The 57671-nt window shown below is 53.5% G+C and carries 55 protein-coding genes and 1 tRNA gene (1 of these 56 running past the window's edge); 35 read left to right on the top strand and 21 right to left on the bottom strand.

Features of this window, described 5'->3' with window-relative positions; all coding sequences use genetic code 11:
• The 14 genes from V0288_RS02185 to V0288_RS02250 all read left to right on the top strand — a co-directional run.
• Positions 1–274 (top strand): hypothetical protein (locus V0288_RS02185; protein ID WP_332863371.1); only part of this gene is annotated, 274 nt, incomplete at its 5' end.
• On the top strand, positions 216–1115 hold the full coding sequence (locus V0288_RS02190; RefSeq protein WP_332863372.1) for a glycosyltransferase family 2 protein: 900 nt from the start codon (positions 216–218) through the stop codon (positions 1113–1115). The genes V0288_RS02185 and V0288_RS02190, both read left to right, overlap by 59 nt.
• 7 nt (positions 1116–1122) lie before the next feature.
• Positions 1123–2109 carry a beta-1,6-N-acetylglucosaminyltransferase gene (locus V0288_RS02195; protein WP_332863373.1) on the top strand — a complete coding sequence of 329 codons (987 nt, stop codon included), beginning with the start codon at positions 1123–1125 and terminating at the stop codon, positions 2107–2109.
• 377 nt (positions 2110–2486) lie between these two features.
• Positions 2487–3611, top strand: a complete 1125-nt coding sequence (locus V0288_RS02200) for a glycosyltransferase family 4 protein (RefSeq protein ID WP_332863374.1) — start codon at positions 2487–2489, stop codon at positions 3609–3611.
• Entirely contained in the window at positions 3605–4534 is a 930-nt protein-coding gene (locus V0288_RS02205; RefSeq protein WP_332863375.1) for a glycosyltransferase family 2 protein, read from the top strand. The genes V0288_RS02200 and V0288_RS02205 overlap by 7 nt, the downstream gene beginning before the upstream one ends.
• A 123-nt stretch (positions 4535–4657) precedes the next feature.
• Complete coding sequence (locus V0288_RS02210) at positions 4658–6172, top strand: O-antigen ligase family protein (protein WP_332863376.1); 1515 nt, start codon at positions 4658–4660, stop codon at positions 6170–6172.
• Between the two features lie 69 nt (positions 6173–6241).
• The gene (locus V0288_RS02215; protein ID WP_332863377.1) at positions 6242–6955 is read left to right on the top strand and encodes a class I SAM-dependent methyltransferase; all 714 of its coding nucleotides are present in this window, start codon (positions 6242–6244) and stop codon (positions 6953–6955) included.
• A gap of 167 nt (positions 6956–7122) precedes the next feature.
• The gene (locus V0288_RS02220; protein ID WP_332863378.1) at positions 7123–8163 is read left to right on the top strand and encodes a glycosyltransferase family 2 protein; all 1041 of its coding nucleotides are present in this window, start codon (positions 7123–7125) and stop codon (positions 8161–8163) included.
• A gap of 147 nt (positions 8164–8310) precedes the next feature.
• Positions 8311–9405, top strand: a complete 1095-nt coding sequence (locus tag V0288_RS02225; protein ID WP_332863379.1) for a glycosyltransferase — start codon at positions 8311–8313, stop codon at positions 9403–9405.
• A 6-nt stretch (positions 9406–9411) separates the two neighbouring features.
• Positions 9412–10569: a glycosyltransferase family 4 protein gene (locus V0288_RS02230; RefSeq protein ID WP_332863380.1), complete on the top strand. Its 1158-nt coding sequence runs from the start codon at positions 9412–9414 to the stop codon at positions 10567–10569.
• 39 nt (positions 10570–10608) lie between these two features.
• Positions 10609–11763 (top strand): glycosyltransferase, encoded by a 1155-nt coding sequence (locus tag V0288_RS02235; RefSeq protein ID WP_332863381.1) that lies wholly within the window; start codon positions 10609–10611, stop codon positions 11761–11763.
• 347 nt (positions 11764–12110) lie between these two features.
• On the top strand, positions 12111–13427 hold the full coding sequence (locus V0288_RS02240; protein WP_332863382.1) for a hypothetical protein: 1317 nt from the start codon (positions 12111–12113) through the stop codon (positions 13425–13427).
• Positions 13428–13632: 205 nt separating this feature from the next.
• A complete protein-coding gene (gene galE, locus V0288_RS02245; RefSeq protein WP_332863383.1) occupies positions 13633–14625 on the top strand; it encodes a UDP-glucose 4-epimerase GalE in 993 nt (330 codons plus the stop codon).
• Between the two features lie 502 nt (positions 14626–15127).
• Complete coding sequence (locus V0288_RS02250; protein WP_332863384.1) at positions 15128–19369, top strand: DUF4347 domain-containing protein; 4242 nt, start codon at positions 15128–15130, stop codon at positions 19367–19369.
• A gap of 106 nt (positions 19370–19475) precedes the next feature.
• On the opposite strand, the gene V0288_RS02255 is transcribed toward V0288_RS02250, so the two are convergent.
• The 4 genes from V0288_RS02255 to V0288_RS02270 form a co-directional block, all read right to left on the bottom strand.
• A complete protein-coding gene (locus tag V0288_RS02255) occupies positions 19476–20696 on the bottom strand; it encodes an amidohydrolase family protein (RefSeq protein WP_332863385.1) in 1221 nt (406 codons plus the stop codon).
• A 20-nt stretch (positions 20697–20716) separates the two neighbouring features.
• The gene (locus V0288_RS02260; protein ID WP_332863386.1) at positions 20717–20890 is read right to left on the bottom strand and encodes a hypothetical protein; all 174 of its coding nucleotides are present in this window, start codon (positions 20888–20890) and stop codon (positions 20717–20719) included.
• Between the two features lie 66 nt (positions 20891–20956).
• Positions 20957–22012: a threonine-phosphate decarboxylase CobD gene (cobD, locus tag V0288_RS02265; protein ID WP_332863387.1), complete on the bottom strand. Its 1056-nt coding sequence runs from the start codon at positions 22010–22012 to the stop codon at positions 20957–20959.
• A gap of 31 nt (positions 22013–22043) precedes the next feature.
• Positions 22044–22322 (bottom strand): HU family DNA-binding protein, encoded by a 279-nt coding sequence (locus tag V0288_RS02270; protein WP_332863388.1) that lies wholly within the window; start codon positions 22320–22322, stop codon positions 22044–22046.
• Between the two features lie 595 nt (positions 22323–22917).
• On the opposite strand from V0288_RS02270, the gene V0288_RS02275 reads away from it, so the two are divergent.
• The 4 genes from V0288_RS02275 (at position 22918) to V0288_RS02290 (ending at position 25392) form a co-directional block, all read left to right on the top strand.
• Entirely contained in the window at positions 22918–23361 is a 444-nt protein-coding gene (locus V0288_RS02275; protein WP_332863389.1) for a DUF4168 domain-containing protein, read from the top strand.
• A gap of 84 nt (positions 23362–23445) precedes the next feature.
• Positions 23446–23928, top strand: a complete 483-nt coding sequence (ureE, locus tag V0288_RS02280; protein WP_422661879.1) for an urease accessory protein UreE — start codon at positions 23446–23448, stop codon at positions 23926–23928.
• A 131-nt stretch (positions 23929–24059) separates the two neighbouring features.
• Positions 24060–24740, top strand: a complete 681-nt coding sequence (locus V0288_RS02285) for an urease accessory protein UreF (RefSeq protein ID WP_332863391.1) — start codon at positions 24060–24062, stop codon at positions 24738–24740.
• A 79-nt stretch (positions 24741–24819) separates the two neighbouring features.
• Positions 24820–25392 (top strand): Uma2 family endonuclease, encoded by a 573-nt coding sequence (locus V0288_RS02290; protein WP_332863392.1) that lies wholly within the window; start codon positions 24820–24822, stop codon positions 25390–25392.
• Positions 25393–25483: 91 nt separating this feature from the next.
• Here V0288_RS02290 and V0288_RS02295 read toward each other — a convergent pair whose 3' ends face one another.
• The 3 genes from V0288_RS02295 to V0288_RS02305 form a co-directional block, all read right to left on the bottom strand.
• Complete coding sequence (locus V0288_RS02295) at positions 25484–25984, bottom strand: ureidoglycolate lyase (RefSeq protein ID WP_332863393.1); 501 nt, start codon at positions 25982–25984, stop codon at positions 25484–25486.
• Between the two features lie 80 nt (positions 25985–26064).
• Positions 26065–27567, bottom strand: a complete 1503-nt coding sequence (locus V0288_RS02300) for an efflux RND transporter periplasmic adaptor subunit (RefSeq protein ID WP_332863394.1) — start codon at positions 27565–27567, stop codon at positions 26065–26067.
• Between the two features lie 76 nt (positions 27568–27643).
• Positions 27644–28360, bottom strand: a complete 717-nt coding sequence (locus V0288_RS02305) for a GUN4 domain-containing protein (protein WP_332863395.1) — start codon at positions 28358–28360, stop codon at positions 27644–27646.
• A 93-nt stretch (positions 28361–28453) separates the two neighbouring features.
• Here V0288_RS02305 and V0288_RS02310 point away from each other — a divergent pair, with 93 nt between their 5' ends.
• Positions 28454–29452: an aspartate carbamoyltransferase catalytic subunit gene (locus V0288_RS02310; RefSeq protein ID WP_332863396.1), complete on the top strand. Its 999-nt coding sequence runs from the start codon at positions 28454–28456 to the stop codon at positions 29450–29452.
• Positions 29453–29925: 473 nt separating this feature from the next.
• Here V0288_RS02310 and V0288_RS02315 read toward each other — a convergent pair whose 3' ends face one another.
• Positions 29926–30843: a Sll0314/Alr1548 family TPR repeat-containing protein gene (locus V0288_RS02315; protein ID WP_332863397.1), complete on the bottom strand. Its 918-nt coding sequence runs from the start codon at positions 30841–30843 to the stop codon at positions 29926–29928.
• Positions 30844–30928: 85 nt separating this feature from the next.
• On the opposite strand from V0288_RS02315, the gene V0288_RS02320 reads away from it, so the two are divergent.
• From V0288_RS02320 to hppD, 5 genes are all read left to right on the top strand, one after another.
• Entirely contained in the window at positions 30929–31558 is a 630-nt protein-coding gene (locus V0288_RS02320; RefSeq protein WP_332863398.1) for an ABC transporter ATP-binding protein, read from the top strand.
• Positions 31559–32341, top strand: coding sequence for a 16S rRNA (guanine(527)-N(7))-methyltransferase RsmG (gene rsmG / locus V0288_RS02325; RefSeq protein WP_332863399.1), 783 nt, complete (start codon positions 31559–31561; stop codon positions 32339–32341).
• Positions 32334–32669 carry a c-type cytochrome gene (locus V0288_RS02330; RefSeq protein ID WP_332863400.1) on the top strand — a complete coding sequence of 112 codons (336 nt, stop codon included), beginning with the start codon at positions 32334–32336 and terminating at the stop codon, positions 32667–32669. The genes rsmG and V0288_RS02330 overlap by 8 nt, the downstream gene beginning before the upstream one ends.
• Positions 32670–32734: 65 nt before the next feature.
• Positions 32735–33436 (top strand): SDR family oxidoreductase, encoded by a 702-nt coding sequence (locus V0288_RS02335; protein WP_332863401.1) that lies wholly within the window; start codon positions 32735–32737, stop codon positions 33434–33436.
• Positions 33437–33526: 90 nt separating this feature from the next.
• Positions 33527–34618 (top strand): 4-hydroxyphenylpyruvate dioxygenase, encoded by a 1092-nt coding sequence (gene hppD, locus V0288_RS02340; protein ID WP_332863402.1) that lies wholly within the window; start codon positions 33527–33529, stop codon positions 34616–34618.
• A 188-nt stretch (positions 34619–34806) separates the two neighbouring features.
• Here the strand turns inward: hppD and V0288_RS02345 are convergent, their stop codons facing one another.
• Positions 34807–35142, bottom strand: a complete 336-nt coding sequence (locus tag V0288_RS02345) for a hypothetical protein (RefSeq protein ID WP_332863403.1) — start codon at positions 35140–35142, stop codon at positions 34807–34809.
• Between the two features lie 429 nt (positions 35143–35571).
• On the opposite strand from V0288_RS02345, the gene V0288_RS02350 reads away from it, so the two are divergent.
• A complete protein-coding gene (locus V0288_RS02350) occupies positions 35572–36084 on the top strand; it encodes an HNH endonuclease (RefSeq protein ID WP_332863404.1) in 513 nt (170 codons plus the stop codon).
• Between the two features lie 47 nt (positions 36085–36131).
• Positions 36132–36542, top strand: a complete 411-nt coding sequence (locus tag V0288_RS02355) for an alr0857 family protein (RefSeq protein WP_332863405.1) — start codon at positions 36132–36134, stop codon at positions 36540–36542.
• 137 nt (positions 36543–36679) lie between these two features.
• Here the strand turns inward: V0288_RS02355 and V0288_RS02360 are convergent, their stop codons facing one another.
• Positions 36680–36877, bottom strand: a complete 198-nt coding sequence (locus tag V0288_RS02360) for a hypothetical protein (protein WP_332863406.1) — start codon at positions 36875–36877, stop codon at positions 36680–36682.
• On the opposite strand from V0288_RS02360, the gene V0288_RS02365 reads away from it, so the two are divergent.
• From V0288_RS02365 to V0288_RS02375, 3 genes are all read left to right on the top strand, one after another.
• Positions 36857–37729, top strand: a complete 873-nt coding sequence (locus V0288_RS02365) for an Hpt domain-containing protein (protein ID WP_332863407.1) — start codon at positions 36857–36859, stop codon at positions 37727–37729. The two genes, V0288_RS02360 and V0288_RS02365, sit on opposite strands and share 21 nt — an antisense overlap.
• 93 nt (positions 37730–37822) lie before the next feature.
• Positions 37823–38056, top strand: a complete 234-nt coding sequence (locus V0288_RS02370) for a hypothetical protein (RefSeq protein WP_332863408.1) — start codon at positions 37823–37825, stop codon at positions 38054–38056.
• 93 nt (positions 38057–38149) lie between these two features.
• Positions 38150–39313, top strand: a complete 1164-nt coding sequence (locus tag V0288_RS02375; protein ID WP_332863409.1) for a GuaB3 family IMP dehydrogenase-related protein — start codon at positions 38150–38152, stop codon at positions 39311–39313.
• Between the two features lie 105 nt (positions 39314–39418).
• Here the strand turns inward: V0288_RS02375 and V0288_RS02380 are convergent, their stop codons facing one another.
• Entirely contained in the window at positions 39419–40204 is a 786-nt protein-coding gene (locus tag V0288_RS02380) for an LmeA family phospholipid-binding protein (RefSeq protein ID WP_332863410.1), read from the bottom strand.
• Between the two features lie 205 nt (positions 40205–40409).
• Here V0288_RS02380 and V0288_RS02385 point away from each other — a divergent pair, with 205 nt between their 5' ends.
• Entirely contained in the window at positions 40410–41561 is a 1152-nt protein-coding gene (locus V0288_RS02385; protein ID WP_332863411.1) for a ferrochelatase, read from the top strand.
• Positions 41562–41750: 189 nt separating this feature from the next.
• Positions 41751–41823: transfer RNA gene (locus V0288_RS02390), tRNA-Arg, on the top strand.
• A gap of 67 nt (positions 41824–41890) precedes the next feature.
• Here V0288_RS02390 and V0288_RS02395 read toward each other — a convergent pair.
• From V0288_RS02395 to V0288_RS02420, 6 genes are all read right to left on the bottom strand, one after another.
• Positions 41891–43186 carry a CO2 hydration protein gene (locus V0288_RS02395; RefSeq protein WP_332863412.1) on the bottom strand — a complete coding sequence of 432 codons (1296 nt, stop codon included), beginning with the start codon at positions 43184–43186 and terminating at the stop codon, positions 41891–41893.
• A gap of 188 nt (positions 43187–43374) precedes the next feature.
• The gene (locus tag V0288_RS02400) at positions 43375–44922 is read right to left on the bottom strand and encodes an NADH-quinone oxidoreductase subunit M (RefSeq protein WP_332863413.1); all 1548 of its coding nucleotides are present in this window, start codon (positions 44920–44922) and stop codon (positions 43375–43377) included.
• A 77-nt stretch (positions 44923–44999) separates the two neighbouring features.
• Positions 45000–45722: a carbonic anhydrase gene (locus V0288_RS02405; RefSeq protein ID WP_332863414.1), complete on the bottom strand. Its 723-nt coding sequence runs from the start codon at positions 45720–45722 to the stop codon at positions 45000–45002.
• Positions 45723–45888: 166 nt separating this feature from the next.
• On the bottom strand, positions 45889–46617 hold the full coding sequence (locus V0288_RS02410) for a carbonic anhydrase (protein ID WP_332863415.1): 729 nt from the start codon (positions 46615–46617) through the stop codon (positions 45889–45891).
• A 72-nt stretch (positions 46618–46689) separates the two neighbouring features.
• Positions 46690–48549, bottom strand: coding sequence for an NAD(P)H-quinone oxidoreductase subunit F (locus V0288_RS02415; RefSeq protein WP_332863416.1), 1860 nt, complete (start codon positions 48547–48549; stop codon positions 46690–46692).
• Between the two features lie 46 nt (positions 48550–48595).
• Positions 48596–49540 carry a LysR family transcriptional regulator gene (locus V0288_RS02420; RefSeq protein ID WP_422661873.1) on the bottom strand — a complete coding sequence of 315 codons (945 nt, stop codon included), beginning with the start codon at positions 49538–49540 and terminating at the stop codon, positions 48596–48598.
• Between the two features lie 363 nt (positions 49541–49903).
• Between V0288_RS02420 and moaA the strand changes: the two genes are divergently transcribed.
• Entirely contained in the window at positions 49904–50887 is a 984-nt protein-coding gene (moaA, locus tag V0288_RS02425; protein ID WP_422661880.1) for a GTP 3',8-cyclase MoaA, read from the top strand.
• Between the two features lie 125 nt (positions 50888–51012).
• Here the strand turns inward: moaA and V0288_RS02430 are convergent, their stop codons facing one another.
• Complete coding sequence (locus tag V0288_RS02430; protein WP_332863418.1) at positions 51013–51198, bottom strand: PCP reductase family protein; 186 nt, start codon at positions 51196–51198, stop codon at positions 51013–51015.
• A 126-nt stretch (positions 51199–51324) separates the two neighbouring features.
• Between V0288_RS02430 and V0288_RS02435 the strand changes: the two genes are divergently transcribed.
• From V0288_RS02435 to V0288_RS02445, 3 genes are read left to right on the top strand one after another with little or no spacing between them, the layout of a single operon-like run.
• Positions 51325–52410 (top strand): AI-2E family transporter, encoded by a 1086-nt coding sequence (locus V0288_RS02435; protein ID WP_332863419.1) that lies wholly within the window; start codon positions 51325–51327, stop codon positions 52408–52410.
• Positions 52407–53249, top strand: a complete 843-nt coding sequence (locus V0288_RS02440; protein ID WP_332863420.1) for an amino acid ABC transporter substrate-binding protein — start codon at positions 52407–52409, stop codon at positions 53247–53249. The genes V0288_RS02435 and V0288_RS02440 overlap by 4 nt, the downstream gene beginning before the upstream one ends.
• Positions 53246–54652 (top strand): DUF2079 domain-containing protein, encoded by a 1407-nt coding sequence (locus V0288_RS02445; RefSeq protein ID WP_332863421.1) that lies wholly within the window; start codon positions 53246–53248, stop codon positions 54650–54652. Before V0288_RS02440 ends, V0288_RS02445 begins: the two co-directional genes overlap by 4 nt.
• A 40-nt stretch (positions 54653–54692) precedes the next feature.
• On the opposite strand, the gene V0288_RS02450 is transcribed toward V0288_RS02445, so the two are convergent.
• The 3 genes from V0288_RS02450 to V0288_RS02460 form a co-directional block, all read right to left on the bottom strand.
• Complete coding sequence (locus V0288_RS02450; RefSeq protein WP_332863422.1) at positions 54693–56390, bottom strand: iron uptake porin; 1698 nt, start codon at positions 56388–56390, stop codon at positions 54693–54695.
• 205 nt (positions 56391–56595) lie between these two features.
• Positions 56596–57264: a phosphate signaling complex protein PhoU gene (gene phoU / locus V0288_RS02455; RefSeq protein WP_332863423.1), complete on the bottom strand. Its 669-nt coding sequence runs from the start codon at positions 57262–57264 to the stop codon at positions 56596–56598.
• A gap of 113 nt (positions 57265–57377) precedes the next feature.
• Positions 57378–57671, bottom strand: partial view of a sensor histidine kinase gene (locus V0288_RS02460; protein WP_332863424.1) — the end only. It continues 1011 nt past the right edge of the window; only the last 294 of its 1305 coding nucleotides appear in the window; the start codon falls outside the window, past its right edge — the gene reads right to left on this strand; the stop codon is at positions 57378–57380.

Here is a 57671-nt window from a genome sequence, read left to right on the forward strand (position 1 = left end):
GGAGTCAGGAGTCAGGAGTCAGGAGTCAGGAGTCAGGAGTCAGGAGTCAGGAGTAGGGAGTAACTTTCTCGAAACTCTCGATTTTTTCCCGAAACTAGCTCCTCTCTATTATTTCCCACTCCCCATCTCCCCCATCTCCCTCACCTCCCCCACCTCCCCCACCTCCCCCACCCTCAACCACAGAAAAATTGTTGAATTCCGTAAAAGGTCAATTTATGTCGGAATCTCCCTCGATCGAGACGGGCGCGGACGGTACGAAGCGGCTCCCCGATAGGCCGACGCTCGGTTTGTGTATCTGCACGATGAACCGGCCGGAGGAACTAGAGAATTGTTTGCAAAGTATTTTCCGGGGGGAAGAATTGCCGGACGGGATTCTGGTGAGCGATGACAGTCCGGACGGGACCGCGACGCGCGCCGTGGTTTCCCGCTATCCGGACGCGATCTACCGAGAGGGGCCGCGTCGGGGGTTGGGAGCGAATCGTAACGCCTGTATCCAACACGCGAGCGCCGATTATCTCCTATTTCTCGACGATGACACGCGGGTGTCCCCGGATTTCCCGCGGACGGCGCGAGAGGCGATCGCTTCCGCCGAACCGAACACGGTCATCACGGGCTATGAAATCAAACACGAGCGGGAAAGCGCCCGGAAAGTCACCCCTCACAATCTCGATTTTTGGGGATTCCAACGGTTGCCGGTGGAGGGAGAGTATCGATCGATCGTCATTAACGCGACGATTTTCCCCCGGAGTCTTTTCGGGGTAGCCCGGTTTGACGAGCGGTTACGGTACGGTTCGGAAGAGATCGATATGGCCCACCACGCGGTCTCTCTCGGCTACCGGATCGTTTACGACGATCGCTTGCACGTCCATCATTATCCCTCCCCGACCAATCGATCGGAATACGATCGCTATATCCACGCCTCCCGTCTGTACGCGACGGCCAAATCTTACTGGCGCTACGAGCGATCGATCCCGAAAACCCTCGCCTATCTATTCCTCGCCCCCCCGCACCTACTGGGTAGCGCGCTCAAAAAAGGGGACGGAAAGAGCTTCCGGGATTCCTGGCGTTCGATCGTCCTCGCCAGTCAATATCTTTTCAACTATCTCCAGACATAGACCTCGTATGCCGAAGGTATTGTATTTGATTCTCGCTCACGGGAATCCCGAACAGTTATTACGGTTGGTCAAAGCGCTCCGAACGGGAAGTTCCCGATCGCCGATCCTGATTCACTATGATTTCCATCATTCCCGGTATCCTTTCGATCCCGAGGTGTTCGAGCGGTTCGAGAACGCGCGCGTTTTGAGAGATCCCGTCGCCGTCGAGTGGGGGGGGTTCTCGCTCGTCGAAGCGATCCTGCACGGGATGGAGCGCGCGATCGCCGGCGGCCCGGATTTCGATTGGGTGAGCGTGTTATCCGCGCAGGATTACCCGATCCAACCGATCGATCGGATCGAGCGCTTTTTACAAGATACCGATCGCGATGGATTCCTGGAGTATTTTCGGGCGGACGATCCCCCGGAAATCCCTTCGGAATTCGGTTTACGGTGGTTAAAAAAGACCGGGATAGAGCGTTATTACTATCAATACCGACCCCTACCTTCCACGACCCCGAGAATCCTGAAAAGGCTTTTCTTTCACCTCGATCGTCTCACCGAATGGCAACCCTTTTTTCGGTTTCCGATCGCGCGAGGGGAGGTTTTTTACGGGACGAGATCCCCGCGCCCCCCGTTTGATAGAACGTTTCAATGTTACGCCGGCTCTAGTTGGTTCACCATCTCCCGAGAGTGCGTTCTCTATCTTTTAGAATTCGCGCGGAAAAATCCCGATCTCGCGGAGTATTATCGGCGGACACTACATTCCGACGAATCTTTCTTTCAAACGGTACTAATTAACTCTCGAAAATTCAATATCGTTAACGATAATCTACGTTTTATCCCGTGGAATCGCGCGAGTAGTTCCCATCCCTCGATCTTACAAATTCAAGATCTCGATCGACTGCTCGCCTCGGGAAAACATTTCGCCCGTAAATTCGATCTAGCGGTGGACGAGCAGATTCTCGACGCGCTCGATCGGGAACTGGCGAGCGATCGGATCGTTTCCGAAATCTAAATCAGGAGTTAGGAGTTAACGTCAGTTCGGGATCGGAATTTGACGATTTTTCGGTGAGAAGCCGAGTTTTATTCGGGGGACTAGCCCCCCGAACCCCCCACCGGTGGAGGGGTGCCTCCCCCGGACCCCCTGCACAAGGCCACGCGCGACCTCACCGCGAGTTGACAAGATTTCGGGATGACTCGAATGAGAGGATCTCGATTCTGGCTTATCCCGAATTGACGTAGGAGTTAGGAGAAAAATGAAGAATATTATCGATAATTTTTTTAGAGAAATCTATCGATCTTGTTTGTATAATTCTGGTTTTTGAGGTTTTGATTTTTCAAAAACAAATCGCGCGAGCAACCTTGGCAATCCTCTTAAAATCTCTCCGAATTATGAAAATCTGTATTGTGACCCGTAGCGTGATCGAGGGCGACGGGCAGGGACGGGCGAACTACGAGATCGCCCGCGAGGCACTCCGACGGGGCTATCCGGTCACGTTGGTGGCGACGGACGTGGCCCCCGATTTACAACAAGATCCCCGGATCGATTGGGTGTATATACCGGTCGAGAGATATCCCACCCAACTACTCAGTAGTTTGGTATTCTCGCGAAAAAGTAGCGATTGGCTCCGGGAACACGGCCGGGAATTCGATATCGTGCAAGCTTACGGCGCGGTCACGTCCGTCGGGGTCGATGTCAATACCGTCCAATTCGTTCACTCGGCCTGGATGAAGTCCCCCTCGCACATCTCCCGCGTTCGCCGGGATCTGTACGGGGTGTATCAGTGGCTCTATACCGCCCTGAACGCTTACTGGGAAAAGCGAGCGTTCGATCGCTCCCGATCGATCGTGGCCGTTTCGGGCAAAATCAAAGGGGATTTACTCGATATCGGGGTTCGATCCGAAAAAATCCGCGTGATCCTCAACGGGGCCGATCTAGACCAGTTCTCGCCGGGAGAGCGCGATCGTCGCGCCCTGGGATTACCCCCGGATGTTCCGCTCGCCCTATTCGTCGGCGATATCCGCACCAACCGGAAAAATCTCGACACGGTACTGCGGGCGCTCGTCGGGGTTCCCGATCTGCATCTGGCGGTGGGGGGTTCGATCGCCGGCAGTCCCTATCCCGCGCTCGCGGAACGGTTGGGGGTGAGCGATCGGGTGCATTTTCTCGATTTCCGGCGCGATGTGGCGGATCTGATGAAAGCGGCGGATCTGTTCGTTTTTCCCTCGCGTTACGAGGCCTGTACCCTCGTTTTACTGGAAGCGATGGCCAGCGGACTCCCGGCGATCACCGCGATCAGCGCCGGGGGGTCGGAGATCGTGACCCCGGATTGCGGGGTGGTTCTGACGGATTCCGAGGATGTGGGCGCTTTAACCCGCGCGATGGCCGAGTTGGCCCGCGATCCGGAACGGAGAGAGCGAATGGGACGGAGAGCGAGGGAGATCGCGGAACAACATAGCTGGACGGGGAAAGCCCGTGATTACGTCGATCTGTTCGAGGAGTTGGCGAAGTGTTGACCATTAGCGTTCTCGTTCCTACCTACCGTCGCCCGCGGGAGTTGGAACGTTGTCTAGAAGCTCTGAAACGGCAATCCCGACCGGCCGATGAGGTGATCGTGGTAGTCCGCGATAGCGATCGAGAGACGGCGGCTTTTTTCGCGATTTTTGACCCCGGTTCTCTCCCCCTCCAGATCCTGACGATCGATCGGGCCGGACAGGTGGCCTCGTTGAACGCGGGTCTGGAAAAAGCTCGCGGGGAGATTATCGCGATCACCGACGATGACGCGGCCCCGCGCCCGCGATGGCTGGAATCGATCGAGGCGCACTTTCTCGCGGACGAGCGACTGGGGGGAGTGGGCGGCCGCGATTGGGTGTACACCGGAGACCGGCTAGAGGTGGGAACCCGCGCTCTGGTCGGTCGTGTTTGGTGGTTCGGACGGGCGGAGGGAAACCATCATCTGGGAGCGGGGGAACCTCGGGAAGTGGATCTCCTCAAGGGAGCGAATATGAGTTACCGGCGATCGGCGATCGGCGATATCCGCTTCGATGAACGCCTGAAAGGTACGGGAGCGCAGGTTTATAACGATATGGCGTTTAGTTTCGCGGTCCAGCGAGCGGGATGGAAACTGGTGTACGATCCCGCGGTGGAGGTGGATCACAAGGCGGCGGATCGGTTCGACGAGGATAAACGGGGCGGTTATAGTGACCTCGCGACCGCGAATTTAGTCCATAACGAAACGCTCGTCCTTCTGGAATATTTACCCCCCCTACGGCGCGTCGTTTTCCTGATCTGGGCGATCTCGATCGGGACCCGGCCGGCCCCCGGTTTTCTCCAGGCTCTCCGACTTCTGCCGATCGAGGGAACGATCGCGGGAAGACGGCTCCTCGCTTCCCTACGCGGCCGCCGGCAGGGGTGGCGAACGTGGCGGAATTCTCTATAGCACTAGGCGATCGGCGATCGGCAAAAGTCAGCCGTGACCACTGTTTTTTCGAGAGAGTAGAGAATACTAACCGGAAATCTAGCGTTACTTCGGTCTAAAAACTATATCTAAAGACAATAAACAATGACCCGATCTTTCCAGGGAGATCCTTCTCCAGATTCTCGCGATCCCTTCGTTTCTTCCCGCCTACAAAAGAAGATAGCGTGGATAGCGATCCTGGGGTTAATCCCGATCACGGCGCTCGGAATTTTCGCGAGTCATCCCATTTTTAGGCTCGTTTTTCCCCTCGCGTGTTTTGTCGTGGGAATCTTATTGTATCAGAAATACCCGCCACTTTATGTCGGGTTTACCTGGTGGATCTGGTTTTTAACCCCTCTGGTTCGGCGGCTCATCGATTATCGCGTCGGTTACGAGGATCAAAGTCTTGTTTTAATGGCTCCTTTCCTCGTCACGCTAATCTGTTTCCCGAGCTTTTTCCGTTATCTTTTTACCGGCTACCCCTACCGTCCGGGAAGCCTACCTTTCATTCTCGGGTTCGCGGGAATCGTGTATAGTTTTCTGCTCGGATTGGCGGGGGGGTTAGAGCGTGGCTTCACGCTCCAGATCGTTCGGATGCCGATCGAGTGGTTAAGTCCTCTGATCTTCGGATTCTATCTCTTTTCTAAATGGCGGGAATATCCTCAATTTAAAAAAACGATCGAGCGGACTTTTTTTTGGGGGGCGTTCGCGATCGGGATCTACGGTTTAGTACAATTCTGTCTATTACCTCCCTGGGATTTACTCTGGCAGGAAAATGCTCTAAAGCTAGGCTTCGGGAACGTGGGAACCCCCGCCCCCCTTCTCCTGAATGTTTGGAGTACGCTGAATTCACCGGGGGCATTGGCGAATGTCATGATCGCTTGTCTCCTGTTACTATTTAACCATAAAAATGTCTTGCGGATTCCCCTAGCGATTGTTTGTATTCTCCTGCTTTTACTGTCCGACAATCGCACCGCGTGGGGAAGTTTCGTCGTGGGGTGTATTCTCCTGATCGGAAGCTTAAAATCCCATCTACAAATCCGAATTATTTTAATCGCGCTGGTTATCCTCCTTTCGGCGATCCCTCTGGTAGCGATGGAACCGTTCGCGAGTAAAATTTCCGAGCGGTTTCAAACCTTATCGAACGTTAAGGAAGATAATAGTTTTCAAGCAAGACAGGAGCTTTACGATCATCTGCTCGATCGAGCTTTGATCAACCCGATCGGGTACGGGATGACCAGTTTAGAACTCGCCGATAGCGGTGTTCTAGTCGTGTTTTACGAGATGGGATGGCTCGGCGCGGCCTTCTATGTTGGCGGCTATATCTCGATGTTCCTGAATCTATTCCAAAACTCTCGCGTTAGAGCCGATGCTTTTCTCGTTGCCTCTCGCGCCGTCAGCGTGTCCTTGTTCGTGATGATTCCCAACGGGAATAGTTTAACCGCGATGCCGGGGGTAATGCTCTGGAGTTTCGCGGGAATAGCGATCGCGGGAAATCAATACTATCTAGCGCGCTCGATCGAGGCGAAAAAATCACTCGAAAATTCCCCCCCGCTCCTTGCCTATCGAATTTCCCGAAACGGGACAGACTCCCCCGAAACGGGAGAGGGAACCCGATAGAGCACTCTTCTTTTCCCCGCTAGAAAAAAACATCGAAACCGACCCCTATTTCGAGGAGATTTCACGAAAATGGAAATTAGATACGAGCGATTTTCTCGCGCCTGGGATGACTATTCTACCGTGTTGGAAGAACTAGCGAGTTCACCGAATGCCCGCAAGATTTGCGAGGTGGGAGGTGGGGCGAATCCGTTTTTCTCGTTGGATTTCGTCGATCGACAACAATTAGACTACGCGATTTTAGATATTTCCGCCGAAGAATTGAAGAAAGCTCCCGATGGCTACCGGAAACTTCAAGGCGATGTAGGAAGCCCGAAGTTCGATTTACCCGGCCAATACGATCTGATCTTCAGTATGCAACTAGCCGAACATATCGAGAACGGGATCGATTTTCATAAAAATATTCACGGTCTTCTCAAAAAAGGAGCCTACGCTTTTCACTTTTTCCCCACCCTTTACGCGCCTCCTTTTATCCTCAATCGTTTTCTACCTTCCTCGCTCTCGGGTAATCTATTACTATGGCATTCTCCCGATCGGGTGAAAGAGGGAAATCGGGGTAAATTTCCCGCGTATTATAGCTGGTGTCTCGGGCCGGTCAAAAGTCAGATCGATCGACTGGAAAATTTAGGCTACGAGGTAGAACGATATGTTGGATTTTTCGGCCACGACTACTATCAGAAATGGAAGCCATTCCACGCCTTATCTAACCTGACCGCCTCTATCCTCTTGAACTATCCGGTTCCGATACTCACGAGTTACGCTTATGTTTTACTCCGCAAGAAATAAAATCGATCGCCCCGCCTTTTTTCCGAAACACGAGCGGGCGATCGCTTCAAAAATCGTATCGAGAACTCGGAAAAAGTAAGTCCGAAGCCCGCGCTTTCAACCGAACTATAATTTTCCGCCTCTCGAATCTTCCGCTCGCCAATTCTTATAAAAATCTAACAACATTTATGCGAAATTTGCCCTCGGTCGCGATCTGTATTCCGACCTTTAATCAAGCTCAATACCTGCCGATTTCCGTGGGCAGTGCCTGTCAACAAATCTATCCGAATATTGAAGTATGGGTATCCGATGACGCGAGTACCGATGACACCCCGGAAGTGATGGATCGCTTGTGTGAACAATTCCCCCAAGCTCACTACTATCGACAGCCGAAAAATTTAGGGATGGTCGGTAATAATAATTGGCTCTTACGTCAACTGAAAGCCGAATTTATTGTCCGAATCGATTCCGATGATTTTTTACTACCGAACTACGTGGAGCGATTGGTGGATTTACTCCAAAAATACCCGGACGCGGGGTACGCTCACACTGCGGTATGGGAAATCGACGAGCGCGGAGAGAAACAGGGCGTTCGTCAATTAGCTAGAATCGAAGAATTTAGAGAGGCCGACAAAGAATTAAGAGCGGCAGTATCCGGGTTCCGGATGACGGCTAATATCGCGATGTTTCGCTCGAAAGCCCTGCAACGGTTAAATTTTTATCAAGGGAGACCCGAATTTACCCAGGATTACGATTTAATTGTCCGAATGGCGGACGCGGGTTACGGGAATGTTTACACGAGCGAGATTCTCGCCGGTTATCGAGTCTGGACCGATACCGAACTCATTCGACCGAGACGGAAAAGAGTGGAGTTACAGGGGATGATCCGGGTTTACGAGGAAAGTTTACTGACCGCTTTTCAAAAACGCGGCTGGGATACCAAATTCATCGAACAACAACGGCAGAAATTAGCGTTGAATCACGCCGCTTTCTGCTATAATCCTTTCTTTTCGGAAGCGGAACGATCGGAATTAATCGAGCTTTTACAAGAGTTGGGGGATTCGCCCGCGCTACAAATTCGTTTATGGACGATGCGCCTGGGTCTCGCTCCTTTTTGGGAATGGCAATATCAAACGCTCTTAAAGCTAAAAGCTCTCGTTAAGTTTTGGTTGCATAAATTATCGATAACCAAGGACAATTATCGATTTAATTTTAATCACCAAAAATAATTTCAATTGTTTTAAGGTAAACGCCGTGATCCTTTCATTCTCGTGGTGAACTCGTGAACCCAAAAATATAAATCTTACCAAAAGATAGCGAAAGAATTCTCTCGTCGCTGTTCTTTTGATGTCCTCTAAAAAATATGGATCACCCCGATGAAATTGATGTATTTTATTAACGGTAGCGAGGCGAGCGCCGCCGGGATTCGCGCCCGCTCTCTCGCGCGCTGGCTTCCCCCGGATTGGCAGATCCGATTTCTCTATCGATCGACCCCGAAATGGAAAAGTATTCTCCCTTTTCTAGACGCGGCCCGACAATTCCGACCGGATATCATCTATGTCATGGATACGGCCTATACCGGCGTGTTAGCCGCTTACGCCGCGAAAAAACTCTTCGGTTGTAAATTTCTCACCGACACGGGCGACGCGGCCTATGAACTGGCGCGTTCCGCGGGGACGTATTCGCGGACTCAATTAACGTTAATCCGCGCGATCGAGGAGTTGGCGACGCGGGAATCGGACTACCTGATCGTGCGGGGAAGCTATCACGAAGATTGGTTGAGAAAACAAGGGATCGAGAAAGTCGAGTTTATTCCCGACGGGGTGGATACGGGGGAAGTCGAACCGGTGGACACGACCGAATTCAAGCGGGAACTCGGTCTGGAGAAAGCGCGGCTCGTGGTGGGGATGGTGGGAACGATGGAATGGTCGGCGCGACATCGGATGTGCTACGGCTGGGATATCGTCGAGGCGCTGACCTTCCTGCGGGATCTGCCGATTCACGCGTTACTGGTGGGCGATGGTAACGGCCGGGCGATTTTAGAAGAGCGGGCGCGGGAGTTGGGAGTGAGCGATCGAATCGTCTTTACCGGTCGCGTTCGGTACGAGGAGCTACCCCGCTATCTCTCGCTCATGGACGCGTGCGTGTCCACCCAGTCCAACGATCGGGTCGGTATGGTCCGAACCACGGGAAAACTGCCCCTCTATCTCGCTTTCGGTAAATACGTGATCGCCACCGACGTGGGCGAGGCCCGGCGGGTTCTACCGGGAATCGGTTGTCTTCTCCCCTACGAGGGAGTTCGCGACGATACCCATCCGGCGCGGTTGGCGGCCCGTTTGCGGGAAGCGCTCGATCGACCGGAACGGTTAGCGGTCGCGGAAGCGGCCCGTCGGGTCGCGAGAGAGAATTTCGATTACCCGATGTTAGCGTCACGCGTGGAAAAAGTCTGTCGCGATCTGGTTCGCGAGTGAATTGATATGAACGATCTCCCTTCGGCGGCCCGCATTTCCTGTATCGGGATCGGTTGGTTTCCCCGCTCTCCGGGGGGACTCGATCGCTACGTCTACGAACTGACCCATCATCTGGCGAGAGAAGGCGACGCGGTGGAATTATGCGGGGTGGGGCTACCGGATACCCCGCTCGATACCCCGGTGAAACTGACCGATCTCGCCGCTCCCGATCGCCCCCTCTGGCAGAGATACCGCTCGGCCCGGGCGAATTTCCGCCCCGTGTCCGGCCGGGTGGACGCGATTAACGCCCATTTCGCCCTCTACAGTTTCCCCCTATTGGACGAGTTCCCCCGCGAGATCCCGGTAACGTTCACCTTTCACGGGCCCTGGGCGCTGGAAAGTCAACGCGAGGGAGCGGGACGGCTCGAAGTTCTCGTCAAGGAATGGATCGAACGGGCGGTCTACCGGCACTGCGATCGATTTCTCGTTCTCAGTAAAGCCTTCGGCGCGATCCTCCACGAGCGCTACCGGGTTCCCGCTCGCAAGATCCACGTCATTCCGGGGGGAGTGGATACCGATCGATTCCGGCTCGACCGGTCCCGCGAGCAGGCCCGTCAATTATTGAACTGGCCGCTCGATCGATATATTCTCTTCACCCCCCGTCGTCTCGTGCGGCGAATGGGTCTCGATACCCTCCTCAACGCCCTCGCCGGAATGAGAGCGCGCTACCCCGACCTCTGGCTGGCGATCGCCGGGAAAGGCCCCGCCCGCGCCGATCTAGAGCGTCAAACGCGGGAATTATCCCTAGAAAATCACGTCCGTTTCCTCGGCTATGTACCGGAGGAACAACTATCGATCGCCTATCAGGCCGCCGATCTAACCGTTCTGCCCAGTCAATCCCTCGAAGGGTTCGGTCTGGTTCTCGTGGAATCCCTCGCCTGTGGTACTCCCGTACTCTGCACGCCGATCGGCGGGATGCCGGAAGTGATCGCCGGTTTCTCCCCCGAATCGATCACCGTTTCGGCGAGCGCCACGGCGATCGCGGCGCGGCTGACGGCTTTCCTGGACGGGGAGATCGCCCTACCGTCGCGGGAATCGTGCCGGGAACACGCGGTCGCCAATTTTAGCTGGACGAACATCGCGCCGCGGGTACGGCAGGTTCTGCTCGCCCCGAAATTTTCCTAAATCGCCCCCGACGCGCTCTACCATCGATCGCCTATCCCGATGAAAATTCTCTTTCTCGATCAGAGCGGACAGTTAGGGGGGGCCGAACTCTGTTTAGCGGATCTGGCCGCTTTTTACGGCGATCGCTGTTCGGTCGGTTTACTCGCGGACGGAACCTTTAGAACGTTTTTAGAACATAGGGGGATAGCCGTTCGCGTTCTCCACGATCGCCCGATCGCGGTTCGTAAGGATAGCGGTTGGCTACGGGGCATCACCGGCGGCCTGTCCCTGTTGCCGACGTTTCTTAAAACCGCCCGACTCGCCCAAAAACACGATCTTCTCTACGCGAATACCCCGAAAGCCCTGATCGCGGGATCGATCGCCGCCTCTCTCGCCCGTCGTCCCCTGATCTACCATCTCCACGATATCCTGAGCGCCGAACACTTCAGTCCCGCGAACCGCGCGGCGATCGTCGCGCTGGCGAATCGTTTCGCCTCCCTGGTGATCGCCAATTCCCGCGCCACGGAAACGGCTTTTCGCGAGGCCGGGGGAAAGGTCGATCGGGTGGCGGTGGTGTATAACGGGTTCGATCCGGGACGGTACGAGGTTCCCGACGCGGAAATCACCCGATTACGGCGAGAGATCGCCCCGGACGGACAGTTTATCGTCGGGCATTTTAGCCGGTTATCTCCCTGGAAAGGACAGGATGTACTATTGGACGCGCTCGCCCGCTGTCCGGAAGAGACGATCGCCCTCTTCATCGGCTCGGCACTGTTCGGCGAGGATGAGTACGTGAATCGATTACACGAGCGGGTTTCGCGTCTGGGGCTGGAAAAACGGGTTAAATTCCTGGGATTCCGGGAGGATATCCCGCGTTTAATGGCGATCTGCGATCTGATCGCCCACACCTCGACCGCGCCGGAACCTTTCGGCCGGGTGATCGTGGAGGGAATGCTCGCCGGTCGCCCGGTCGTGGCGGCCGCGGCGGGTGGGGCGATCGAGTTAGTCCAACACGACGAGACGGGGTGGCTAGTTCCCCCGCGCGATCCGGAGAAACTCGCGGAAACGATCTCGCTGTGCTATCACCGTCCGGATCTCGCGGGAGCGATCGCCCGACGGGCGCGGGTTCACGCCTCGCGACAGTTCGATCGGACCGCGATTAACCGACAGATCGATCGACTGCTCGATCGGGTCTCGCGAACTTTTTACCCTTAATTTTCGGCGGTACGGGTAAACGTATCCGTCCATCTTTTCCCCGCTCTTTACGATCGGCGATTTTTACCCTCGATCGATCCCCCCGTACCTCATCGTTTCCCCAAAAAGCGGTCTCGCCGATTATCGCCAAATCCTCACCCTCTTTCTAATTCAAAAATTTAAAAGTCATGAAAACACTTTCAATAAGATCGATCAATTCAGAAGTCTTTTTTAGGCTTTTATTTGTTGCCTTACTATTCGTCGCCGCGCTAATCACGATCAGCCAAATTATTTCCAATTATTATAATTACGGCGCGGAGTCAATTAATTTTGTCTCCCTGTCGCGGCTCTCTCGCTCTCAAGTTTACGTGAGCGATATAACCGAACTGCCTTTATTGATCAGTTCCTATAGCCCGATGTTATTCGGCTTGTTATACCCTCTACTTAAAATATTCGGCTTACAGACCATCCCGGAAGTTGTTTCGCTCGGGAGGATCTTTATCTTATTCCTATTCTTGCTCTTTCTAGCGATCGAGAATTTTTTCTTTAAAAAATATTTTCCAAAATACTACAATCTAGGAATATTTCTCTTCTCCTCGCTCTGGTTTTTTGTATTATTTCCAGGAGACATTCTCTCGTTAAAACCGGATTTCCTCGCTTTCCTTTTTGAATTTTTAGCCTTTGCCTATTTTTACCGAGCGTATTTCGAGTTACCGAAAAAACCGATCGATTTTTATCTATCACCGATCTTCGCCGGTTTTGCCGTCGCCGCTAAACTCAACACGCTGGGAGTCTTTTTCGGAATCGTAACGTTTCTAATCGCGGTCAGAAAATTTAAAGGTGCGTTACTATACAGCCTCGTAACTACCGCGACCGTCCTTTGCTTTTTTCTGATTTTCTCTTGGCAGTTAGGAGAAAGATTTATTACTGGAGTTCTCGTCAGTACAAAGACCATCCCCCCTCTCGGAATCGATCTCGTAAATCAGATTGTTAGCCTACCTCAAAAAGTCTTCTATCCTTACGTTCTCTTTTATTTACTGGTCGCGATCGGATTATGGATTCTTTTTAAGGATAATGTTCAAAAAAGCCTGCTCTTTGGTTCTTGTTTGGGAGCCTCTTTTCTCCTGGCCACTATGGGACAGGTCAAGGTGGGCGCGTTTTTAAATTATTATTTTGGCTTTTTTACCCTCGCCCTCATCCCGGTATCGATCGCGATAAAATATCTTTTCCAAGCGGAAAGGTCGAGTTTTTTAATCCGACCTTTACAGATCGTACTGGCTTTCTATATTCTCTTCAATATCTTGCAGGCTTTACTATTCCCCGGCGCGGTCTTTTTAAATTTCCTCAAAAATTATCCCTATGAAGAAGCACGAGCTTATATTCAAGAAAACTATCCCGATGGCTACGTGTATACCGCGGAATCGGATCATCCTGCCCCCTTACACTTTTTAGATAGAACCCTCCTCGGTCCCTGGGCGGAAACACAACTCAATATTGTCCCCGCTTTCCATCACTATATTCCCGTGATTCGAGAGAAGTTGTCACGATACCGTTTTTCCGTAGCGGTCAAACTAGGCTCCGGATGTGAAAATTGGCGACCGTCCGGGATTTTCTTCGAGGAAACAAAGCACCTCGAACATTTGCAGAAAAAAATCAAGAAAATTTGTATTTTTAGCGATCGCTAAAAATTTTCTCTTTTAAATTCTTCGCGCGGGCGAAGGAGAAATTTAGAAAGAGAGAGCGACTTTCTCGATTCTAGCGGTAGTAATCCCATTTTTCAAAAAACCAGACAGACTTCCCGGTACGGGGAGAAGGTTAACGGGGAAAGGGAAAAGGTAGACGGGATCGGCCTTTCCCCTTTTCCCTTTATAAATTCAGCCGAGAATTCCTATGAAAAATTCCATGATTTTAGTCGTCGGTGGGGCGGGCTATATCGGTTCCCATGTCGTTTTAGCCTTACAAGAAGCGGGTTATCCGGTACTGGTTCTCGATAATCTCGTCTACGGTCATCGGGATCTGGTGGAAGAGGTTTTACGGGCGAAGTTAGTGATCGGGGATATCGGCGATCGATCCCTGTTGAGAGATGTCTTCGCGACCTATCCGATCGGGGCGGTTCTGCATTTTGCCGCTTACGCCTATGTCGGGGAATCGGCGATCGATCCGGGAAAATACTATCGCAATAATGTCGCCAATACCGTCACCCTTTTAGAGGCGATGAGAGAGGCCGGGGTCGATCGACTCGTCTTTTCCTCCACCTGCGCGACCTACGGTATCCCCGACCTCGTGCCGATCCCCGAAAACCATCCCCAACAGCCGATCAACCCTTACGGGGCTAGTAAATGGATGGTAGAACGAATCCTCGCCGATTATCACGCCGCTTATCGCTTAAATTACGTCTGTTTCCGCTATTTTAACGCGGCGGGAGCCGATCCCGAGGGAAGGCTCGGCGAGGATCACGACCCGGAAACGCACCTGATCCCCCTCGTCCTCCAAACCGCGTTGGGACAGCGGGACGCGGCGCGGGTTTTCGGAACCGATTACCCCACCCCCGACGGGACCTGTATTCGCGATTTTATTCACGTTCGCGATCTGGCCGACGCGCACGTCGCCGGTTTGGAATATTTACTCCGCGGCGGCGAGAGTACGGTGTTTAATTTGGGGAACGGGAACGGTTTCTCCGTCCGGCAGGTGATCGACACCGCCCGACGGGTGACGGGAAAATCGATCCCGGTGGTGGAGAGTCCCCGTCGTCCCGGCGATCCGCCGATTCTGGTGGGAGAGGCGGACAAGGCGCGGCTGGTTTTGGGATGGACTCCCCACTATAGCGATCTCGAATCGATCGTCACTCACGCCTGGCGGTGGCACTGTCAGCGTCACGGGTGATCGAGCGGCGTTTTCCCCCGCTAGAGTGGATTCGAGGCCGGAAAATCCCGGTTCCTCGGTTCCCCCTCCCGCTCACGTTTTTTTAGAGTCTTATTTAGTTTCGATCCGATCGCTATCTTCTGTCCAAGTATTGGTAGATTTTACCAATATTCTCCCTCCCGAGATACGTCTTACGGGGGATCTTTTAAAAACCAGTGTCGAAAGATAGATGATCTTTTTTTTCACCTTTCGGTGCTAGGGTGATCGACCGTAACCATCTACACCTAGCCTCCGATGATTTATCTCTCTATTTCGATCGCTAGATCCCCTTAGCGATCGGGAGATTTACGGTGAAAGAAAAGAACGATCGAACCTCGATTCAATCCGTTCTCGCGAGACCCGCTCCCGTAAATCTATGCAAATTGTCGCCCCTGAATGCCCGAAGTTCGACGCTTTCGCCCGCCCCCCCGCGATCGTATCGACACGCGCGCGCTCGAAGAAACGAATTCTATCCGAACATCCTATGAATCCTGAATCCGCGACAGTAGCGGGAGATCTCTCCTCCTCGCCGAATAGTCTTGTCTTCTTGTCACCTACCGTCAAAGATCCCAACGATCTCCTATCCGCCGTCTCCCCCGACTCGAAAGTGTTCACGCTCGATTCCGGGCGCGATAGTGTCGAGCAGATTAGCGAGATTCTAGCGAAATATCACGATATTTCTAGCGTGAATATCCTCTCTCACGGGGAGCCGGGAACGCTCGATCTAGGGGCGACGCGCCTGAATACCGAGAATCTCGGCCGGTATCGAGACTCGATCGCCGGTTGGTCGAAATCCTTGACCGATTCCGCCGATATCCTGCTCTACGGTTGCAATATCGCCAGCGGGGAGCCGGGACCGGCCTTCGCCAACGCCCTAGCCACCCTCACCGGGGCCGACGTGGCGGCTTCCGACGATCTCACCGGGAACCCGCTCCTCGGCGGTAACTGGACGCTGGAGTTCCAGACCGGCCCGATCGAGGCGAAACCCCTACAGGCTAACGCTTACGGTTCCATCCTGCACGACGATTTCACGGAATTTCTCGATAAATTCAACCGCACCCATACCGCGGTCAAAGACGGTTCCTGGTTCGATCCCGCCACCTGGGGGGGGAAAGTTCCCGAGAGCGAGGCCGGCGTGTATATTCCCGAGGGAAGAACCGTTCTCTACAACGGGGAAAGTACCGCGCGCCTGAAAACCGTCCGGGTCGATGGGGCCTTAAATTTCGCGACCGATAAAAATAGTAGTCTGCTCGTGGACACGCTGGCGATCGCCCCGACCGGAAAATTAACGATCGGTACGGCCAATAACCCCGTTCAAGCCGATAAAACCGTCAATATCACCTTCCGGAGCGATACCCCGATCGATACCTCGATCGATACCAAACAATACGGGAAAGGATTGGTCAGCCACGGACAGGTAGAGATTAACGGGGCCGATAAACTCGATTACGTCTCCCTCGAAGGGGACGCGCGCGCCGGCTCTCGGGAACTCGTGTTAAGCCAGGCCCCGACCGGCTGGAAAGTCGGCGATCGAATTACCCTCGGCGGAACCTCCGTCAATCAGGACGGCAAACACACCGATAACACCCGTTTTCAGGATGAAGTCCTCACCATCACCTCGATTAACGGCAACCGGATCGGCTTTACCAACAACGATATCTCCTCCGGGGACAAAGCCGTTCTCCGCTTCGATCACCTGCGGCCCGAGAAATACGTCAAGGACTACAATCTGAAACTCTACGTCGCCAACACCAGCCGGAACGTGGCTTTCCAAAGCGAGGGGGGCGTGAATACCCCCATCCCGGAAAGAGGTCACGTCATGTTCATGGATAACCCGAGCGTGACGGTCAACAACGCCGGATTCTATAACCTGGGACGCACCGATAAAAGTCGGCCGATCGATGACATTGGCACCAATATCAACGGGAGCGCCGGCGGGGGAACCAACATTCGCGGTCGTTATCCCCTCCACATTCACCGAACGGGATCGGACGATATCAACGGTACCGCCGTCCATCTCTCCGGTAACGCGATCGTCGGGAGTCCGGGGTGGGGGATCGCGCAACACGATAGTAACGCGATCTTGGAAAACAACGTCGTTTTCGACGTGTTCGGCGCGGGGATTATGTCCGAGGCCGGAACCGAACTCGGCGCGTGGCGGAACAACATCACGATGAAAACCAAAGACGCGACCCCCGGAGAGTTTAACCCCGCCGAGGAAAGTCTCCAACTCAACTATGACATGGGACAGGAAGGCGATGGTTACTGGGTACAGGGAGCCGGACCCGGACTAGAGATCACCAATAACGTGGCGGTTAGTGCCGAGGGGGCCGGGATCGACTTCCACCAGTCCCGTTTCCCCGACCCCCGAGATAAGGCCGAACCGGGAGCCGCCAAGTTCGCGGTGAAGAATTTAGCGCCCGAACTCCGATCGAGCCTGAGTCAGCTAGGCTTAACCGAGGTGGATATCGAAGCCCTGCCGATCCGGAAATTCTCCAATTTTGAAACCTATAACTCCCGGATGGGGATGCACCTGTACTCGATCTCCCGCAACGTGGACGGGCAAGGGGCCGGGGATAATATGCACCACTATCAACTCGCCCTGAAAGAACGCTCTCGCGTGGAAAATTATAAACTCTGGAATATCTACTCTTCCGGGATTCTCCAGGCGTACTCCAGTCAGGTCGATCACGTGAACGGTTTGATCGTGGGAACCGACAGAGGTTCCACCAATTTCGGGATCTACGGGAATTCCTCGACGGTCAACCAACTCTACGATAATGTTCGGATCGAAAACTTCAGCACGGGAATGCGAGTGCCGGGGGACAATAAAACCGAAGCGCCGATCACGAATCCCGTTTCTCCTTCCCGCTTGGTCAACAGTTTTCTCGACAACGCCACGAATTTCTCGAATTTCGAGAGCCGGAACGTGCCGGATCAGGGATACCGATACCCGGACTATTTCCAGATCGTCAACACCACCTTCGCGAACTCGCCGGATAACGTCGCCCCGACGGCGAAATTTACTTCCCGAGCGGCCGGGGGCCGGGCCGTCACCCTCGACGCGAGCGGGTCCTTCGATCCGGACGCGGGAGTACCCACCGATACCTCGAACCAATCGATCGCCGCTTACGGTTGGGATTTCAACAACGACGGTAAAATCGACCAATTCGGCCGTCAGGTTAGCCATTTCTTCCCGGATCTCGGTGATAAAACCGTAACCCTGACCGTCTGGGACGAGAAAGGGAAAACCTCGACCGTATCGGCGACCGTTAACGTGGCGGAAACGGCCTACGACAATTTAATCGTCGATGGAGACTTTAGCGCCTCTTCCCCGTTTAATAAGGACGGTAGACCTTATCAAGAAGGGGTGAAAGATATCCTTTCCAATGCCTCCGCCGGTTACGGGTGGATCTCCCAACAGAGTCCGAACGATTCGAGTTATTGGAATCGGGCCGACGGGACGGCGGTACTGAACGGATACTCGGTCGGCAGTGGCGAGGGAGCGGAGGGGGCCTTGGGTCAGGTGATTTACGATGACTCGATCCGTCGCGGCCAACAACAGTTAAATTTCTCGGTGAAAAATACCGAGGGAACCGACGGCAATCCGAACAAGTTGACCCTGAAAGTCTGGGGGATTAACGGACAGTTTAAATGGGATAACGAGGGTCCCCATCAATTCGAGACCCTGCCCGCGCCGAGCGTTACCAAGTTAGCCGAGCGAACCGTCGGGGGAACCACCCAAGATTGGACGGACGTGAACCAGGCGATCGATTTCGGCAACGGCTATCAATTCATCCTCGTGCAGGTCGTCCCGGAAAATGTCGATCTAAACGAGGGGGATTCTCTCGCGATCGATAATCTCTCGATCGCCGGAGCCTCGGCCACCACCGCGTCCACGGCCACCATCAGCCACACCATCGCCGCCGCGACCGCCAGCCTTCCCGAAGGCAACAGCGGCGCGCGACCCCTCACCTTCACCGTCAACCGCACCGGGGAACTGACCAAGGCCAGTAGCGTCCACTACACGATCGGCGGGACGGCGGGCAACGGCAGTGATTACAACGGCATCGGCGGCACGAGCGGGGCGACCGGGCTGACGGGTACGGTGAACTTCGCCGCCAACGAAACCAGCAAGACGATCACCGTGAACGTCCTCGGCGATACGCTGGTAGAACCGGACGAAACGATTCAGATCACCCTCGACAAGCCCGCGGCCACCGGCGCCACGGCGAAGATCGCCACCGCTTCCGCGACCACCACGATCCGGAACGATGATACCGCGGCGACTCCTGCGGGAACGGGAAAAGGCCTTCGGGGTCAATACTTCGATAACAAAGACTTCACCGATTTAAAGCTGACCCGTACCGACGAGAGCGTGGATTTCAAATGGGGGACCGGTTCACCCGATCGACTCCTCGGCGCGGACACCTTCTCGACGCGCTGGACGGGCAAGGTACAACCGATGTATAACGAGGCGTACAAATTCCACGTCACCGGGGACGACGGGGTACGGCTCTGGGTCAACAACCAGCTAGTCATCGACGCTTTCCGAGACCAACCGGCGACCGAGTACGCGAGCGCGCCCATCCTGTTACAAGCCGGTCAACTCTACGATATCCGTTTGGACTACTACGAGAACAAAGGGAACGCGACCGCCCGTTTAGGCTGGTCTAGCGCCTCTCAAGCCAAACAAATTATCCCCAAATCGAGATTATACTCGTAGGCTACCGATCCGAACCGGTTAGCCGGGTTCGATCGAGCATCGAACCGGGAACAAGCGTGGGAAATATCGATCGATCTCTCGGCATCTATCTGGAGATCGATCTTTTTTATCTCGGGGTCTCGATGAAACAGCCGGCTATCAAGGGAGACGAACAACTCCCCCCGAAAGCGGCCCGGAAACTCGGGGTCTCCGCCAACGTGAGAGCCGATAGCGCCGGCCGGGAGTCCAGTGACACCTGTTTTTGCTCCCACGATCGGACTTTCTGGCGCGCGGTATCGAAAATTCGCTCGTAATTGCCGATCCGGATCTGGTAGGAAGTTTTCGGATCGAGCGCTTTCCAGAGGGGCGCGTAATCCTGGTAGGTTTTTAAATAGGCCGCTTCCGTTTTCGGGGCTACCGCGTCCGAGCCGAACAGGAATCGATCGGGGTATTTATTCAGAAGGTTCGCCCACGCTCGGGTGGTTTCCGGGTCTTTAATCACGTATTTCGCCACTTCATCCCAGGAAATATCGAAAACTACGTTATTGTAAGCCGGATCGCTCAAGATTTCCGCTAGATACTGTAAATGTTCCGGTCGGGGCGATATGGTGCGGCCTAGCCCCGTGTGCGCCCAGATAATCGTCGTTTTCGGGTGCGATCGGAATAAAGTTTTCAGATCGTCCAGATAGGCCGGTCGCGGGCCCGGCGCCGGTCGATTCGTGTCGATATCGCAGTGGATCAGCACCGCCAAGCCGATATCGCCCGCGAGCGAGAAAACGCGATTTAACGCCTCGTTTTTCAAGCTGGCCGTGTGTCCCGCTACTTTCGGACTGACGAACTCTTTATGAATCGTGAACTCGCCGATACCCGAAAAAACGCCGGGATAGATTTTCAGGACGCGTTTAATATGATCGGTCGCGTACATATCGGTGGGATTGAAACCGGTGATCATCGGGTCGAACCGTTTCCTCTGCTCCGGCGAGAGTTTCAGGTATTCGGTCGCGACGATCGCGTCCACGAAGGAGTAGTAATACAGTTCCGTATCCGAGAGTAGATAGTAATCCGGGCTTCGATCGCCATCGACGAAATAATCCCATTTCTGCTGGAGGGGAATGCCGAAAATCGCCACCCTACCCACCTTATCGCCCATCAGTTTCAGAAATTCCCCGATCGGGATACCCTCTTGAATGTAATTATCGAGATGGAAATGCACGTCATTCATGAGAACGCTATCCTGGTTCTCCCGCGGGTTCGCGTCACTTCTCGCCACGGTGGAAGATACGGGGAGAAGGGCGATCGAGGTGAGAGCGGAAGCGAGAAAAATTCGATAGAACTTCGATTTCAACATTCCGAAGGCTCCTTGCAGTCTTAAGCACCGAAAACGGCGAATATTTGCCACGAACATCGAATATTAGTCAGTCCGTCGCCATCGATCACCGGGACATTCCCGGCCCGCGAACGGCGAGGACGGGGGATCTCCCGATCGCTCCCGTAAACCCAATGAAAGATGAGAAAGAATATATCTTTCGGGCGATGATTCATTATATCCGCCCTAAATTGCCATCAAGACGCTTGAATTAGGAAAAATTCATCTTGTAAAACAAATATTCATACCGCCGAACGAGGGTTCACCCCCGCGAGCGCGGAAATTAACCGTTGATTCTCCGCCTCGGTACGGACGGCGACGCGAAAGTAATGCTCGCCGAGTTCCGGAAAGCTCAGACAATCGCGGATCAGAATCCGATGGTTCTTTAACAGGAATTCCTGGATAGGAAGACAGGAAGAATCCGATCGAACCAGGAGAAAATTCGCGACGCTCTCGAAAGGATACAAGCCGGGAAAACCCGCTAACGCTTGAAATAACCGCTCTCGCGTCGGCGCCAACCAGTTCCAAGCGCGTTGTTGGAAATCGGTATCCCGGAGACAGGCGATCGAGGCGACGGCCGCGAGGGTATTCACCGGCCAGGGATCGCGCCACTCGCGCCATTTCGCGAGACGATCGGGACGCGAGAGCGCGTAACCCAGCCGTAACCCCGGCAAGCTATAAAATTTGGTTAGGGAACGTAAAATGACCAGGTTCGGATATTTTTCCAGCAGGGGAATACAGGTTTCCTGACGTTCCGGCGGCAAAAAATCCATGAACGCCTCATCGATCACCACCAAATCGAAGCGATCGAGAAACGGTTCGATTTCCCGCGCCGTCCAGAGTTTCCCCGTCGGGTTGTGAGGGTTATTGAGAAGAAGTCCTCCCCCGGAAACGTCCGAGAGAGCGAGCGCCGCGAGATCGAGCGGATGCTCCCGCGTTCTCGCGCCGAAACCGTTTAACGCGCGCCGGTAATCCGCGAAAAAAGGAGCGAGTAGATGGGTGGTCGATCGTTCCGCGAGTTCCCGTCCCGCCCAGGTGAGTAGTTCCGCCACCCCGTTCCCCGGTAAGATCCACTCGATCGGTAGATCGTGATAGCGGGCGAGGGCGGTACACAGTTCTCGATAGGCCGGATCGGGATAGCGGACGAGCGAGTTCAGATGATCGCGAATGGCGGCCAGCGCGCTTTCCGGCGGGCCGAGAGGATTGATACTCGCCGAAAAATCGAGGATCGAGGAAGTGGGACAGCCCGCCAACGAGGCCGCCCAATCGAGATTCCCTCCGTGTTTCGGTCTAGTCAAAGGATGTACGGCGATCGAGACTCGCGCCCGCTTATTTGGGAGCGACTTTATCTTTGAACAGTTTCCCCGCGGAGAAAGCGGGAACTCTCGTGGCGGGGATTTCCATTTTATCGCCCGTTTTCGGGTTGCGTCCCTCCCGGGCCTGGCGTTCGCGAGCCTCGAAAGAGCCGAAGCCCACGAGCGTTACCTTATCTCCCTCGGAAACGGCATCGATGATCGTCTCGATAGCGGCGGTGAGAACGGCATCCGCTTGTTTTTTCGTGACCGAAGCCTTCTGAGCGATCTGATCGACTAATTCACCTTTATTCATTCGTTAACTCCTTAGTTTTGCCAGTTTTTCTGAGGTTCGTTTTTTTTCGCGAGCGAGTCGCTCGGGTTAGGTAGACGAAGCTATCCGGATTTAGATCCCGAAAGAATGGCTCAAATCCTGATAGGCTATGTGTTCCACTGCATTATTCTAAGCGCGATCCGTCCCGAAGGGAATCGCCGAAACCTTTAATTTATATGGATTCGCTCAATTTTTCACCCCCGCGCGGCATAGACCGGGAGATAAATCGGTACACGGGCGAGAGAAAACCCGATAAAAAGAGATATAATCGTATTCAAGGCGTTAAAAACCGATTTCACCCGAATATGTTCGAGAAGATCTACGAAAACGATTCCCCGATAATTGCCAGATTTTCGGGGGATTTTCGGGCTAGAGCCGTTAAAAAAGTTTACTGAAGCGAGTTTTCGTGAAAAATTTCCCCTCTTTCGGTCGGGGATTTTTATCCCCCCTGGAACTTATGATGTTTAAAAAGATTCAAAAAAGCAGGATTTAACTGGAAAGTTCGGTATCACTGTATATTCAGCGACAGAATCGCATGGTCATTTACTGCTATACCCTGGCCGGCCTAGGTAGGAGCTTGAGACGTTCACTGTTCATAACTTTTCTGGCAGGGATCGCGATTGTCTGCGGCATCGTACCGGAATTTTCTCGGTCTACGGCTCGACTTTGCTTTAACTCGTCCGCTTACACGCAGGATGTCACGGATGTCCAGATCAGAAGCTACGCTCGATCGGTCTTGGCGATCGAGGAAAAACGCCAACAGGCCTTTCAGGCGATATCCCGTATTTTAGGCAAAAATCCCCCTCAAATCGCCTGTGATCGCCGGGATAGTTTCCAGGCGCTCCCCGACGACGCGCGGAGGATCGCCGTAGATTACTGTAACACCTCGAAAAAAATCGTCGAGAATAGCGGCCTCACCCCCGCTCAATTCAACGCCATCACCGCCCGAGTTCGATCGGACGCGAACTTCAAAAAACGGGTTCAAGAGGAAATGATCCGGATTCAACGCTCGAAAAAGTAGAAAAAGTTCGGTAATTTCCCCGCGAGCCTCGGGGACGGGGATAGAATAAAAATGTTTTGCCCGGCCCTCGAATCTTTCGCTTTCATGCTAACCTTTACCGAGCGTCTCCCCCCCCGCGATACCGCCAGTCTTCCCCCCCCGTCCGCCGTTCTTTTCAGTCTTTCCCTCACGGCCGGAGAGCGCGCCCGCAGTCGCTACCGTCTGGAAAGTCCCGAGGGTTTCGCGCTCTGTTTCCGTTTGCCCCGCGGCACGATTCTCCAGGACGGCGATTTTGTCCGGGCGGAAAACGGCGAGATCGTGCAGATCTTCGCCAAACCCGAACCCGTGATCACCGTTACCGCCCATTCCCCCCATTTACTCCTGAAAGCCGCCTATCACCTGGGCAACCGTCACGTCGAACTAGAGATCGCGCCCGATTATCTACGTCTCGCCCCCGATCCCGTCCTCCAGGCGATGCTAGAGGGCTTAGGGCTGGAAATTACCGAGGAAATCGCCCCTTTTAAGCCGGAGATCGGCGCGTACCAACATTACCACGAACTCGAAGAAAGCGGACGCGGACAGGATTAGGAGGCAGGAGGCAGGAGTCAGGAGGCAGGAGTCAGGAGGCAGGAGGCAGGAGGCAAGAGAAAGATTTTAGGGTGGATTACGCTCCGCTAATCTACCAAAAAGACACAATTTCCCGAATTCGAGTTTTTAAATTGAGCGAAAATTTACTTGACAAAAAAGAAATTCTATGCTTATTGCAGTTAGCCAGTTCTACCCTTCCCGTCGGGGCCTATAGTTACTCCGAGGGATTGGAAACGCTGGTAGAACGGGGTGTGATAAGCGGCGCGGAGACGTTGGGCGATTGGTTAGGTCGATCGCTCGCGCGCGGTTCGATCCGCGTGGAAACGGCGGTTTTACGGCGAGTTTATCATTGTTTTCGCGCCGGGGATCTGGCCGGGGTGACGCGGTGGGATGCCTGGCTATCGGCGACGCGGGAAACGGCGGAATTACGGCAACAGAGCGCGCAGATGGGTCGATCGCTTTTAAAATTATCGATCGAGCTACACCCGGATTTAACCGTACCCTTCGCCGACGGGTGTAACTACGCCACCGCGTTCGCCATCGCCGCGGTAACTTGGGAAATTTCCGAGGAAACGGCGATTTTAGGCTATCTTCAGAGTTGGGCGAGCAACCTGATCACCGCGGGAGTCCGGACGATTCCCCTCGGACAAACCGCCGGACAATCGGTGTTATTAAAATTACAACCGCGTTTACTCCGGGCTACCGAGGAGATTTTACAACTGCCGGACGATCGCTTAGAAAGTTGGAGTTGGGGCTTGAGTTTAGCGAGTATCGCCCACGAAACCCAGTATAGTCGTCTATTTCGTAGTTAAGGACGGGGGCGATCGCTTTCGTGGAGATGGCGGGAGATCGATCGAGTAAAATGAACGTATTCGGACGGGATAAAAAACGATGGATACGGTAGTTTTAAATCTAGATTCGGTGAATCTGACAGACGATCAATTTTATTCTCTCTGTCAGGTCAATGAAACTTGGAAGCTAGAACGGAACGCGAGGGGAGAACTTTTAATTATGCCACCGATCGGCGGAAAAAGCGGACAGAGAGAAGCTGACTTGATCGCGGATGTTACGCTCTGGAATCGTCAGAGTAACGCGGGCAAGGTGTTTAGTTCCTCGACAATTTTTCGCTTACCGAATGGAGGCGATCGATCGCCCGATGTAGCGTGGATTCGACGGGAAAGATGGGAAGCGTTGAGCGAAGAGGAACAGGAAAAATTTCCGCCTTTATGTCCCGATTTCGCGATCGAGTTACGTTCGCGAACGGATTCTCTAGAAGCTTTGCGGGAGAAAATGCGCGAATATCTGGCGAGCGGTTTACGATTGGGTTGGTTGATTAACCTGCGACAACAACAGGTAGAGATCTACCGGCCGGATCGATCGATAGAAACGCTCGATTTACCCGCGACGTTATCGGGAGAGGAAGTTTTACCCGGATTCGTTCTGGAACTACCGAGATTTTCTTGAATTTTCCTCGCTTGCTTAACCCGAACTGACGGTTAATTACGAGAAAATTCTACCGGGGTTCGTTCTGGAACTGCCGAGGTTTTCGTGAATTTTACTCGCTATCGACGATCTCGAACCCGATCGATCTCTCTTTCCGAAAGTCATACGTGAAGTGATCGACGACATTCGTATCGCTTAATTCGAGATTATAAAAATCGATAAATTCTTCATCGAATAACGGGCCGGCGTGCCAGGTTCCCACTTCTAATTTAATAAAACAATCCCCCGGAATCCGAAAAACGGTCAATCGATCGAGATCCGGTTCCGGACTTTCTGACGGTGGCGCGACCCCCATAAACCATTCTTTTCCCCCCAGAGAACCGAGACACTGAGTACACTGACTATGACGGGTAATCCGGGAAAATTTCCGCCCCCGCGTGTGTAAACGCATGATATAAAAACGCGGTGTCCCCCGGTTCAATTCGAGGCGAGCGTCCTCGTTATCGAAGGGTTTTCCGTCCTCGGAGGGCGCGATCAACTGTCCGTAGGGACGGAAATCCTCGACGGTAATCGGTCGCGCCGGAATCAGTTGGAGATCGATCGATGGATTCATAAAATTACAACCTCCCGTTACAACATCTTCCAACGCGACGCGCTAGAAACCGCCGGATTTTTCCGAATCATCGATCTCGATCACTGCTGGCTAACACTAATCGGGGTTCCGTCGCGGAGATTGAGAATCTGGTCGATCGCGATCCGGTCTCCCGCTTTCACCCCGGAGAGTACCTGATAGGCTTGCCCTTGAATCGTCCCCACTTGAATGGGAACCTGTCGGACGACCAGACGCGATCCGGTGGTTTCCGCGGGCGTTGTCGTGTCTTTTTTCGCGTCTTTTTTCACGTCCCGCTGACCTTCCCCCGGTTTTTCCTCCGCGGCCACGAAGACGAATTTCTGGGTGCCGACGCTGGTAATCGCCTCGGTCGGGATTAAAAGCCCCGGTTTGCGATCCCAGATCACGCGGACGCGGGTGTACTGCCGGTCGCGTAAACTACCGTCGTTGGGGAAGGAGAATTTCACCAGTACCGATTGCGTGTCCCGCGAGACGGTGGGGGAGATGTAGGTGACTTGACCTTTTACCCCCGCGGAACCGTCTTTCTCGATCGTTTCCACGGGTAATCCCACCCGTAGACGCGATTGTAATTCGACCGGGATCTGCACGTTGAGATCGAGAACTTTATTATTGGTCAGGGTGGTTAATTCGCCCCCCACGGGAATGAAATCACCGACCTTTAACTGGTTGAAATCGCCGACCACGCCATCGATCGGCGCGACAATGGTATTAAACCGCAAATCCTGGCGGGTCGCGCCTAATTGCCCCTCGGCGTTGGCGATATCGGCTTTCCGGCTATTGACCGTGGCCAGCGCCGCCGCTACCTGTTCCTGGGAAGCCGACTCATTCCGGATCGCCACGTTTAACGCTTCTTTAGCGGCCTGTAGGCTCGCTCGGGCCGCCTCTACCTGTTGCCGGGCCGCGTCGCGATCTTGGGTGGCGGCGTTTAGTTCCGCTCGGGCCGCCCGGATGGTACGGGTTTTATTATCCAATTCCTGTTGCGATTGCGCCCCTTCGCGAACGAGAAATCTCGATCGCTCGTAATCTTTCTGGGCTAGATCGAGATTGGCTCTCGCTCTCTGTAAATCCGCTTCCCGAGAACTCAGCGTCGCCTGTTGGGTTTTAACGGTCGCTTCCGCGTTGGCCACCCCGGCCCGGCTTTGGGCGACTCGGGAACTTTCCGCGCTCGCTTGGGCTTGTTGTTGTCGGTACTGCGCTTCGGCGGTCACGAGATTCGCTTTCGCCGCGTTCATCTGTCCGATGCCCGCGTTGACCTGTTGTTGTTGCTGTTCGGACGTGAGTTGGGCGATTTTCTGCCCTCTTTTTACCTGGTCCCCTTCTTTCACGTAAATTGTCTGAATTCTGCCCTGTACCCGCGGGGCGACGGCGACTCTCTGCCGCGCTTCTAACGTTCCCACGTACTCGCTACTATCGATTAATAAGTCTCTCTCTAACGTTTGCAATTTGACCGGGATCGCGGGTGGGGCCGTGGCTTTCGGCGCTTCGGGAGCGCACCCACCGACCAGAAAAGAGAGCGCGATCGACGTTCCGAAAAATCCTGAAAAGCCAACAGATCGTGTATTCATCGTTCCAGTAAAACGCTTTTAAAGTAAAGAAATGTTAAGCGGCGAGAGAGATTCAGGAGGGAAGAAAAGCGATCGGTTATTTTGTCTCTTTAATTGTATCGAACCGGAGAGATTTGGGACCGGTTCGTAGTGTCGGGACGGAGGGGGTAGGGGAACCCGAGGAGGGGGAGAGATAGGGAGAGGGAGAGGGGAAAGGAGCGGGGGAGGGTGGGGCGGGAACGATGTTACAAGTTACCAACCGTTGCGCGAGGGTGGTATATTCTAGACGCGCGCCGGAGATCTGGTATTCCGATCGCAGGCTAGGGAGATGACCGCGGGGCGCGTCGAGGGAGTAATCGAGATTTTCTTTGAAAATAATCCAGTCATTGCCTTTTCGCCAGCCGACCCGATCGCCGAAAACCTGATAGTTCTCGATCGCGACCAACCGCCCCGGTTTATTACCCGTCTCGATAAAGATCTTGTACTGGGGACTGAAACCGAAACGACCGTTCGACGCTTCTTTCCAGAGATTATCGATCGTTTGTAAATCCCAACAGGCTAATTTTTGTAAATCTTCTAGAGTGAACCAGCCCTGACGCTCCCGCCCGGTCGCCCGCAAGATCAGATCTCGCGTCATATCGTTGGCCTGGCGCCATTGTTGTCGCTTCAGGAGATTCTGTAACCCGGCGTAATCGATGCCGGTGGTCGGGGATACGAGAGGGGTAGACGCGGGTTGAGAGACCGTCGGGGCGATCGAACCCAGGGATAGAGCGATCGACAGTAAGACCGTAAGTGTAGGCGAACCTTTTCTCATAACCCGTATCGATTAGCCTGAATAAATGGACGCGAAGAAATCCTAGAATAGCATAGACGAAATTTTGTCGCTTTTGAATTACCCCCGACCGGTATGGCTTTTACTTGGACTCGCAATCATATTTTAGGTTTGGCGGATTGGCAGGGCGAGGAATACCGAACCCTCCTACAAACGGCCTCCAGTTTCCGGGAAGTTCTCTCGCGACGCACGAAAAAAGTCCCCGCGCTTCAGGGACAGGTGGTGACGAATCTATTTTTTGAACCCTCGACGCGCACCCGAAGCAGTTTTGAACTGGCGGCCAAGCGCCTTTCGGCGGATGTTCTCAATTTCGCGCCCGGCAGTTCCAGTCTCACCAAAGGGGAAACGATTCTCGATACGGCGCTGACTTACGTGGCGATGGGAACGGATATTTTCGTGATCCGCCACGAGCGGGCCGGGGTTCCGGACACGATCGCCGCGGAGATGGATCGCCTAGAATCGGGAGTGAGTATCCTTAACGCGGGGGACGGACAGCACGAACACCCCTCCCAGGCGCTTCTCGACCTCTTTACCCTCTGCTGTCTCCTCGATGACGAGCATCCGCGTTTAGAGCTTTTAGAGGGCAAAAAAATCGCCATTGTCGGGGATATTTTACATTCGCGGGTCGCTCGATCGAATATCTGGAGTTTAACCGCGGCGGGAGCGGAGGTGCATCTCGCCGGGCCGCCGACGCTGTTACCGAAATATTTCGAGGCTTTCGACCGGGGCGATCGCCCCGGGAAATTATTCCTACACTGGGAGTTAGAACCGGCGCTAGAAAAGGCCGATTTCGTGATGACGCTACGACTCCAAAAAGAACGCATGACCGCGAATCTTCTCCCCAGTCTCCGCGAGTATCATCAACGTTTCGGCATCACCCGGCAGAGATTGAAAATGTGTAATTCGGGGGCGCGGGTACTACATCCGGGGCCGGTCAATCGCGGGGTAGAGATCAGTTCGGATCTCATGGACGATCCGCGGTTCAGCCTGATCTCGCAACAGGTAACGAGCGGGGTCGCGGTACGGATGGCGCTGTTATATTTAATCGGCAATTTAAAACAGGAGGCGGGCTAATAAGCGTGGAATTCAAAAATTGTCCCGTGGTTAGGGAGTCAGGAGTCAGGAGGCAGGAGCCAGGAGGAAGAATTTTACCGTTTATCCGTCCGTATCCCGGTTAGAATTCAAGAAAATCGGTGTAAGAGCGGGGAATTCGCGGAAGGTGATCGCTAACAATACGCTCTCTTCAAAAAAATCCCCATCCCGATCGGAAACGACGAAAAAAGGGTGGAACCCGTCCACCCTCTCGCGTTGATTAGACCTCGAAGATTTTGGAGGGAAATTATTCTATATTTCTCCTCCTAACTCCTGACTCCTAACTCCTAACTCCTAACTCCTGCCTCCTGGCTCCTGACTCCTGACTCCTGACTCCTGCCTCCTGTCTCCTGACTCCTGTCTCCTGTCTCCTGCCTCCTGCCTCCTGCCTCCTGCCTCCTGCCTCCTGCCTCCTGCCTCCTGCCTCCTGACTCCTGACTCCTGACTCCTCCCGATTATCGGTTCGCGGTGGTATCGATCGCTTTAATCTCCTCCTGTACCTTGCGTTGCTCGCGATTTAACTGCTTTTTCACCGGTTCCGGGAGTTGATCCTGTTTTTTCATCGCCCGATTGTAGTAATCTAGGGCTTGTTTGAGAGAATCGGCATTTTTGGCTTTATTACCCTGATTCCGAAGGATCTGACCCTTGAGGTACAGTAATTCCGGATTTTCGGGAGTGGCTTTCAGCGCGTTATCGATATACCGCAGGGCCGCGTCGTAGTTTTTCTCGTCGCGATAGGCCAGCGCGATCCCCCGATCGACGAGATAATCGGGACTAGCGTACTTTTCCAGGCGCTCGCGGGCCTGATCCGGACTGGCGAAAGGTAAATTCACCGCCAGCATCAGATCCATATACCCCTTGAGTAAATTCAACTCCGGATCGGTCGCGCCTAATTTTTCCGCGTTATCGAGATATTGAAACACTTGTTGCAGTCGGGGTAATGCCGAAACCGGCCCCTCGGTTTGAAAAACGTAAGTCCCCTCCAGAAAACTGCCCACCGCGAGATAGAGATTCGATCGCATGGGATCGATCGATTGCAATCCCCGCGCCGCGGCCGTGGTTTTCTCGGCGTAGGTTTTCAGCGTTTCCCAGTCCTTATCGGTGTAAGCGAGAGACGCGCGCATCGCGTGGGCTAACGGTTCGTTCGGTTCCTTTTCCGTCGCCTCGGTCACCAATCTCTTCGCGTCGGGATAATTGCCATCTTTAAAAATCGCGTTAAAAGCGGCCTCGGTTTTATCGCCGATCGGTTTCGGATTCGTCTTGCGGAAAGGATCGCCCGCGAACGCGGGATTCGTTAAACCGCCGACGAGCAGAGTCGTCACCAGAGAGACACCGAGCGCGATTTTTTTCGTCAAACGTATCCTCACAACCATAATCGAGAATCTCCAAAAGAAGCGATAAAATCTGTCACAATGGAAACGAGTATCAAGACCGAACCGGTCGTCATAACCGCGTTAAATGCTTTCCCTACAAAATGTCGTCTACCACCCTCCCGCTACCGTTACCCCGATCCTTCAGGGGATTAATCTGGAATTGGCCCCGCGAGAATTAGGATTGATCGTCGGCCCCAGTGGTTCCGGAAAAACCACCCTTTTGGAAATTCTAGCAGGGTTTGCCGATAAAACCGGGGGATCGATCTACTGGCGAGAGCAAGAATTATCGGTTCTCAGCTTACAACAGCTAGGGGGGATCGTTTTCCAGTTTCCCGAGCGCCATTTTTGCGGGAAAACGATTTTAGAAGAATTACGATTGGGACACCCGGAAATCGGGAGCGATCGCATTACCGACGCGTTAAAAGAAGTCGGTCTCGACGATATCCCCCTCAACACCTCCCCCCACGATCTCAGCGGGGGACAACAACGGCGCCTCTCCCTCGCGGTACAGTTAATCCGTCAACCGAATCTACTCCTTCTCGATGAACCGACCGCGGGACTCGATTGGTCGATGCGTCGTCAACTGGCGAAATTGTTGGCCAATCTCAAACAACATTGGACGCTGTTGGTAGTGAGTCACGACGCGGGAGAATTGATGAATATCGCCGATCGACAGTGGAAAATCGATCGGGGAAAATTACAAATCTTGAAATAAATGGAACATCTTCCCGAATTTTTCGATATCTGGCGCGATACCCTACAATGGCAACCGGACGAGGTTATCCAATCGCGATTCCGACAACTATTCGATCGCGTTTTAGAGGGCAATCAACGGCTAAATCTCACCCGGATTACCGAACCGCGGGAATTCTGGGAAAAACATCTCTGGGATTCCCTCTCCGGTCTAGCTTGGTTACAACGGGAGCGATCGGAATTCCTCGCGAAACCCCTCTCGGCGATCGATGTGGGAACCGGCGCGGGGTTCCCCGGTGTGCCGCTCGCGATCGTCTATCCCGATTGGAAGGTGACGTTACTGGACTCGACGCGCAAAAAAATCGATTTTCTCACCACCCTCACCGCGGAATTAGGTTTACAGAACACGCGAACCGTGGTAGGAAGAGCCGAAGCTGTCGGTAAAACGAAAGACCATCGATCGAGTTACGATCTCGTCTGTACCCGCGCCGTCGGTAACGCTTCCCTCTGCGCGAACTACGCTTTCCCGTTTTTAAAAGTCGGGGGAATCGCGATTCTCTACCGCGGTCTGTGGACGGAGGAAGAGACCGCCGCTTTAGAACCCACCGTCGCCGCTTTAGGCGGTAAAATCGAGAGAATCGAGGCTTTCCAGACCCCTCTTACCGGCGGGGTTCGTCACTGTATTTATCTGTCTAAACAGGAGGAAATCCGCGATCGATCGCTGAAATTGAAGGGGGCAGGAGGCGGAAGGCAGGAGATGGAAAGCGTGGAAAGTGTATTGTCAAAAGAAATTAACAATGAATAAGGTTATTTTTCGGATTTTAGCCGTTATATTGCTGTCGATCGCTCTAGTATTCCCAATATCCCCCGTTCTCGCCGAGAACGGGGCGCGACTGTTCGAGGTACATTGCGCGGGTTGCCATCCGAACGGGGGCAATATTATCCGACGGGGGAGAACCTTACAGATGAGAGATCTGAAAAAATTCCGGATGGACTCGGTGGAAGCGATCGGATTGATCGTCACCAACGGCAAAGGGGTAATGTCCGCATTCAAGGAGAAATTAACCCCCGCGGAGATCGAGGAAGTGGCTAGGTACGTCCTGCAAAGAGCGGGAGTGAACTGGGCAAAGTAACGGCGATCGTTTCCTCCCTCGGGGAAAACCTTTACAATAATATTTGTAAAGAAATATAAAGAATTATGAGCGATAAAGTCGTGCTGATCGTCGGGGCGACCGGTGGCATCGGATCGGCCCTAGCCCGAAAACTCGCGCCTACGGGGGCGAAATTAATTCTAACCGGGAAAAATCCCGAAAAATTAGCCGCTCTCGCCACGGAATTCCCCGGCGCGTTAACCGTTCCCACCGATATTACCGATCCCGAACAGGTGAACACGCTGATGGAGAAAATCGTCGCGACCGCCGGACGACTGGATGCGCTGGTGAACGCGGCCGGCGCGGGGGTGATGAAGCAGTACAACAAGATCGCGCCCGAAGATCTGGACAGAATGCTCGATTTGAATCTAAAAGGGAGCTTTTACACTTCTCAAGCGGCGGCTAACGTGATGAAGGACAATCGATCGGGCCATATCTGTAACGTGGTGGGAATTCTGGGGAAATACCCGATGGCGATGGCCGCCGCTTACTGCGCGTCGAAATACGGGGTTGTCGGTTTTAGCAAATGTCTCGCGGACGAGGTAAAACGCTACGGGATCAAGGTAACGTTATTTTATTTCGGTGGGGTCGATACGCCTTTCTGGGACGAGGTAAGTTTGAAGGTGGATCGATCGAAGATGTTAAACGCGTCCACCGCGGCCGACGCGATTTATTTCGCCCTAACCGCCGAACCGCAAGCCGTCCCCACGGAAATCACCATCCAGCCGGAAAGTCATTTATTTCTGTGATCGATCTCGAATCCGGAAATTCGATCGCTCCTTTACCATAACGTCGATCGATTTTCCGCTCCTGCCTCCTGCCTTCTGACTCCTATATCTATGCACATCGATTATATTCATTTCTACGTTCCCTCCGCGGTAGAGTGGCGGGATTGGTTCGTTCGGGTTATGGGATTTCACTCGATCGCCGGGGGGAGAAACGATCACACCGCGACGGAAATCGTCGGTAATGGATTCGATCGATCCCGTCCGGAAAGCGTCATTTTCGTTCTCTCTTCCCCGCTCGATTCGAGTAGTCCCGTAGCCCGATTTCTCGATACTTATCCTCCGGGGGTAGTCGATGTCGCTTTCTCGGTAACGGATTTAGAAAAGTTTGTATGGGAACATTCTCTAGAGGGACAAATTAAAGAATTCAATTTTCCCGACGGGAGAATGAAAACCCTATCGGTGAGAAGCATCGCCGATTTTCAGCACACCTTTATCGAGCGTCACGGTGAGACTCCGATTTTACCCGATATTTTCATAGAAAGCTCTTCAATCAAACCGATTGCCAGTACCGATTTTATCGGCATCGATCATATCGTGCTAAATGTTTTTCAAGGAGATTTAGAAAAAACGGCGAATTGGTACGAGAAATATTTAGGCTTTCAAAAAAAACAAAGATTCACGATCAAAACCGCTCGATCGGGTTTATACTCTCAGGTGATGGTACACCCGGAAAGCGGCGTACAGTTACCGATTAACGAACCGAGCGATCGAACCTCGCAGATCCAAGAATTTTTAGACATTAACAAAACCGCGGGAATCCAACATATCGCCTTAAAGACAAAAACGATCCCGCGAACCACCGAAAAGCTTAGGAGTGCTGGTTTATCCTTCCTAACCGTTCCGAAAAACTACTATCAAAAGTTAGAAAATAATGATTTATATCTACAATTTTCCCCCGAAGAATGGCGAGAGATTCAAGCGAGAGAAATTTTAATCGATGTCGAAAACGGGGGCGATCGCGCGGATCATTTCCGCGAATCCACCCTCTTACAGATCTTCACGAAACCGATTTTCGATCGGCCCACCTTCTTCTTTGAACTGATCGAGAGAAGACAGAACGCGCGGGGTTTCGGGGAGGGAAATTTTCAGGCTCTCTTCGAGGCGATCGAACGGGAACAGATCGCCAGGGGAGCGATCGAATAGCCTTGATGGAGGCAGGAGGCAGGAGGCAGGAGGCAGGAGGGATTTTGTACTACCTCCCAAAACTTTTCCCGGCCACCGGGGAGGCTTGTAACCCGTTGGTTCGCGGTCAGCCGTCAGAAATAACCGTTATTAGCAGGCTGTAGGGGCGCGAGGCTCGCGCCCCTACCGAGAATTGATAACCGATCGCTCTACTGGGCGAAACTGTCCGCGCTCAACGGAACCAGATCCCCGTGAATCGTCAAACCTAGTAACATCGGTTCGTCCGCTTGAATTAACTTGCCGGTGAGGGCGCAACTCTCATCTTTTCTAGCTGTAGCGTCGAAAGTCGCCCGGATATCGGCGGCACAAAAAGTAGGTCGGTAGTCGCCGGACTTCTGATGCACGAAATTCCAGAGAATATCGCGAATGAGGGCTTGATAGCCCTGATTACCCGAGAGTTCTTTTAATTTCTCCTTGAGAACCCTTTCCAGTCGGATACTCGTGACTTCCATCTCGGTGGTGGTGGTGCGCGCGATTGTCCGCATAATTTTTTCCTCCCAAAATACTAGACAGATTGGTATTACAAGTGTAGTATTAAAGAGTCGTCTTTCACAACTATCTCGCCTTCCGCCATGAAACCCTTATCCCTCGAACGTTCCCCCATCTGTTCCCGCCTCTCGGCCGCCGAGTGGCGAGGTACGGGCGCGGAGCGTTTTTCCGGTGGGATAGGACAAAATGGAAACCAAAATCTTCCTGTAGCCGGGAGATTTATTAGTATTCTCGTCCGAGATTATTTCCGGGGCGAGAGCGAGAAAGCGCCGAATTCGATGTATAAGCGGGAGGTACGGGACCCGATAGCCGTACCGATATAGGACTCCAAGATTCGATCGAGACCGAACCCCCGCTTCTACCCACCCGAAGCGGGGGTTTCGAGTATCTATCCCGATTCCTTTCCTAAAAACGAGAGAAAAGCCGTGAGCTACTCCCCTGAATCTTTGACTCGATCGGTAGTTGTTTTTTCCCGGAACTACCTTCCCATCAGCAACGTGGACACCCGCCGCGCCATCATCCTACTCGTCACCGGCAAGGCCGAACCGCTCGATTCCCTAGCCAGTACCTACCGCGAGGTGAAAGCGGCGAATTTCGTCCTACAGGTTCCCGATACGATCCGATTGACGGCCCGATCGCTCGAACGGTTCTGGAAACCCCCCGCGGTCAACCGTCGGGAAGTTCTCAAACGGGATAAATACCGGTGTCAATACTGCGGGTCCCGATCGAATCTGACGCTCGATCACATTTTCCCCCGATCGAGAGGCGGCCGGAACACCTGGGAAAACCTCGTCACCGCTTGCGAATCCTGTAACGGTTCCAAGGGCGATCGAACCCCGCGGGAAGCCGGAATGAGCTTGAAAAGCGTTCCCAAAGCGCCGATCCATCCCGCGATCCTCTTCGCCGAACAGTTCTGGCAAACCCGTTCCCCTTCTTAACCCTTCGCGGGCATTTTCGAGGAAATTCCCGCCACGACGCGCGAATAATGAACCTCTGGGTGATTTTCATGTTGAAATTAACGTATACGGAAAACGGTTTTCAGTTAGAGCGCCTGCCCGATTCGGTCGAGAAATGGGTGACGACGCGCGTGTTATTGGCCCTGCGTTCCGGGACTCGTTTGGGAGTCGAACCCAGCACGGCCTCGTTCTTACTGCCGGGGAATATTCCCTATCTCGCGGAGTTAGAAACCCTGATCGACGGGGAAAATTCTCCCGCGGTGGTTCTGGCCGGCCCTGACGCGGAGGCGATCGAGGTATGTTTACAGGGAACCTGGCTCGTTTTCGGCGAGGAGAGCGAAGAGGGGATTTTCGTCTGCGGTCTGAGCGATCGGGTGGAGTCTTTCCTCGATCGGGTCTGGAAAGAGTCGGAATTCGGCGCCTATGTCGTCAACGAGTAGATCGATCGGGGAGCGGGAACCGAAGAAGATCGACGTTCCCTTTCCCCGAGATCTTTGACACTATCCGTCGCTGGAGGTCTAAGAACTTAAAAAACTGAATTTTTACAAGATAAATAAGTTTTTCGGGGAATTTTGAGCTACATATCCCTGACTCCCGACTCCCGACTCCCGACTCCCGACTCCTGACTCCTGACTCCTGACTCCCTAACCACACGACAATTTTTGAATTCCGAGCGGTTGTCTCCTGATACTTTCGCCGCGAAATCGGGCAATCTAAAACTGAAAGAAGGTAATCTCTCGCGGAGGACATCCCCTTGGACGCGGCAAGCTCTCAAAAAATTCTCGGTTACTTCATCGAAGAATCGAAAGAACACCTAGAAACCATCGAACGGGGACTTTTAGACCTGGCGAATCTGGTTAACGACACGGAACAGATGAACGAGATGTTCCGCGCCGCTCACTCGGTTAAGGGGGGAGCGGCCATGTTGGGGTACAACAGTATTCAAAAAACCGCGCACCGTCTGGAAGACGCGTTCAAGATCCTCAAGGAAAATCGCGTATCGATCGATCAGAAATTAGAATCGCTCTTCCTCAAGGGCTACGATACCCTGAACGAGTTGATCGATAAGCTACAGGGGCCCTTCGGACTGCAAAACGAGGAGGCGAACGCGATCGTTTCCCGCGGGGAACCCACCTTCACGGAACTGCAAAACCATCTGAATTCCCTGCTGGCCGGGGAGAGCGCGCCAAGCGTCGTTCGCGAGTCCCCGAATGCCAAGATCCGGCAACTGCTCAAGCAAATGCTACAGGTTTTCAAACAGGGGGACAGCCCGGCCACCCGGCAACAGTTACAGCAGATCTGCGCGGGGTTGAACTCGATCGCTCCCTCGGAAACCCGCTGGCAAAATCTCGTCAACACGGCCAAACAGGCGATCGCCAACCCGAAACACTCGTACTACACCCTGGCTCCCGTGGTGATCGGGGAACTCAAGAAAGCCGGCGATCTTCTCGAACTCGATCGGGCCGCGGACATCACCACCGATAACGGCTTACAACAATTGGCCGGCGCCCGATCCCCCCATATCCTCGTTCCCCTCGAACCGAAAGCCCTGGCCGGGATGGTGTTAAAAATGTTCGACCGACAGCAGGTAGCGCAACTCGTGCAATTACTACAGACGGCCAAGTGAATCCCCGGCGATCTCGGTCGGGCGAGGAATCCGCGCCCCGGCGATCGGGCGATAGAATGACGGAATCCACGCCCGAGATCCCGTTCGATCGATATGGAAGTGTTCGTAATTTTCCGGTTCGCCGTCGCCGTCTCCGTTTCCAGTCTGATTTTCTGGACGCTCTGGAGCGCCCTGCGGGACGGTTTTCGGGTCGCCAGACGGATGCACGCTATCCCCTGCGCCCGCTGTCGCTATTTTACCAACGACTACCGACTCAAATGCCCCGTCCAACCGACGATCGCCAACACCGAAAAAGCGATCGACTGTCCCGATTATCGGAACTCCTGAACGGGAAAGCCCCCGAAAAGACCGCGTTTTTCCACTCTAGGAGCCACGAAATTTGTTAGTCTAAGCTAATAAGTTTAGAAGTTATAGAGAAGCGTGGACACAATCATAGGTCGGGGCAAAACAGCCCGTAGAGCTTACGGCATCGATGAAATCGCGCTCGTCCCCGGAGCGCGTACCCTAGATCCGAGTTTAGCCGATACCCGTTGGACGATCGGCACCGTCGAGCGCGAGATCCCGATTATCGCCAGCGCGATGGACGGGGTGGTAGACGCGCGGATGGCGGTTTTACTCTCCGAACTCGGCGCGCTCGGGGTGATGAACCTAGAAGGCATTCAAACCCGCTACGAGAATCCCGACCCGATCCTCGATCGCATCGCCTCGGTCGGTAAATCGGAATTCGTCGGCTTGATGCAGGAACTCTACGCGGAACCGATCAAACCGGAACTAATCGAGCGGCGCATCGCCGAAATCAAGGAAAAAGGCGCGATCGCGGCGGTCAGTCTCACCCCGGTCGGCGCGACGAGGTTCGCGGCCACGGTGGCCAAAGCGGGCGCGGATCTCCTTTTCATACAGGCGACGGTGGTTTCGACCGCGCATCTATCCCCGGAGTCAATTACTCCCCTCGATCTCGCGCGGTTGTGCGAGGAAATGCCCATGCCGGTCGTTCTCGGCAACTGCGTCACCTACGAGGTCGCTTTAAATCTGATGAAAACGGGCGCGGCGGCGGTTCTCGTCGGTATCGGGCCCGGCGCGGCCTGTACCTCCCGCGGCGTTCTCGGGGTCGGGGTTCCCCAGGCGACCGCGGTGGCCGATTGCGCCGCGGCCCGCGATGATTTCTATCGGGAAACCGGTAAGTACGTCCCGGTGATCGCCGACGGCGGTATTATCACGGGTGGGGACATCTGTAAATGTATCGCCTGTGGCGCGGACGCGGTAATGATCGGTTCGCCGATCGCCCGGGCCGCCGAAGCCCCCGGCCGCGGTTTCCACTGGGGGATGGCGACTCCTAGCCCGGTACTGCCCCGCGGAACCCGGATCAACGTGGGAACGACGGGAACGATCCGCGAGATCCTCACCGGCCCCGCGAAACTGGACGACGGAACCCACAACCTTCTCGGCGCGCTGAAAACCAGCATGGGAACCCTCGGCGCGAAGGATCTCAAGGAGATGCAACAGGTGGAAGTGGTGATCGCGCCCTCCCTACTCACCGAGGGCAAGGTCTACCAAAAAGCCCAGCAGTTAGGAATGGGTAAATAAGAAAAACAAGCGGGGATCTCGATCGAGATCCCCGTTTTTTTTGAACTACACGGTTATTTTTACGGACTCTAGAAAACCGGCGCTTGTTCCCGTGTTTTTACGGAGTTAATTTTTCGGGGCGTTACGCTGGGGAAAACGATCGATCTCGGCCGTTCCGTAGAAGAGGATCTGTTTATCCTTGACGCGAACCCGATCGACCCGTAACCGCGTACCGTCGAGGGCGAATTTGTCGAGATCCATCAGGTTATTAACGTGGGCGATTAACGCTTCGCCTAACGCTCTCGATCTGCTTGCAGCAGCGCTTCGCTCCCGCTCGTCCCCCTGATAGGTAACGTTAACGAATTGGATTTCTTTGCGATCTCTCACCTCGATCGAGGTGTTCATGTCCAGGGCGATCGGTTCGTCATCCCCCACCTTTACCGAACTTTTGAGCGTGATCGATCGATCGTCGTTGAGGATCATCTCGGTATTTTGAAAATAAAGCGATCGACCCTCGTACTGTAATTTCTGTAATTTATCGACAATAAACGGCGTATTGAAAGAAGTGGTCAGATCTTCCTCCGTCAAGACCACCCGCATGGTAGCCCGTGTCGGTTGGCGTAGTTTCACCTGACCGGTAAAGATCGCGCTGAAATCGATCGAGACCGCCTGGACGTACAGTTCCATCGCCTCGATCCGTAAACCGTTGTACATTAACATCGACGTGCCGATGAAGTCGAAACCGTCGATACTCCCCTGGAGGAGTTTGCCGATCGGTTCCGCTCGGACGGTAGCCGTAAGCTTGCCCGTCCGTTTGAAGAGGGCCGCGATCGCCGCGCTCACCGCTTTACTGATGAGTTGATCGCCGCTCTGATTGGGAAAAGGTAAGCTTCCAAACACGCCTGCTGTCATATCTCTACCGAGTTGGACTCACACGATCTTAACATTGTTTAATTTTTCTTTACACCCCGTCCTCTTAATGGTAGCGATAAGAGATTTGTATGGTTCTGTAGCCGGGATTAAGTTTTCGGGCTGATCCCCTACCGGGGGATAGTATAGGGAAGTGCTACTATAAGCAACATAGAGCTTTATCCTATAGCAAACGAGGGAAAGAACAGTGGTCGCGATCTCGGACAAACAACAGGTATCGGAGACCGGCGCGCGCGTCGATCGGGTCGCCGTGTTATTGATGGGATACGGGGAAGTGGAGAGTTACGAGGACTTCGCCAACTATAACGAACAAGCGTTGAATCTGCTTACCGCCAAATTCGCCCCCGTCCCGACGTGGGTTTATCCCCCCCTGGCGAAATTGCTGGCGATGTTCGACCTGCACGAGTGGCAACACCAGCACGATCACTTTATTTCCCCCCACAACCACATTTTCGAGCATCAACGCGAGGCGATCGAGCGGAACCTCCAAGCGCGGTGGGGCGATCGAATCCAGGTGTTCAAAGCGTTTAACTTCTGCGCTCCCTTCCTCCCCGCGCAGGTACTGGCGGAAATTCGCGAACAAGGATTCGAGAAAATCCTCATCTATCCCCTGCTCGTGGTCGATTCGATCTTTACCAGCGGCATAGCGATCGAGCAAGTGAATAAAGCCCTAGCCGAGACAGAAAACGATTCCGAACACTGGGTTAAAGGAATCCGCTATATTCCTTCGTTTTACAACCGTTCCGAATATATCGACCTGATGGCGAGTCTGGTGGAGGAAAAAATCGCCGCCGAGTTAGTCGGAAAATATCTCCCCTCGCAAATCGGCATCGTCTTGATGAATCACGGCTGTCCCCACGAAGCGAAGGGATTCACCTCCGGGATCGATGAAAGTCAAGCTCTCTACGAATTGGTACGGGAAAAATTAATCTATCGCTACCCCCTAATTTCCGTCGGTTGGCTGAATCATCAAACCCCGTTGATTAAGTGGACACAACCGAACGCCGAACTCGCGGGCAGAAATTTAATCGAACTGGGAGCGAAAGCGTTAATTTTCATGCCGATCGGCTTCGCTACCGAAAATCACGAGACATTACTCGATGTAGAACATATTATCGAGGGATTACGGAAAAAATATAGCGAGGTGAATTATATTCGGATGGATTGCGTCAACCATCGCCCCGAATTCTGCCGGATGGCCGCGGATTGGGCCGACGAACATATCGAAGCTCTCTTAACACAAGAAGCTCTTTCTGTCAATCCCTCTTTTTCCCTCCCGCGAGTCCAGCACGAACATCATCACCACCACCATCATCACAACGGACATCACCACCATTAAAACCCTGGAAAGACCGTAGGGTGGGCGCTCGCGAAGCGTAACCCGCCGAAAAGCGAGAGACAGGGGAAAAGGATCGAGGGGAAGAAATGAAAAGTCACCTTTTCCCTTTCCCTTTTCCCGAAAAAATCCCCTATCCCCACTTCTTCACCTTGTCGCTTTTCAAGCTATAATGTATAATCGTGCTTTCCTGGGTACGTAGCTCAATGGATAGAGCATCCGCCTTCTAAGCGGACGGTTGCAGGTTCGATCCCTGCCGTACCCGTTATCCGTGAATCGATCGAAAAAAAAACGCGGCTTTCACCGCGTCGATATTTATGAGGCTAAAACCATTACCGATAATTCGGGTTTTGAATATCGCGTAAGCGCGCTTCGGGGCGTTTAAAACGATCCATCTGCGCCTCGAAGAATTGACGGTTTTTCAGTAAATGTTTCGGGTTCGGATCGTCTAGGGGATAGAGTAACGCCGTCCGGAGTGCCTGAATAACCGCCGAGGTGACATTGTACATCGATCGCTGGAAAGTAATCCCCAACTGAATCAAAATATCATCCTCGCCGCGGCAGTGTTTTTGATAGTAATCGATCAGGTATTGCGGGAGGAAATGATACATATCATCCATCAACAACGTCGGCGGAATTCCCGCGGTTCCCACCGGGAAAACATCCGCGTAGAGAATGCCGTAATGGAAATCTTTCTGTTCGTCGGGAACCTGTTTCGCCTGCGCGTTATAGGACTTCGTGCCGCGGAAAGGAGCGGTACGGTAGAAAACCGCTTCCACGTAGGGTAAAGCCGCCTCGTATAGCCAGGTAAAACCCTTCGATTTGGGGATGATCTCGTAACACTGACCGTCTATATAAACGTGGTGGTAAATCGGACGGCCGGCGATCGCGAAAATGCCGTTGACGAGAAAATTCATCGCGTCGGGAACGCCTTTAAAGCCCCCCTCATCGTAAATATCCGACATCTCGAAAAAGACGGGAGCCATCACTTCCCAGAAAAGTCCCAGATTGGAGTAATAGGACATCATCCGCACCTGTTCGAGGAACATATCGGGGAAGAGGTTATAAAGTCCCATCATCGCGGGATTTTTCTTAAAATAAGCGCGAATAGCCCGATCGGCATTCTGGCGGTATTCTTCCGAATCGAGGTACGCGTCGAATAATCCCCAACCCATATCGCGACCGTGCCAGAGCATCGCCTGCATACACGCTTCGGCGAACTCCATATTAATGCGATCGTGCCAGAGATGGTGGGCGAGTTTCGACATTTTCATGGTCTTACCCTTGGCCATGAATTCTAAGAGTTCCGGATGAGCCGAACCCGTCCCGCGCCAGATTCTCAGATCCGCGTTATCGCCCGCGTAGTGATTCTGTAAATCGAGATATTCTTGCGGTAGGAAGTATTTAAAAAAGGGCAGAGGATCGAGAAACACCCGCTCGGCAATATAGAGCAGATCGCGCCAGTAAAAATCCATCGGCACGGCATACGCTTTATAAATGCCGATGATCTGCATCAGGTTTTCGGGAGTATCGGGTAACATCGATCCCCCCGCCTCTAAACGGTGAATAATATCGGCGAATTCGTGGGTGGAAGGGGGTAGTTTCGCTTTAATTAGTGTCGCGGTCATAGGTTTATCCCGGAGTAGATACGTTGAAAAGAGGTAAAAAAGTCAGGCATCAGGAGTAGTCTGTAATCTGTAGGTTGGGTTGAACGAAGTGAAACCCAACAGCCGAGAGGGATAGGATTGGGTCTCGTCATCTCAACCCAACCTACTAAGTCTCCAGGGTTTCGAGAGTTTTGTCAGTCAATCAGCCTCTATGACTTTTTCCCCGGAGTGAGCCAATTTAGTGACGGGAAGGTGGGTTTCTTTTCGGATTGTTTGACGATGACCCGCGGGGTGGATTGACCGGGGATCGTTGCCGCCATCGCGTTGGTGGTCGGTTCGATCCAATGTACTAAATAATTCGGTTGAACCCCGAGAAAAATGATCGCGACCATTAATACCAAAGCGGGAATCGTTTCCGATTTGAATACTTTCGGATAGTAGGCGAGCTTGTTATCCAGTTTCCCGAAACAGGTACGGTTCAGGAGGATGACGAAGTAAACCGCCGTTAAACCGGACGCGATGATGCAGAGAATGGTCTGGATGGGGAAACGGGAGAAACTGCCCTGGAAGACGATAAATTCCGCCACGAAACCGACTAGGCCGGGGATGCCCGCGCTGGCCATTCCCGCGAGAATTAACAGGGCGCTGACGAGGGGTAAGCCGCGAATCGGGTTCATTAAACCGTTGAGAACGTCGAGATCCCGCGTTCCCGCCTTGCGTTCGACGATGCCGACGAGGTAGAACAGTAGGGCGAGGATTAAACCGTGACTGATCATCTGGGAGACCGCGCCGAGGACGCTTAACTGACTACCGGCCGCCGCCGCCACGAGGATATAACCCATGTGTCCGATCGAACTATAGGCGACCATCCGTTTAATATCCCGTTGGGCGATGGCGCTCAGGGCCCCGTAAATCACGCTCACCACGCCGATAATCGCCAGTCCGGGGCCGACTAACGCCCAGGTATCGGGGAATAACTGTAAACCGAAGCGAACTAACCCGTAAGTACCGAGTTTCGCCAGAATCCCCCCGAGTAAAATGGCCGTGGCGGGCGAGGCTTCGGTATACGCGTCCGGTAGCCAGGTATGTAGGGGAACGAGGGGAATTTTGATGCCGAATCCTAATAATAGGAAGGTTAAGAGAATTAGCTGACTATTTTGCGAGAAATTTTCCGTAGAAATCGTGGAATACTCGAAATTGCCGCCGTCGAGGAAACCGATTCCCAGGAAACCCGCGAGGACGAGTAGCCCGGATAGCGCGGTGTAGAGGAGGAATTTAATCGAGGCGTAGCCCCGTTTCTCGCCCCCCCAAATGGCGATCATTAAATAGAAAGGGATTAATTCGAGTTCGTAAAAGACGATAAATAAAAGCAGGTTTTTGGCCATCAACGCCCCGGAAATCCCCGCGTTAATGAGGAGGATCAGGGAGTAGTAAAGACGGGGCCGATCGATCTTCTCTTCCGTTGCATAAATAGCGATTCCTGTCAAGAGACAATTTAAAATGAGTAACGGGAGGGAGAGGCCATCGATGCCGAGATGGTAGCTCAGGCCGATCGGTTTGGCCCATTCCAGGTACTCGGAAAACTGGAAACCGGCGTTGGTGATATCGAAGCGGGAGAGTAGGTACAGTGACCAAACGAGGGCTGCGCCGATAAACCAGAGGGTAATCTGGCGAGATTTGGCGGGAAATAATTTATCGGGAAAGAAACCGACGATAATCGCTCCGATAATCGGGAGCCAGAGTAGGGTACTGAGCATAGGGGTCGATCGTGGTAAAAAACAACGGGGATTCGCGTTCGATCGAGAGCCACCCGACGCGAGTGACCATCGACGGATTAACCGAGTAGATTAACCTTTCCAGTGTTGAGATCGTAGTAGGCACCGACGACCTTTATTTGTTTTTTTTCACTTAATCCGAAAATAATATCGGAAGTTAAGACTTTTTGGGTTTGATAGACGATATTGGCCTTTACCGCTCGTTCTAGCTTGTTCTCGCCGGTCTGGGCATCCGCCCTCTCCACCGCCACTTGAATGCCGTCGATCAGGTGGCCGAGTTGGCCGGGTAAGCGTCCCCCCTGAAGCGTCACTTTCACGGCCCCGCAGTGGGTATGGCCGAGAACGACGATCGCCTTAGCCCCCAGGATCATCGCGGCGTATTCCAGACTACCGATCTCTTCCGATGTGGCGATATTGCCGGCGACCCGACAGACGAAGAGATCGCCTAAGCCCTGATCGAAGATAATCTCCGCCGGGACGCGAGAATCGGCACAACCGAGAATTGCGGCGAACGGGGCTTGAGTTTCGGCGATTTCCGTCACCCGTTGCCGGTCTTGGTGAGGATTTAGCCTTTTATCTCCCGCGAAACGCTGGTTTCCTTCTAGGAGCTTGGCGATCGCCTCATCGGGGGTGATCGCTTGATTTCGGTCCGGTAACGAATCGGCCAAGAGACGGGAATCGTTGGCTTTCGCGAGTTGGGAACCGAGGATGGTGGCGGCGAAACCGGTACCGATCAGGCTACCCCCGTAACGGATTAGCTGACGACGAGAGACTTCGGACATAGAATTGGCACTCCTCGCGATTCCATGAAGGGTTAATCGGGAAAATCGCGATAAAATCTTATTTTAACGATTTTTTTCCTGAAAACAAGGGATGTTGACCGGGGAGGCGAACGGAAGGGGAAGCGGTTCGATCGAGAGCCACCCGACGCGAGTGACCATCGACGGATTAACCGATCAAGTTAACTTTTCCGGTATCGAGATCGTAGTAAGCGCCGACGATTTTTAATTGTTTCTTGTCGATTAAATCGCCCATAACCGTGGATTTAGAGAGTTTTTCCACTTGATACATCACGTTCGCCTTGATCGCTTTTTCCAGCTTGCTCGCGCCGGATTGGGTATCCGCCCGCTCCACGCCCACCTGAATGCCGTCGATCAGGCGACCGATCTGGCCGGGGAAGCGTCCCCCCTCGATCGTCGCTTTGACCGCCCCGCAACGGGTGTGACCGAGAACGACGATCGCTTTCGCGCCTAAAACCATCGTGCCGAATTCCAGACTGCCGATCTCTTCGGAGGTGGCGACATTTCCGGCGACCCGACAGACGAACAGATCCCCGAAACCCTGATCGAAAATGATCTCCGCCGGGACGCGAGAATCGGCACAACCCAAGATCGCGGCGAACGGAGCCTGACTTTCCGCCACTTCCGCGAGCCGCGCCATGTCTTGATTCGGATTGAGGCGTTTTTTGTTGATAAAGCGTTGATTGCCTTCCATAAGTTTGGCTAACGCTTGATCGGGGGTAACATTTTTGTTTTGAGCGAGGAAAGTGTCGGGAACGAAACGGGGATCGTTGGCGCTGGCCTTCGAGAGTTGGGAACCGAGGACGGTAGCGGCCAGACCGGTTCCGATAAAACCACCACCGTAACGGATTAACTGACGACGAGAGAGATCGGACATGAGACTTGCACCCATCAAAAGAAAAAAAGATTAAAAAAAGATATTACCAGAAAAAACTGGATTTATCGATTTTTATCCGAAAACTAAAGAAATCTGCGCTAACAGCGGCCAACACACCACGATCCCGATCAGGGAGATGCCCAGGACGATCGAGAGAACGTAGAATTGCGTTTGTCCGGAAACGTTGTATTTCAGGCTCTGACCGCTAAAGAGCGCCGCTAACCCGACGAGATTGACCACGCCATCGACGAGGAATCGATCGATCCAGTTGACGATATTCGACACCAGACCGACGACGAAGACGATCGTGACTTTATAGAGTCGCGCGGTGTAGAGGTCGTAGGCGAAGAAATCCTGAACGGCTTTCGGTTGGAAAACGATCGGTTTCGGGACACTCTCGCTCAGGTAAAGATACGCCGAGGGAACGATGCCCGCTACCGTCGAGGCGACCAGGAGGAAAACGACCCCGAGGTTCAAACCGCCGAAATCCGGTAATAAATTCCACTTCGCGAGGAGAATCGGGACGTGGAGGGCGAAACCCGCGGTCACGGTCATCGGCACTACCAGCGGCCAGAGCGCTTCCGGGGAACGGACGGTCATCGGCTTGATCTTGCCGCCGAAGAACACGCAGAATTCTCGGGTGACGCTAAAGGCGGTCAAAGCGTTGACAATTAGGAGAACGAGCAGTAATAAACCGCTAATTTCCGAGAGGCGATCGGCCAGTCGGGTTAACGCCCAGAAACCGCCGAAGGGAGGCAGGGCTACCAGACTCGCGGCCCCGATCAGGTAGGAAATGCCGGAAATCGGACGACGCGACCACAGGCCCCCGTACTGGCTGACATCCTGGCTAACGGTATTCCAAACGATGTTACCCACCACCATCACGAGGAGAGCCATCGCGATCGAGTAAGTAAATAATAGGGTTAGAGCGGTTTGCGTCTGTCCGGTGGCTACGGCGATGAAAATTAGCCCCATATAGGCGCTGACCGAGTAGGAGATCGATCGCTTCACGTCGATCTGGGCGATGGCGATCAAGGACGCGCCGATCGCCGTCACCGACCCGACGATTACCATCACCTGTAACGTCAGGGGCGATAGTTGTAAAACGGGTTCTAATTTCACCAACACCCACGCGCCGGTAGAAACCACCACCGTATTCCGGAGGATCGTCGCGGGCATCGGCCCCTCCATCGCCTCGTCTAGCCACAGGTGAAGGGGAAATTGGGCGCATTTACCCATCGGTCCCGCGATCAAGGTTAAACAAAGCAGATTCGCCACTGTCGGGTCGATTTTCGCGGTCGCCGCCCAGCGCGCCAACTCGTCAAAGTTCCAGGTTCCCGCGAGGGGCAATAGCGCGACCACCCCGATTAACAGGATCAGGTCGCCGACCCGTTTGGTAAGGAACGCGTCGCGCGCTCCCGTGACCACGAGGGATTGATTGAACCAGAAACCGATCAGGAGATAAGTGCCGAGGGTGAGGATTTCCAGGACAACGTAGCTGAAAAAGAGGGAATTACACAGCACCAACGCGCACATCCCCCCCTCGAATAACGCGACGAGGGAGTAAAACCGCGCCCACCCCCAATCCATTTCTAGATAGGCGATCGCGTAGATCTGGGCGGCTAGGTTTAAGCCCGTGATGAGCAGTAATGCCCCGATATTCAGGGTAGAAACCTGTAAATCGAGGGAGATCGATAAATTCGCGGCGTTCAGCCAGTGGAAAGAGAGCGATCGAGCCGGTTGACCCCAGACGGCGAACAGCGCCAGAAAGCTATGGCAGAACGCCAGAAAGGTCATGATCAGGTTAATATATCCCGACGGCCGCGGCCCGGTCTGGCGGATAATACCCGGCGACCAGGGGAGGGCGAGGAGCGCGCCGGCGAACGCGTACAAAGGTACAAGCCAGATAGTCTGGCTGAAAGATTCCAACATAGATTTCTCTCAAAAGAAGATCGATCGAGAAAGGAGAGGGGAAAAGTTAGTGATTCGTCAGGACAAACCTACTGTTATTGATGGGTTCGTATAGGGGGATCGTCGGGCTGGTTTCCACGAGATAGTGGAGGAAAGCGTCGGCGATCACCGATAACTGTTTCCCGGCCAGATAACAAACGTACCAATTCCGCTGGATCGGGAAATGTTCCACGTCGAGAACGACTAGCTCGCCGTTTTCCCCGTCGGAGATCAGGGTGTGTTTGGAAAGAACCGACAGTCCTAACCCGCCGGCGATCGCCTGTTTGATCGCCTCGTTACTCCCCAACTCCAAACGGACTTTCACCGATACATCGTGCAGGTTGAGCAATTTCTGCACCGCCTGTCTGGTTCCCGATCCCGATTCTCGCATGATAAAGGGTTCGTTATTCAGGCGGGCGATCGGGATGGCGCGTTGACCGGCGAGGGGATGATCCCGACGGGCGACCACCACGAGCGGATTTTCGAGAAAAGGACGGGAACAGAGTTCTATTTCTTCGGGAGGATGACTGAGAATATACAGATCGTCCTCGTTCTCTATCATACGCTCTTGCAGTTTCTGGTGATTGGTCACTTGCAGGGCGATGTCGATGCCGGGGTACTGTTGGCAGAAAGCCCCGAGAATGCGAGGGACGAAGTATTTCGCGGTCGTGATCACGCCGAGAGTCAGCTTTCCCTGTCGGGTTCCCTTGAGATCGGCGACCTTCATCTCGAAGTTATCCAACTGGTTGAAGATCTCCTGACAGGTATGCAGTAATTCTTTCCCCGCTTCGGTCAGGAATAATCGTTTCCCGATCTGCTCGAAGAGGGGTAAGCCTACCGCTTTGGTAAGTTGTTTGACCTGGGTAGAGACGGTCGGTTGCGTGATGAACAACTCCTCCGCCGCTTTCGTGAAACTACTGTGGCGGGCAGTAGCCTCGAAAACCCTTAATTGATGTAGGGTTGCCTGAATCACGTCCTTGTCCCCGCTCTATAACTACTATTCGTTACGATAAATCCTACCGTCTTAATAGATTTCAGTCAATTACTATTTTTATCAATATAGAGTAGTCTATATATAAGTTCTGCTTAAGTGCAATACGCCCGCGCTCGATCGATAGACCGACTTCCCGCGAAAATCTTTTGTCGAGAGGGGAGTCAGGAGGCAGGAGGCAGGAGGCAGGAGGCAGGAGGCAGGAGTCAGGAGGGAAAAATACCATTACTATCTCCCCATCTCCGCACCCCCTATCCCCGGTTATTGACCGACGAGGCGCCTTATTTAAACAACTGGAAAGTTGTTAAACTGAATCTATTCAAAGCAGAATTCTCCCGCCCGAACATGAACCCCATCGACTACCTGCGGATCAGCCTGATCGATCGCTGTAATTTTCGGTGTCAGTATTGTATGCCCGAAGACGCGGAATTGGATTATGTTCTCCGGCAAGACCTTTTAACGACGGAAGAAATTATCGCTCTCGTCCGAGAGGTCTTTATTCCCGTCGGTTTCCGTAATTTTCGCCTGACCGGGGGCGAACCGCTCCTTCACCCCGGAGTCGTCGAGATCGTTCGCTCGATCGCCGCCCTCCCCGAAACGCGGGATCTCTCTCTTACGACCAACGGTTATTTACTTGACAATTTGGCGGAAAAGTTGTACGGGGCGGGATTGCGACGGATCAATATTAGTTTAGATTCTCTCGATCCGGAGACGTTCGATCGGATCGTCGGCCGTCGCGGTCGCTGGCAGAGAACCTGGACGGGCATTCAAAAAGCGCGCGAGGTGGGATTCGACCCGTTAAAACTGAACGTGGTGGTGATACCGGGGGTTAATGACGCGGAAGTGGAAGATCTGGCCGCGTTAACGCTCGATCGAGACTGGCACGTTCGTTTTATCGAGTTCATGCCCATCGGCAACGCGGAACTCTTTCAGGAAAGAGCCTGGATACCCTCGGAGGAATTGCGCGCTAGGATTCGATCGAGGTGGGGATTGCAAGAGGGTTCCGTCCGGGGAAACGGACCCGCGGACGTGTTCCGGATTCCCGGCGCGCGCGGTACGATCGGCTTTATCAGTCAGATGTCCGAGTGTTTCTGCGATCGCTGTAACCGTCTCCGTCTCTCCGCGGACGGCTGGTTACGTCCCTGTCTCCTCAACGAAACCGGCCAGATCGATTTAAAAACCGCTCTCCGTCAAGGCGTTTCCACGAGCGAATTACGGCGAAAAGTCCGAGAACTAATCGAGAATAAAGCGGATATCAACTTCAAACTCCGCGACACCGGAACGGACACGGGAATCTACACCCGTACCATGTCCAGCATCGGCGGGTAAGGTGTAGGGAGATGGGGGGATGGGGGATTTTTGGGGAAAAGGGAAAAGGCTACTTTTAAGCCCTTCACCTTTACCCTTTACCCTTTACCCTGTCGCCTTTTCCCTCCCTCACCTCCTGTCTCCTTTTACTGTCCGAACTCTACTCGTGCCTGTTCCACCATCTCCACGGTAACTTCATCGGAACCCGCGTGACGGGCTAACTCCTCGATCCGTTGCCGGGCCTGTGAACGGACGAAGTAAGGAATATTTTTTAACTTCGCTTTCGCGTCGGCGGTCCAACGGGGGCTATCGGTCAAATCAAAATCGTCCATAAAGTTTCGAGATCGTCGCGTTACCTAGTGGCCATTGTAAGACGACCACCACCCGCGGGGGGAAGTAGGAACGCGCGCCCGGCGATCGACTATCATTAAAACTGTCCTTAAGAACGGGAAAAGAGCGTGAAATTCGGTCAGTGGTTGGGATTTATTTGTCTCGTTCTCTCGCTGTACGTGCTGTGGCAGATCCGGCAGTTACTCCTCCTGATTTTTATGGCGATCGTTTTTACCGTCGCCTTGAATCGGTGCGTGAAATGGTTACAGAATCGGGGAATCAGAAGGCAACTAGCGATCGCCCTGACATTATTGGGCGGTTTAGCGCTCGTAATCCTCTTTTTCTCCCTCGTTCTCCCTCCCTTTATCGAACAGTTTCAAAACCTGATCGATCTCCTACCGACGGTCTGGAACCAAGTCCGCGAGAGTTTAGACCGTTTGCAAGCGCAATTTCAATTCGATTGGCTTCCTCCCCTACCGAGCGAGACCGATATCGTCCGGCAACTCCAACCCCTAGGAACCGTTGTTTTTACCAACTTTTTCGCCTTTTTCTCCAACTCTCTCGGGGCGATCTTGCAACTATTACTCGTGTTAGTTTTAACGCTTATGATGCTCGCTAACCCGCGGGCTTACCGTCGCGCTTTCCTACAACTTTTCCCCAACTTTTACCGTCGTCGCGCCGATGAAATTCTCACTTTATCCGAGGTGGCTTTAGGGAATTGGTTGATCGGGATCTCCATTAGTTCCTCGGCCGTCGCGATTCTCAGCGGTATCGGTCTTTTCGCGTTACAGATTAAATTAGTTCTCGTTCACGCGTTACTCGCCGGCTTACTCAATTTTATTCCCAATATCGGCCCGACGGCCAGCGTGATTTTCCCGATCGCCATCGCCGTTCTCGGCCCCCCTTGGAAAATCGTCGCCATTCTCGTTCTCTATTTTATTATTCAAAACTTGGAGAGCTATTTACTCACCCCGACGGTGATGGCCAAACAGGTTTCTTTACTCCCCGCGATCACGTTGATGGCGCAAATTTTCTTCGCGCAAATGTTCGGTTTACTAGGTCTATTACTCGCCCTCCCCCTCACGGTAGTCGCGAAAACCTGGCTCGATGAATTACTCTTTAAAGATATTTTGGATCGGTGGGATCGTCCCCGCGTCGCCTTGGATGCTCCGGGATCGATCGAGATCCTAAAAGACTTCGGAGAAGAAGAATGAAAAGAATTTTCGCGACGCTCTGGCTTATTTTATCTTTTCTCTATCCCGCGAACGCGGGCGCGGAAACGGTTTTAGAAAAAATTTATCGGACGGGATTACTAGAAGTGGGAATCCGGGAAGACGCGATCCCTTTCGGTTATCGGGATAGTAATCATAATTTAGAGGGGTTATGCTTGGATTTTGTCAATATTCTTCGAGAAGAATTAAAACGAGAATTGAATCTAAATATAATTAGTGTTAAAATCTATAAATCGACCTTATTCAATCGTTTCGATCTGGTAGAGAACGGGACGATCGATCTCGAATGCGGCCCGAACACGATCCGGGAAAATCTCGATCGAAGGGTGACTTTCTCCCGTCCCTTTTTCGTTACGGGAACTCAATTTCTCATTCGGCGAGAGAACCGGGCTAACCTGAATCTGAACACGTTAGAAAACATCCGGATCGGGGTTCTACGCGACACGACCACCGCGAGTTTATTACGGGAAAAATACCCGAACGCTACCCTTCAAGAGTTTCAAGGGGCGACCGGTAGACTTCGGGGAGTTCAAGCGCTCAAGAGAAGAAATATCGACGCTTTCGCTAGTGATGGAATTTTATTACTCGGCGAGGCGATCGTTCTCGGTTTATCCCTAGAAGAAGAGTACGCGATCGTCCCCGAAAATCCCCTCGACTGTGAGTATTACGGTCTCATTTTACCGAGCGATAATCCCCGTTGGAAAGAGCTTGTAAATTCCGTCATTATTGCCGCTCAAAATCGAGAGGTTTTACGGCAATGGTTCGGAGAAATCGCCCCGTATTTTATCGAAACTCTCAACTATTGTCGGAATAAATCATGAAATTCCCCGTTTCTTTAGCGCGCTCGATCGCCCTCGCCACGCTCCTTTTATTACTGAGCAGTATCGCCCGACATATCCTCTTTCAATCGAACGCGCTCGATCTCGGCTGGTTCGACCAGGGAACGTATCTAATCTCTAGAGGAAAAAACCCGATCGTTTCTTTTGTCGGCTATCATATTCTCGGCGATCATGCCGCGTTTATTTTCTACCCGATCGCCCTATTCTATAAAATTTACCCCAGTGTTTACTGGCTATTTCTAATTCAAGCCCTCTCGCTCTCGATCGGCGCGTTCCCCCTCTGGCAGTTATCGGTACAAGCCGGACTAAAAGAAAGACAGGCTCTCGCGGTCTCGATCGTCTATTTACTCTATCCCCTCGTTTTTAACGTCAATCTTTTCGATTTCCATCCCGAGGTTATCGCCGTCCCCGCGATATTGTGGGCGGTACTCGCGGCCCGATCGAATCGTTTCTGGCTCTTTTGTTTAGCCCTACTCGTGATTGTTTCCTGTAAGGCGATTCTCTCCTTAACCGTGGCGGGAATGGGCTTCTGGTTATTCGTCTTCGAGAAGAAACGGAAATGCGGCTCGATCGCCTTGATAAGCGGTACGATTTGGTTTATCGTGACCGCGAAAATTCTCATCCCCCTGCTCACCGGAAAAGACGCGGCCGCGGAGATGGCCGATTCGCGATATAGCTATCTGGGAGAGTCGCTCGGGGAAATTATCCGCAATCTTTTTCTCTCGCCCGATCGGGTATTTTCCCATCTCTTCACCGGCGCGAATCTCGAATATTTAATCCTCTTATTTATCCCGGTCATCCCGTTTCTCTCCCCGCGAACCCTCGCCCCGTTAACCGCCGCTATCCCCGCGCTGGCCTTAAATCTACTCGCCGATCATTTCCCCCAGAAAAATATCACCACGCAATACTCTCTACCGATTCTCCCCTTTTTATTCCTCGCCGTTATCGCGACGCTGGCTAACGGCGGGGGATGGTTGAGAAAACCGAAATGGATGATTCTCTGGGCGACGATCGCCTTTGTCGCGTTGGCGAAATACGGGTATTTCTGGTCGCGCTATCTTACCACCCTCGACACCTGGCAAGCGACGCGGCAGGCCGTGGCGGCGGTAAAAACAAACGGGGCGGTATTAACCACGGCCAGTATCGCGCCCCATCTCACCCAACGCGAGGATATTCAACTGGCGATCGAGGGGTCGGAAAAGCTCGATCTCTCCCGATTCGAGTATATTATCCTCGATCGCCGTCACCCCGGCTGGTCGAGTTCCCCGGAACGGATCGACTTCTGGCTCGATCGAGTCCGCGACGATCGAAATTTCAAGTTAGTTTTCGAGCGCGATGACGTTTTTTTCTATAAATCTGTCACGAAAAACGACGAGACCGAATAGATCTCGCCGTTTTTTTCTAGATTTCCGTTACTAAACCGGATTAGAAGCGGAAGGTAGTCCGGAGTACACCCACGTAAACCGTTTGGTTACTGCGGTTGTTCGCGTTGAAGATCGCGTAAGCGCCGGGGGTGATCAGGATATTTTTGGTGATCGGGAACTTGTACTGACCTTGAACGATATAGGCGGTCGAGCTTTCCAGATCGGAGCGGGGAACCTGTCCACCACCGAGCGAGAGAACCGCGCCCTCGGTGAAGAGGTCGATTAAATCGATGTTGGCGTTCCAAGACCAGATATCGGTGGAGTCGCCATTGTTAACCCCTAGCGAGGGGTTCCCCTCCGCCGCGGTAGCTTGCGCGTAACCGCCCCAAGCGGAGATGTTCAGGAAACCGGGGATCACTTGCGCGCTTCCCTGTAAACCGTAACGATTCGAGGAAGTCGCCACGTTTCCGAACGGGGTCTCGGTTCGGGGGCTACTCACGTTCCCGAAGAGACCGGAGGAGATCCGATCCTGCGAGAGATAGTTATGGAGGTAAACGAAGGAGATGTCGGCGAACTTGATGAAGGAGAAACCGACTTGCGCGCCCGCGCTGTAGGAACCGTTGAATAAACCGCTCCCCGGATTGGGATTGCCGGCCGTGTTACTATCCGCTAGGTAAGTACCGGTAACTTGGAAGATGTCGCCGACGTTGAAGCGGAGGGCGGCACCCGTGCCGGACGCGCCGCGGAAGACGATGTTGTTATAGCGTCCCAAACGAGATAGCGAACCGGTGCCGCTATCGGCGAGGTAGGGGTTCGCGGTGGTGAACACGTCATCTAGGTTGAGGGCGTTGGCACCGACCCAGAGAGTCACGTCACCGAAGGGGGTCGCGATCGGGGCGCGATACCACAAATCATCGAGGGTGATATCGTTGTCCGAACCGTCATCGTAGGCCAGACGGGTCATGTTGGTTCCCGTGGGGCCGCGTTGGTTGAAGGTGTTGTTAAAGTTACCGGCTTGGAGACGGGTTCTTAAGAGGTCTTTTCCGGTGAAGCTGGTTTCAAAGTTGAGTCGAACCCGATCGTTGAATACGGTTTGGCTGGAATCGGAGGTGTCTCTGGGCGATACCGTGCCGTTCGGTCTCTCGAAAGAAGCGGTTCCACCACCGCTATCGGCGATACTGAAGATCACTTCCCCTCTAAGTTTGGTGGTGGTGGAGAATTGGTGATCTTCGAGGAAGGAGACGCGTTGTTCGAGGTTGTCCACGCGGGCCCCGAGGGCGGCTAGTTCGGCCTGGAATTCTTCGGCGAGACGTTTGAGTTTATCCACGTCCTCGCGCAATACGCCAACGCCTTCTTGGATCAGACGTTCCATCACGTTCAAGCAGGCGTTCAAACCGGCGGCGAACTCCCAACGGGTCAGCGCGCGATCGCCTCGGTAGGTGCGATCGGGATAACCGACGATACAACCGTAACGCTCGACAAGGCTTCTTAACGCTTCATAAGCCCAAGCGGTGGGGGAAACGTCACGCAGTTGGTTAACGCTGGTGACTTGGGACATGGAATTCTGATAGACCCCGGTGTTGATCTGTTGGCCGCTTCTCGACTGCTGGATGAGGTCTAGCTGTTGTTGCGCCGCGGGATCGATTTTCAGTTGGGGGGCGTTGGGAACCGATTGGGCGACGGCGGAACTGGCCGCTACCACGCTAGAACCGATTACCAAAGGGGTCGCCTTGAGTAAATTTTTGAATAGTTTCGACATGGGTCAATCCTCACACCTAAATTTATGGATTGAATAGACAGGGGTTATGAGCCAATCTTTTGCAGTCGGGTTGGATCATGACTACATTTTATTTCAAAACTCCGTCGATCGGGTTAAGTGAATTTTAACGTGGGACAGAAAATTTTCTGTCTCGTCTTAAACTTTTATTTAAGTTACTCGTTATACATACAAGGATAAATTTTCTTTACCCTCTCTGCCCGGTGACGATGTAGGACACGCGTTGCGCGATATTGGTGGCGTGATCGGCCATGCGTTCGAGATGGCGGATCAGGAGTCCCATCAGTAGGATCGGTTCGACCACTCCCTTGATATCGCGTTGATAGGCGAGAACATGGTACAGGCGATCGTAAGCCCGATCGACCGTGTTATCGAGATATTTCACTCTCGGCCCCGCCTGCTCGTCGAGATCGGCGAGGGCGACGAGACTGGTGGCGAGCATATAGCGCGCGTGGTGGGACATGGCCTCGATCTCGCCCATACAGCTATGGGGGGTGTAGGCGAAGAGCTTGATAGCGATCCCGGCGATATCCTTGGCGTAATCGCCGATCCGTTCGAGATCGCGGACTAATTGCATGAACGCGCTTAATAGGCGTAAATCCTGCGCCACGGGAGCCTGTAGGGTCATGAGGGTCGCGCAATCGAGTTCGATCTGCCGGTAGTAGCGATCGATCTCTTTATCGAGAGGCTTGACTTTTCGCGCCGATTCTAGATCGCGCTCGAAGAGGGCTTGATGGCCGAGGCGAAAGGATTCTTCCACGAGGGCGCCCATTCTCAAGACATCCTGTTCCAGTCGCTTGAGACATCGATCGAAATATTTGCGATCGGGGTGGTTGGTGTTGACGGATAGATTCACGATCGGGTTCGCGCCAGCCTACAAGAATTCTTATCTACAGTCATAACAAGAAAAGTTTCCTTTTTACCGTTCGTTATCAAACGAATTATCGGGATCGAGGGCGGCATCTATCATTAGGGGTAACTTTTCTCGTCCCCGACGGACTTCGGACGGGAGCGGGGTAGGGTCACTTGAATCCAGCCGCCGCCGGTTTCGGGATCGTTGCGGGCGACGATCGCTCCCCCGTGGGCGCGGACGATCTCGCGGGCGATCGAGAGTCCCAATCCCGTCCCCCGTTCCGCGGGAGAGTCATCGGTTCGGGCGCGGGAGGGATCGCCGCGATAGAGTCGATCGAACACCCTCGGCAGATCCCTCTCGTGAAATCCTTCCCCGGAATCGATCACGTCGATCTGTAACCGGCTTTCCCC

The sequence above is a fragment of the Pannus brasiliensis CCIBt3594 genome, from assembly GCF_036688125.1.
Classification (GTDB): domain Bacteria; phylum Cyanobacteriota; class Cyanobacteriia; order Cyanobacteriales; family Microcystaceae; genus Pannus; species Pannus brasiliensis.

Excerpts from the sequence above, each read along its gene's own strand:
- V0288_RS02190 (WP_332863372.1), top strand. The coding sequence starts at position 216 with ATGTCGGAATCTCCCTCGATCGAGACGGGCGCGGACGGTACGAAGCGG.
- V0288_RS02195 (WP_332863373.1), top strand. The coding sequence starts at position 1,123 with ATGCCGAAGGTATTGTATTTGATTCTCGCTCACGGGAATCCCGAACAG.
- V0288_RS02200 (WP_332863374.1), top strand. The coding sequence starts at position 2,487 with ATGAAAATCTGTATTGTGACCCGTAGCGTGATCGAGGGCGACGGGCAG.
- V0288_RS02210 (WP_332863376.1), top strand. The coding sequence starts at position 4,658 with ATGACCCGATCTTTCCAGGGAGATCCTTCTCCAGATTCTCGCGATCCC.
- V0288_RS02215 (WP_332863377.1), top strand. The coding sequence starts at position 6,242 with ATGGAAATTAGATACGAGCGATTTTCTCGCGCCTGGGATGACTATTCT.
- V0288_RS02220 (WP_332863378.1), top strand. The coding sequence starts at position 7,123 with ATGCGAAATTTGCCCTCGGTCGCGATCTGTATTCCGACCTTTAATCAA.
- V0288_RS02225 (WP_332863379.1), top strand. The coding sequence starts at position 8,311 with ATGAAATTGATGTATTTTATTAACGGTAGCGAGGCGAGCGCCGCCGGG.
- V0288_RS02230 (WP_332863380.1), top strand. The coding sequence starts at position 9,412 with ATGAACGATCTCCCTTCGGCGGCCCGCATTTCCTGTATCGGGATCGGT.
- V0288_RS02235 (WP_332863381.1), top strand. The coding sequence starts at position 10,609 with ATGAAAATTCTCTTTCTCGATCAGAGCGGACAGTTAGGGGGGGCCGAA.
- galE (WP_332863383.1), top strand. The coding sequence starts at position 13,633 with ATGAAAAATTCCATGATTTTAGTCGTCGGTGGGGCGGGCTATATCGGT.
- V0288_RS02250 (WP_332863384.1), top strand. The coding sequence starts at position 15,128 with ATGAATCCTGAATCCGCGACAGTAGCGGGAGATCTCTCCTCCTCGCCG.
- V0288_RS02255 (WP_332863385.1), bottom strand. The coding sequence starts at position 20,696 with ATGTTGAAATCGAAGTTCTATCGAATTTTTCTCGCTTCCGCTCTCACC.
- V0288_RS02260 (WP_332863386.1), bottom strand. The coding sequence starts at position 20,890 with ATGAATCATCGCCCGAAAGATATATTCTTTCTCATCTTTCATTGGGTT.
- V0288_RS02270 (WP_332863388.1), bottom strand. The coding sequence starts at position 22,322 with ATGAATAAAGGTGAATTAGTCGATCAGATCGCTCAGAAGGCTTCGGTC.
- ureE (WP_422661879.1), top strand. The coding sequence starts at position 23,446 with ATGCTAACCTTTACCGAGCGTCTCCCCCCCCGCGATACCGCCAGTCTT.
- V0288_RS02290 (WP_332863392.1), top strand. The coding sequence starts at position 24,820 with ATGGATACGGTAGTTTTAAATCTAGATTCGGTGAATCTGACAGACGAT.
- V0288_RS02295 (WP_332863393.1), bottom strand. The coding sequence starts at position 25,984 with ATGAATCCATCGATCGATCTCCAACTGATTCCGGCGCGACCGATTACC.
- V0288_RS02300 (WP_332863394.1), bottom strand. The coding sequence starts at position 27,567 with ATGAATACACGATCTGTTGGCTTTTCAGGATTTTTCGGAACGTCGATC.
- V0288_RS02305 (WP_332863395.1), bottom strand. The coding sequence starts at position 28,360 with ATGAGAAAAGGTTCGCCTACACTTACGGTCTTACTGTCGATCGCTCTA.
- V0288_RS02310 (WP_332863396.1), top strand. The coding sequence starts at position 28,454 with ATGGCTTTTACTTGGACTCGCAATCATATTTTAGGTTTGGCGGATTGG.
- V0288_RS02315 (WP_332863397.1), bottom strand. The coding sequence starts at position 30,843 with ATGGTTGTGAGGATACGTTTGACGAAAAAAATCGCGCTCGGTGTCTCT.
- V0288_RS02320 (WP_332863398.1), top strand. The coding sequence starts at position 30,929 with ATGCTTTCCCTACAAAATGTCGTCTACCACCCTCCCGCTACCGTTACC.
- rsmG (WP_332863399.1), top strand. The coding sequence starts at position 31,559 with ATGGAACATCTTCCCGAATTTTTCGATATCTGGCGCGATACCCTACAA.
- V0288_RS02330 (WP_332863400.1), top strand. The coding sequence starts at position 32,334 with ATGAATAAGGTTATTTTTCGGATTTTAGCCGTTATATTGCTGTCGATC.
- V0288_RS02335 (WP_332863401.1), top strand. The coding sequence starts at position 32,735 with ATGAGCGATAAAGTCGTGCTGATCGTCGGGGCGACCGGTGGCATCGGA.
- hppD (WP_332863402.1), top strand. The coding sequence starts at position 33,527 with ATGCACATCGATTATATTCATTTCTACGTTCCCTCCGCGGTAGAGTGG.
- V0288_RS02345 (WP_332863403.1), bottom strand. The coding sequence starts at position 35,142 with ATGCGGACAATCGCGCGCACCACCACCACCGAGATGGAAGTCACGAGT.
- V0288_RS02355 (WP_332863405.1), top strand. The coding sequence starts at position 36,132 with ATGAACCTCTGGGTGATTTTCATGTTGAAATTAACGTATACGGAAAAC.
- V0288_RS02370 (WP_332863408.1), top strand. The coding sequence starts at position 37,823 with ATGGAAGTGTTCGTAATTTTCCGGTTCGCCGTCGCCGTCTCCGTTTCC.
- V0288_RS02380 (WP_332863410.1), bottom strand. The coding sequence starts at position 40,204 with ATGACAGCAGGCGTGTTTGGAAGCTTACCTTTTCCCAATCAGAGCGGC.
- V0288_RS02395 (WP_332863412.1), bottom strand. The coding sequence starts at position 43,186 with ATGACCGCGACACTAATTAAAGCGAAACTACCCCCTTCCACCCACGAA.
- V0288_RS02400 (WP_332863413.1), bottom strand. The coding sequence starts at position 44,922 with ATGCTCAGTACCCTACTCTGGCTCCCGATTATCGGAGCGATTATCGTC.
- V0288_RS02405 (WP_332863414.1), bottom strand. The coding sequence starts at position 45,722 with ATGTCCGAAGTCTCTCGTCGTCAGCTAATCCGTTACGGGGGTAGCCTG.
- V0288_RS02410 (WP_332863415.1), bottom strand. The coding sequence starts at position 46,617 with ATGTCCGATCTCTCTCGTCGTCAGTTAATCCGTTACGGTGGTGGTTTT.
- V0288_RS02415 (WP_332863416.1), bottom strand. The coding sequence starts at position 48,549 with ATGTTGGAATCTTTCAGCCAGACTATCTGGCTTGTACCTTTGTACGCG.
- moaA (WP_422661880.1), top strand. The coding sequence starts at position 49,904 with ATGAACCCCATCGACTACCTGCGGATCAGCCTGATCGATCGCTGTAAT.
- V0288_RS02430 (WP_332863418.1), bottom strand. The coding sequence starts at position 51,198 with ATGGACGATTTTGATTTGACCGATAGCCCCCGTTGGACCGCCGACGCG.
- V0288_RS02440 (WP_332863420.1), top strand. The coding sequence starts at position 52,407 with ATGAAAAGAATTTTCGCGACGCTCTGGCTTATTTTATCTTTTCTCTAT.
- V0288_RS02445 (WP_332863421.1), top strand. The coding sequence starts at position 53,246 with ATGAAATTCCCCGTTTCTTTAGCGCGCTCGATCGCCCTCGCCACGCTC.
- V0288_RS02450 (WP_332863422.1), bottom strand. The coding sequence starts at position 56,390 with ATGTCGAAACTATTCAAAAATTTACTCAAGGCGACCCCTTTGGTAATC.